At 59.9% G+C, this 56692-nt stretch carries 55 protein-coding genes and 1 tRNA gene (2 of these 56 running past the window's edge); 26 read left to right on the forward strand and 30 right to left on the reverse strand.

Annotated elements, in window-relative coordinates; translation table 11 throughout:
- The 15 genes from HX868_RS17030 to HX868_RS17100 form a co-directional block, all read right to left on the reverse strand.
- On the reverse strand, positions 1–214 hold the beginning of the coding sequence (locus tag HX868_RS17030; protein ID WP_177003672.1) for a PIG-L deacetylase family protein. It extends 545 nt beyond the left edge of the window; 214 of the gene's 759 nt are visible here — the first part of the coding sequence; it begins with the start codon at positions 212–214; its stop codon lies off the left edge, out of view.
- The gene (locus HX868_RS17035) at positions 211–1209 is read right to left on the reverse strand and encodes an acyl-CoA dehydrogenase family protein (RefSeq protein ID WP_177003673.1); all 999 of its coding nucleotides are present in this window, start codon (positions 1207–1209) and stop codon (positions 211–213) included. Before HX868_RS17035 ends, HX868_RS17030 begins: the two co-directional genes overlap by 4 nt.
- A 1-nt stretch (position 1210) precedes the next feature.
- On the reverse strand, positions 1211–3370 hold the full coding sequence (gene glgX, locus HX868_RS17040; protein WP_177003674.1) for a glycogen debranching protein GlgX: 2160 nt from the start codon (positions 3368–3370) through the stop codon (positions 1211–1213).
- 119 nt (positions 3371–3489) lie between these two features.
- The gene (locus HX868_RS17045) at positions 3490–3762 is read right to left on the reverse strand and encodes a DUF2934 domain-containing protein (RefSeq protein ID WP_177003675.1); all 273 of its coding nucleotides are present in this window, start codon (positions 3760–3762) and stop codon (positions 3490–3492) included.
- A gap of 23 nt (positions 3763–3785) precedes the next feature.
- On the reverse strand, positions 3786–6521 hold the full coding sequence (locus HX868_RS17050; protein WP_177003676.1) for a malto-oligosyltrehalose synthase: 2736 nt from the start codon (positions 6519–6521) through the stop codon (positions 3786–3788).
- A complete protein-coding gene (gene malQ / locus HX868_RS17055; RefSeq protein WP_177003677.1) occupies positions 6518–8602 on the reverse strand; it encodes a 4-alpha-glucanotransferase in 2085 nt (694 codons plus the stop codon). The genes HX868_RS17050 and malQ overlap by 4 nt, the downstream gene beginning before the upstream one ends.
- Positions 8599–10344 carry a malto-oligosyltrehalose trehalohydrolase gene (treZ, locus tag HX868_RS17060; protein WP_177003678.1) on the reverse strand — a complete coding sequence of 582 codons (1746 nt, stop codon included), beginning with the start codon at positions 10342–10344 and terminating at the stop codon, positions 8599–8601. The genes malQ and treZ overlap by 4 nt, the downstream gene beginning before the upstream one ends.
- A 20-nt stretch (positions 10345–10364) precedes the next feature.
- Positions 10365–11918 carry a glycogen synthase GlgA gene (gene glgA, locus HX868_RS17065; protein WP_177003679.1) on the reverse strand — a complete coding sequence of 518 codons (1554 nt, stop codon included), beginning with the start codon at positions 11916–11918 and terminating at the stop codon, positions 10365–10367.
- Positions 11919–12401: 483 nt separating this feature from the next.
- The gene (locus HX868_RS17070) at positions 12402–13355 is read right to left on the reverse strand and encodes a D-2-hydroxyacid dehydrogenase family protein (protein ID WP_177003680.1); all 954 of its coding nucleotides are present in this window, start codon (positions 13353–13355) and stop codon (positions 12402–12404) included.
- A 26-nt stretch (positions 13356–13381) separates the two neighbouring features.
- Positions 13382–14383, reverse strand: coding sequence for an alpha/beta fold hydrolase (locus HX868_RS17075; protein ID WP_177003681.1), 1002 nt, complete (start codon positions 14381–14383; stop codon positions 13382–13384).
- A 44-nt stretch (positions 14384–14427) separates the two neighbouring features.
- Positions 14428–14871, reverse strand: a complete 444-nt coding sequence (locus HX868_RS17080; RefSeq protein WP_177003682.1) for a YqaA family protein — start codon at positions 14869–14871, stop codon at positions 14428–14430.
- Positions 14868–15314 (reverse strand): DUF411 domain-containing protein, encoded by a 447-nt coding sequence (locus HX868_RS17085; RefSeq protein ID WP_061437093.1) that lies wholly within the window; start codon positions 15312–15314, stop codon positions 14868–14870. Before HX868_RS17085 ends, HX868_RS17080 begins: the two co-directional genes overlap by 4 nt.
- Positions 15315–15411: 97 nt before the next feature.
- Positions 15412–15870: an SRPBCC family protein gene (locus HX868_RS17090; protein ID WP_177003683.1), complete on the reverse strand. Its 459-nt coding sequence runs from the start codon at positions 15868–15870 to the stop codon at positions 15412–15414.
- Between the two features lie 81 nt (positions 15871–15951).
- The gene (locus HX868_RS17095; RefSeq protein WP_177003684.1) at positions 15952–17946 is read right to left on the reverse strand and encodes a methyl-accepting chemotaxis protein; all 1995 of its coding nucleotides are present in this window, start codon (positions 17944–17946) and stop codon (positions 15952–15954) included.
- Between the two features lie 133 nt (positions 17947–18079).
- Positions 18080–19075: an aldo/keto reductase gene (locus HX868_RS17100; protein ID WP_177003685.1), complete on the reverse strand. Its 996-nt coding sequence runs from the start codon at positions 19073–19075 to the stop codon at positions 18080–18082.
- Between the two features lie 118 nt (positions 19076–19193).
- On the opposite strand from HX868_RS17100, the gene HX868_RS17105 reads away from it, so the two are divergent.
- The gene (locus HX868_RS17105; protein WP_177003686.1) at positions 19194–20105 is read left to right on the forward strand and encodes a LysR family transcriptional regulator; all 912 of its coding nucleotides are present in this window, start codon (positions 19194–19196) and stop codon (positions 20103–20105) included.
- Here HX868_RS17105 and HX868_RS17110 read toward each other — a convergent pair.
- The gene (locus HX868_RS17110; protein WP_177003687.1) at positions 20102–21007 is read right to left on the reverse strand and encodes an AraC family transcriptional regulator; all 906 of its coding nucleotides are present in this window, start codon (positions 21005–21007) and stop codon (positions 20102–20104) included. The two genes, HX868_RS17105 and HX868_RS17110, sit on opposite strands and share 4 nt — an antisense overlap.
- Positions 21008–21109: 102 nt before the next feature.
- Here HX868_RS17110 and HX868_RS17115 point away from each other — a divergent pair, with 102 nt between their 5' ends.
- The 5 genes from HX868_RS17115 to HX868_RS17135 are packed head-to-tail and all read left to right on the forward strand — an operon-like array spanning position 21110 to position 25509.
- Positions 21110–21670: a carboxymuconolactone decarboxylase family protein gene (locus HX868_RS17115; protein WP_177003688.1), complete on the forward strand. Its 561-nt coding sequence runs from the start codon at positions 21110–21112 to the stop codon at positions 21668–21670.
- Between the two features lie 33 nt (positions 21671–21703).
- The gene (locus tag HX868_RS17120; protein ID WP_177003689.1) at positions 21704–22765 is read left to right on the forward strand and encodes an acyl-CoA dehydrogenase family protein; all 1062 of its coding nucleotides are present in this window, start codon (positions 21704–21706) and stop codon (positions 22763–22765) included.
- A complete protein-coding gene (locus HX868_RS17125; protein WP_177003690.1) occupies positions 22762–23565 on the forward strand; it encodes an ABC transporter ATP-binding protein in 804 nt (267 codons plus the stop codon). The genes HX868_RS17120 and HX868_RS17125 overlap by 4 nt, the downstream gene beginning before the upstream one ends.
- On the forward strand, positions 23552–24751 hold the full coding sequence (locus tag HX868_RS17130; protein WP_177003691.1) for an ABC transporter substrate-binding protein: 1200 nt from the start codon (positions 23552–23554) through the stop codon (positions 24749–24751). Before HX868_RS17125 ends, HX868_RS17130 begins: the two co-directional genes overlap by 14 nt.
- Positions 24752–24762: 11 nt before the next feature.
- The gene (locus HX868_RS17135) at positions 24763–25509 is read left to right on the forward strand and encodes an ABC transporter permease (RefSeq protein ID WP_425504231.1); all 747 of its coding nucleotides are present in this window, start codon (positions 24763–24765) and stop codon (positions 25507–25509) included.
- Positions 25510–25563: 54 nt separating this feature from the next.
- On the opposite strand, the gene HX868_RS17140 is transcribed toward HX868_RS17135, so the two are convergent.
- Positions 25564–28908, reverse strand: a complete 3345-nt coding sequence (locus tag HX868_RS17140) for a membrane-targeted effector domain-containing toxin (protein ID WP_177003693.1) — start codon at positions 28906–28908, stop codon at positions 25564–25566.
- Positions 28909–29401: 493 nt separating this feature from the next.
- On the opposite strand from HX868_RS17140, the gene HX868_RS17145 reads away from it, so the two are divergent.
- Positions 29402–29590: a hypothetical protein gene (locus HX868_RS17145; RefSeq protein WP_010210250.1), complete on the forward strand. Its 189-nt coding sequence runs from the start codon at positions 29402–29404 to the stop codon at positions 29588–29590.
- A 6-nt stretch (positions 29591–29596) separates the two neighbouring features.
- Here HX868_RS17145 and HX868_RS17150 read toward each other — a convergent pair whose 3' ends face one another.
- Positions 29597–29977 (reverse strand): fe2+ zn2+ uptake regulation protein, encoded by a 381-nt coding sequence (locus HX868_RS17150; RefSeq protein ID WP_177003694.1) that lies wholly within the window; start codon positions 29975–29977, stop codon positions 29597–29599.
- A 237-nt stretch (positions 29978–30214) separates the two neighbouring features.
- Here HX868_RS17150 and pvdQ point away from each other — a divergent pair, with 237 nt between their 5' ends.
- From pvdQ to HX868_RS17165, 3 genes are all read left to right on the forward strand, one after another.
- On the forward strand, positions 30215–32500 hold the full coding sequence (gene pvdQ / locus HX868_RS17155) for a bifunctional acylase PvdQ (RefSeq protein WP_177003695.1): 2286 nt from the start codon (positions 30215–30217) through the stop codon (positions 32498–32500).
- A 212-nt stretch (positions 32501–32712) separates the two neighbouring features.
- Positions 32713–32786 (forward strand) — tRNA-Cys (locus HX868_RS17160).
- A 339-nt stretch (positions 32787–33125) separates the two neighbouring features.
- A complete protein-coding gene (locus HX868_RS17165; RefSeq protein ID WP_177003696.1) occupies positions 33126–34139 on the forward strand; it encodes a DUF3800 domain-containing protein in 1014 nt (337 codons plus the stop codon).
- A 41-nt stretch (positions 34140–34180) separates the two neighbouring features.
- Here the strand turns inward: HX868_RS17165 and HX868_RS17170 are convergent, their stop codons facing one another.
- The 12 genes from HX868_RS17170 to HX868_RS17225 all read right to left on the reverse strand — a co-directional run bounded on the left by HX868_RS17170 (position 34181) and on the right by HX868_RS17225 (position 43483).
- Positions 34181–35245 carry a tyrosine-type recombinase/integrase gene (locus HX868_RS17170; RefSeq protein WP_177003697.1) on the reverse strand — a complete coding sequence of 355 codons (1065 nt, stop codon included), beginning with the start codon at positions 35243–35245 and terminating at the stop codon, positions 34181–34183.
- A 2-nt stretch (positions 35246–35247) separates the two neighbouring features.
- Entirely contained in the window at positions 35248–35484 is a 237-nt protein-coding gene (locus HX868_RS17175; RefSeq protein WP_025856662.1) for a DUF4224 domain-containing protein, read from the reverse strand.
- On the reverse strand, positions 35484–37577 hold the full coding sequence (locus tag HX868_RS17180) for a DNA cytosine methyltransferase (RefSeq protein ID WP_177003698.1): 2094 nt from the start codon (positions 37575–37577) through the stop codon (positions 35484–35486). Before HX868_RS17180 ends, HX868_RS17175 begins: the two co-directional genes overlap by 1 nt.
- Positions 37574–38110 (reverse strand): hypothetical protein, encoded by a 537-nt coding sequence (locus HX868_RS30810; RefSeq protein WP_246355539.1) that lies wholly within the window; start codon positions 38108–38110, stop codon positions 37574–37576. The genes HX868_RS17180 and HX868_RS30810 overlap by 4 nt, the downstream gene beginning before the upstream one ends.
- Positions 38107–38649, reverse strand: coding sequence for a phosphohydrolase (locus HX868_RS17190; protein WP_177003699.1), 543 nt, complete (start codon positions 38647–38649; stop codon positions 38107–38109). The genes HX868_RS30810 and HX868_RS17190 overlap by 4 nt, the downstream gene beginning before the upstream one ends.
- The gene (locus HX868_RS17195; protein WP_177003700.1) at positions 38646–38867 is read right to left on the reverse strand and encodes a hypothetical protein; all 222 of its coding nucleotides are present in this window, start codon (positions 38865–38867) and stop codon (positions 38646–38648) included. The genes HX868_RS17190 and HX868_RS17195 overlap by 4 nt, the downstream gene beginning before the upstream one ends.
- Positions 38864–39451 (reverse strand): hypothetical protein, encoded by a 588-nt coding sequence (locus HX868_RS17200; protein WP_343048263.1) that lies wholly within the window; start codon positions 39449–39451, stop codon positions 38864–38866. Before HX868_RS17200 ends, HX868_RS17195 begins: the two co-directional genes overlap by 4 nt.
- Before the next feature lie 48 nt (positions 39452–39499).
- Positions 39500–39826 (reverse strand): pyocin activator PrtN family protein, encoded by a 327-nt coding sequence (locus HX868_RS17205; protein ID WP_177003701.1) that lies wholly within the window; start codon positions 39824–39826, stop codon positions 39500–39502.
- A 155-nt stretch (positions 39827–39981) separates the two neighbouring features.
- Entirely contained in the window at positions 39982–40266 is a 285-nt protein-coding gene (locus tag HX868_RS17210) for a phage antirepressor KilAC domain-containing protein (protein ID WP_177003702.1), read from the reverse strand.
- Between the two features lie 9 nt (positions 40267–40275).
- Positions 40276–40857, reverse strand: coding sequence for a hypothetical protein (locus tag HX868_RS17215; protein ID WP_177003703.1), 582 nt, complete (start codon positions 40855–40857; stop codon positions 40276–40278).
- 271 nt (positions 40858–41128) lie between these two features.
- A complete protein-coding gene (locus HX868_RS17220) occupies positions 41129–42802 on the reverse strand; it encodes an ATP-dependent nuclease (protein WP_343048264.1) in 1674 nt (557 codons plus the stop codon).
- Between the two features lie 33 nt (positions 42803–42835).
- Positions 42836–43483, reverse strand: coding sequence for a LexA family protein (locus HX868_RS17225; protein ID WP_177003704.1), 648 nt, complete (start codon positions 43481–43483; stop codon positions 42836–42838).
- Positions 43484–43581: 98 nt separating this feature from the next.
- Here HX868_RS17225 and HX868_RS17230 point away from each other — a divergent pair, with 98 nt between their 5' ends.
- From HX868_RS17230 to HX868_RS17305, 16 genes are all read left to right on the forward strand, one after another.
- Complete coding sequence (locus HX868_RS17230; protein ID WP_177003705.1) at positions 43582–43815, forward strand: hypothetical protein; 234 nt, start codon at positions 43582–43584, stop codon at positions 43813–43815.
- Between the two features lie 328 nt (positions 43816–44143).
- Entirely contained in the window at positions 44144–44662 is a 519-nt protein-coding gene (locus HX868_RS17235) for a phage regulatory CII family protein (RefSeq protein ID WP_069672307.1), read from the forward strand.
- Positions 44655–44882, forward strand: a complete 228-nt coding sequence (locus HX868_RS30815) for a TraR/DksA C4-type zinc finger protein (RefSeq protein WP_177003706.1) — start codon at positions 44655–44657, stop codon at positions 44880–44882. Before HX868_RS17235 ends, HX868_RS30815 begins: the two co-directional genes overlap by 8 nt.
- Positions 44872–47088, forward strand: a complete 2217-nt coding sequence (locus HX868_RS17245) for a VapE domain-containing protein (RefSeq protein ID WP_177003707.1) — start codon at positions 44872–44874, stop codon at positions 47086–47088. The genes HX868_RS30815 and HX868_RS17245 overlap by 11 nt, the downstream gene beginning before the upstream one ends.
- Positions 47081–47440 carry a PA0613 family protein gene (locus HX868_RS17250; protein WP_177003708.1) on the forward strand — a complete coding sequence of 120 codons (360 nt, stop codon included), beginning with the start codon at positions 47081–47083 and terminating at the stop codon, positions 47438–47440. Before HX868_RS17245 ends, HX868_RS17250 begins: the two co-directional genes overlap by 8 nt.
- Positions 47441–47967: 527 nt before the next feature.
- Positions 47968–48312, forward strand: a complete 345-nt coding sequence (locus HX868_RS17255; RefSeq protein ID WP_003172128.1) for a phage holin family protein — start codon at positions 47968–47970, stop codon at positions 48310–48312.
- Positions 48313–48531: 219 nt separating this feature from the next.
- Entirely contained in the window at positions 48532–49128 is a 597-nt protein-coding gene (locus tag HX868_RS17260; protein WP_177003709.1) for a terminase small subunit, read from the forward strand.
- Positions 49129–49131: 3 nt separating this feature from the next.
- Positions 49132–51132: a phage terminase large subunit family protein gene (locus HX868_RS17265; RefSeq protein ID WP_177003710.1), complete on the forward strand. Its 2001-nt coding sequence runs from the start codon at positions 49132–49134 to the stop codon at positions 51130–51132.
- A 1-nt stretch (position 51133) separates the two neighbouring features.
- Positions 51134–51340 carry a phage head-tail joining protein gene (locus tag HX868_RS17270; protein WP_177003711.1) on the forward strand — a complete coding sequence of 69 codons (207 nt, stop codon included), beginning with the start codon at positions 51134–51136 and terminating at the stop codon, positions 51338–51340.
- Complete coding sequence (locus tag HX868_RS17275) at positions 51340–52821, forward strand: phage portal protein (RefSeq protein ID WP_177003712.1); 1482 nt, start codon at positions 51340–51342, stop codon at positions 52819–52821. Before HX868_RS17270 ends, HX868_RS17275 begins: the two co-directional genes overlap by 1 nt.
- A complete protein-coding gene (locus HX868_RS17280; RefSeq protein WP_177003713.1) occupies positions 52818–53960 on the forward strand; it encodes a head maturation protease, ClpP-related in 1143 nt (380 codons plus the stop codon). Before HX868_RS17275 ends, HX868_RS17280 begins: the two co-directional genes overlap by 4 nt.
- Positions 53957–54295 carry a head decoration protein gene (locus tag HX868_RS17285; protein WP_177003714.1) on the forward strand — a complete coding sequence of 113 codons (339 nt, stop codon included), beginning with the start codon at positions 53957–53959 and terminating at the stop codon, positions 54293–54295. Before HX868_RS17280 ends, HX868_RS17285 begins: the two co-directional genes overlap by 4 nt.
- Before the next feature lie 62 nt (positions 54296–54357).
- On the forward strand, positions 54358–55353 hold the full coding sequence (locus HX868_RS17290) for a major capsid protein (protein WP_177003715.1): 996 nt from the start codon (positions 54358–54360) through the stop codon (positions 55351–55353).
- Between the two features lie 2 nt (positions 55354–55355).
- Positions 55356–55676 (forward strand): head-tail joining protein, encoded by a 321-nt coding sequence (locus HX868_RS17295; protein WP_177003716.1) that lies wholly within the window; start codon positions 55356–55358, stop codon positions 55674–55676.
- On the forward strand, positions 55673–56329 hold the full coding sequence (locus HX868_RS17300) for a hypothetical protein (RefSeq protein ID WP_177003717.1): 657 nt from the start codon (positions 55673–55675) through the stop codon (positions 56327–56329). Before HX868_RS17295 ends, HX868_RS17300 begins: the two co-directional genes overlap by 4 nt.
- On the forward strand, positions 56322–56692 hold the 5' portion of the coding sequence (locus tag HX868_RS17305) for a hypothetical protein (protein WP_177003718.1). It continues 148 nt past the right edge of the window; 371 of the gene's 519 nt are visible here — the first part of the coding sequence; its start codon is at positions 56322–56324; the stop codon falls past the right edge of the window. Before HX868_RS17300 ends, HX868_RS17305 begins: the two co-directional genes overlap by 8 nt.

Raw genomic sequence — 56692 nt, forward strand, 5'->3', positions numbered from 1 at the left:
AAATCAGCTGGATCGGACGGCCAAGTGCCGCGAGCCCCTGCATCAAGCCACCACAACCCAACACTTCATCATCCGGATGGGGGGCTATGATCACCGCCCGGTGGCCTTCGGGAACCAATTGCGCAACGCTGATCGGCGGCAGTTCGGCCATCTTCGGCGACGCCTGCCAGCGATGCAGCGGTGTGCCTTGGCCAACGATTGGATTGGGTCTCATAACTGCCACCTCCCTGTGGGTTCGCCGGCGACCAGCTCGCCAAGGCCCGCCAAGTCGCGCTCGGCGTGACTCTGGCGCACATACACCGGTAAGTCCGCCATCAACTGAGCGAAATGCGGATCCTTGCAGTACGGCCCCGCACCTACAGCGCGTCCGACGTGGTGAATCACTTGTTCGACGGTGTCTTCGATGCCGGCCCGAGTCTGTTGTGCCAACTCCCTGGCGTTGGCCTTGGGGTCGCGGTCAACCTGTTCCGCGCTGGCGCGTAATACACAGGCAGCGCTGTTCAGTGCACTATCGACTGCACCGAGGTGGGCGAGGGCATGGGGTTCAGGGCGCTTGCTGCACTGCTCACGCAAGACCTCGGCCAGGCGTTGAGCCGCGCCGTACCAGCAAGCGGCAATGCCAATACCGCCCTGCCAAAAACCGGGGCGGGCGAGGTAATCACCTGGTCTGCCCACCGCGAGCCCCCAAGCCTGGTCAAACACGACTTCCACGCTACCGGTGGCGGCCATGCCCACGGCGTTCCAGCCTTCGTCCGTCACGATGACGCCGGGTTGATCCATAGGCACCGCCACCAACTGCTGGCGGTCTTCTTCGTCCCAGGCCGTCAACAAACCATGGCTGACCACTGCCGCGCCGGAGCACCAGGCTTTACGCCCTTGCACCTTCAGGCGATGGCCATCTTTGAAAACGCGCACCTTGGCGGTGGGGGGCTCGGCTGCCCACATGCCCCAAATGCTGCCCACGGGGGGTAACGGGCTATTGAGTTCGGCAATGATTGCCAACGCGTCGGTGTGGCCCTCGAACAGCTTGCACAAGCGCAGGTCATGGCCTGCCACCTGTGCCAAGCGGCTGAACCGTTCCAATGTCTGACCGCTGCCCGGTAAGGGCAACTGGTCCAGACCTTCCTCCTGAAGCGCCTTCAGGGCCGCGCCCAGGGCTTGCGTGTCCGCATAGCCCCGGTAGCCTTGAAGGAATCCATGCAATGCCATTTCACACCTCGTCTTCACGCTGCAATTCAAACAGTAGCAACGAACGGCCAGTTACTGCGTACTCATGATCAAAATCGAAGCGTTCCTGGCCACGTACCGCCGGGGAATTGGTGTCGAGCATGCAGGTCCAGAACTCGCCTTCGGGCACCGGCGGCAGGCGGAAATTGACCATGTCGTGGTGGGCATTGACCACCAGCAGCAAGGTGGCATCGGCACCGGCACGGCGTATCCCGGTTTCCTGGGCGCGGCCATCCATCAACATGCCCAGGCAGCGGCCGTTGCTGTCTTGCCACTGTTCGGTGGTCATCTCATTGCCATCCGGCGCGAGCCATGTGACGTCCTTCACACCGATGTCTTCGTTGTAGTCGCCGACCAGGAAGCGCCCACGACGAAGAATCGGGTAAGCCAGGCGCAGTTTGATCAGGCGTTTTACAAACTTGAGCAGGGCCTTGCCATCGTCATCCAGGTCCCAATTGACCCAGCCGATTTCGCTGTCCTGGCAATAAGCGTTGTTGTTGCCGTGCTGGGTGCGAGCGAACTCATCACCGGCCACGATCATCGGCGTGCCTTGAGCCAGCAGCAGGGTTGCAAAGAAGTTGCGCATCTGACGCAGGCGCAGTGCGTTGATTTCCGGATCGTCGGTCGGCCCTTCGACGCCGTGGTTCCAGGACAGGTTGTTGTTGCTGCCGTCCTGGTTGTTTTCGTCGTTGGCCTCGTTGTGCTTATCGTTGTACGACACCAGGTCGTGCAGGGTGAAGCCGTCGTGGGCGGTGATGAAGTTCACCGAACTGTAGGGACGGCGGCCACGATGGTTGAACATCTCACCCGAGGCGGTCATGCGCCCGGCAAAGTCCGCCAGTTGGCCGTCGTCGCCTTTCCAGAAAGCACGCACGGTGTCGCGGAAGCGGTCATTCCATTCGACCCAGCCCGGTGGGAAGTTGCCCACCTGATACCCGCCGGGACCGCAGTCCCAGGGTTCGGCGATCAGTTTGAGCTGGCGCAATACCGGGTCCTGACGACAAGCGACCAGGAAGCTGTGACGCTCATCGAAACCATCGCGATAACGGCCAAGAATGGTCGCCAGGTCGAAACGGAAACCGTCGACGTGCATCTCGTTGGCCCAGTAACGCAAGGAGTCGGTGACCATCTGCAACACGCACGGATGGCTCAGGTCCAGGGTGTTGCCGGTGCCGGAATCGTTGATGTAGAAGCGCTTGTCATCCGGCATCAGGCGGTAGTACGAAGCGTTGTCGATACCGCGCATCGACAGGGTCGGGCCGCGCTCGTTGCCCTCGGCGGTGTGGTTGTAGACCACATCGAGGATCACTTCGAGCTTCTGCTCATGCAGGTGCGCGACCATCTCCTTGAACTCGGCGATCTTGCCGCTGGCCAGGTAGCGCGGGTCGGGGGCGAAAAACGCGATGCTGTTGTAGCCCCAATAGTTGGTCATGCCTTTTTGCAGCAAATGCTGGTCGTTGACGAAGGCGTGCACGGGCAGCAGCTCGACCGACGACACACCCAACTGGCGAATGTGCTTGAGCACGTCGTCTTCCATCAGCCCGGCGCAGGTACCGCGCACGGACTCGCCCACGGAAGGGTGGCGCATGCTGATCCCGCGCAGGTGGGTTTCGTAGATGATCGTACGGTCCCACGGCACCCGCACCGGCTGGTCGTTGCCCCAGGTGTGTGCCGGGTCGATGACTTTGCATTTAGGCACGAAGGGAGCGCTGTCGCGTTCATCGAAGCTGAGGTCGTCGTCCGGGTGACCGATGGTGTAGCCGAACAGCGCCTCGGACCATTTCAGTTCGCCCACCAGTTGCTTGGCATAGGGGTCGATCAGCAATTTATTGTGGTTGAAACGGTGGCCGTTGGCGGGGTCATACGCACCGTACACGCGGTAGCCGTAAATCAGCCCTGGGTGGGCGTCGGGCAGGTAGCCGTGGAAGGTTTCGTCGGTGTATTCCGGCAGTTCGATGCGTTCCAGCTCAACCTCGCCGGAATCATCGAACAGGCACAGTTCAACCTTGGTCGCGTTGGCCGAGAACAAGGCAAAGTTGACCCCCAGGCCGTCCCAGGTGGCGCCAAGTGGGAAGGGCAAACCTTCACGAATCCGCGACGGCTCGCTGCCCGGCGTCGAAGGGGTTTTATCGGGTTTGCTCATTGAGTTGCTCCTGCAAAGGTCTTTTTTCGGGCCGAACGCGGCCGTGCTGACGAAATTTCAGCTGAGCGTCTGGAAGGTAAAATCACCTCTTGCCGACAGCGCCGGCGAGAGGTGAGGGGTTAAGGCTTGGGCTTTTTTGGCGCCGTTGGTTTTTTAGCGGCCGGTGGCGCCGGCTTGCCGGCCGCAGGTGCCGCGGGTTTGGCTTTTGCCGGCGGCTTGGGAGCGCTGGCCTTGGGTTTGGCCGCTGCCTTGGGCTTGCTCGGCGTCAGCGCTTCGGCTTCCGCCAGTTTGCGCGCCATCTCCCAGTGGCGTGCATCTTCACCATGGGGTTTGCCCTCGGACTCCCAGATCTGATGCGCCAGTTCGCGTATGCGTTTGTCTTCAGTACTCATCGCAATGCTCCTCACAGAAAATTTCAGCTTTCTTGATCATCAGGATTGATAAAGACATTGACCGGGAAATCCCCCAGGGCAGCGCTAACCAACAGCTCCTTGTCTGGTGTGACTGCGCCTGTATGAAAAAGTCCCTTCCAGTTTTGCGTTGTGGCGGCGAACGGTAATTTCACCCGTGTATCGCCCCAAACCTGCGCATTGATCTGGGGATGCACACCGTTTTCAAGCAGGTGATGGGGCCAGCGTGGCACCAACACCAACAGGTACTTGCCCTGGTGCTCGCGAGAGAATGCGACCACCCGTTCGGCGTGCTCGCCGACCACTTCCAGCGGCGTGTAGGTGCCGCTGCGGAATAATTCAGGCTGGGCCTTGCGCAAGGCCAGCACCTGAGCAATCAACGCCTGTTTGATACGCCCGTCGCGCCAGTTGAACAACAGTTCGCCGATGTCCGGTGGGGTCGCCAGCGCCTGTTGCCGTGCGCTGAAATCCACCGGGCGACGGTTGTCCGGGTCTACCAGGCTGAAGTCCCAGAACTCATCGCCCTGGTACAGGTCCGGCACACCCGGCACGGTCATACGAAGCAAGGATTGCGCCAGGCTATTCAACGCGCCCGCCGGGGCAATCGCCTGAGCGGCATTGCCGATGGCGGTGCGCAGCGCGTGGCCTTCATCGCTGAGCAAAAGCCGTGAAAGGAACGTTTCGACGCCTTGTTCATAGGCCTCGTTGGGCGCGCTCCAGCTGCTCTGCAACTTGGCTTCGCGCAGGGCCTTTTGTTGCCACTGCCACAGGCGCTGCTGGTAGCCATCAAACTCAGTGCCCTGATCCAACGGCCAACTGCCGAGCAAGACTTGATAGAGGATCAATTCGTCGCCGGCCGAGGGGGCGGTGTCGGTTCGCAATGGCGCGGCCAGGGTTCGCCAGTGTTCCACCTGTTCAACAAACCAAGGCGCGCATTCACTCAACACCGCCAGGCGCGCGCGGGTGTCTTCGCCGCGCTTGTGGTCGTGGGTCGCGGTGGCCAACAGGTTGTCGGGGAAGGTCTGCAAGCGCTGCTGGTTGACGGCATGGAAGTCGGCCAATGGCGCGCTGAACTGTTCGGTGCTGAAGCCCACGTCATTGCGCGACAACAATACCGCCGAGCGATAGAACGCGGTGTCTTCCACGGCCTTGGCGGCAGCGGGAGAGGTCAATTGCTGGAAACGCACGCAGGCATGCTTGAGGATCTTGCGCTCACGGCCCACCGGGCGATTACGCCACGGCTGGCCGCCCAGCCATTTTTCCAGGTGATCGAGTACCGGCCAGTCGCCTTCGCCCAAGGTGGTGCGTGCGCCGTCCATGGCGTGTTGGAACACTTGGTCGTCAGCGTCGCTGCGGCCACGTGCGCTGATGTAGGTGCGGTACACCGGGAAATGCACGATCAGTTCCTGCAACGCGCGGCGGATGGCACCTAGCGTCAGGTCGCGGGTCATCACGTCGTCGCGGGCCACTTGCAGTAGGGCCTGGGCCACACTTTCGAAGTCGCCGCCGAGGGAACCGTTGAGGATTTGCTGACGTGCCAGCCGCGCTTCGTCGATGAACGCAGAGGGCCGTTCGCTGTGACGGGTCCACAGTTCGGCCAAAGGTTCAAAACCGTCCGGGTGATGTTGCAGCAGCGACAGCTGGTTCATGAATTCGTAGCCGGTGGTGCCATCCACTTGCCAGTCTTCCCGCAAGATTTCGCCTTCACCGAGGATTTTTTCCACGAAGATCGGCAAATGCCGCTGCGGTGACAGCGAATCCACCCGGCGCCGCAGCTTGCGGCAGTACCCGCGCGGGTCGGCCAGGCCGTCGATATGGTCGATACGCAGGCCATCCACCAAACCTTCGCTGATCAGTTCGAAGATCTTGCCGTGGGTGGCTTCAAATACGGCGGTGCGTTCCACGCGCAAGCCGCCCAGTTCATTGACATCGAAGAAGCGCCGCCAGTTGATATCGTCCGCTGCGGTGCGCCAGCTGGCGAGGCGATAGGCCTGTTGTTCGAGCAGTTGATGCAGGCGGTCGAAGTCGAAGCTCGCCAGTTGTGCGTCGATGGCCTGGCGCACTTCGTCCTCAGTGGCCCGTTCGGCCAGGGCTTGTTTGAGCCAGGCGGCTTCGTGGTAAGCATCGTCCTGATAGGCAAGGGCGCTGAAGCGGTCGGACAACGGCTTGAGTAACTCATCGCTGCCCAGGATCGCCGCGTAGTCCCGTGGGCAGATCGGAAAGCGATGCTCGTAATGCTCGACGTAGAACGCGCCATGGTTGGCATCGAACTGCAAGGTCACGGTGCCGGTCTGCAAGGCTTCGCCGTAGTCGCTGCCGAGGAACGGCATCAGCAATTGGCCTTTGAGCAGCGGATCGGGCGAGTGCCACTGGATATCGAAGAACTCGCTGTAGGGGCTCATGCGCCCCCATTCCAGCAGGTCCAGCCACCAGGGGTTATCCGCACCGCCCACGGCCATATGGTTGGAGACGATATCGAGGATCAGGCCCATCCCGTGTCCACGCAACGCGGCGACCAGGCGGCGCAAGGCGGCTTCGCCACCCAGTTCAGGGTTGACGCGGGTGGGGTCGACCACGTCATAGCCGTGCATGGAACCGGCGCGGGCGCTGAGCAGCGGTGAAGCGTACAGGTGGCTGATGCCGAGGCGGGCGAAGTAGGGCACCAGCGGCACCGCGTCGTCCAGGGTAAAACCTTTATGAAATTGCAGGCGCTGGGTAGCGCGCAGGGGCAGTGCATTCATCGGTCACGCTCATGGGCTTGGTTGCGCGCGACGGCCAACAGTTCGAGGCGGCGGGCGGCACCGGCATTGTCGAGCAGGCTGGAGGCCTCACCCACAAAGCGGCGGCGCCAATTGGGGTGGGTGTCGGTGGTGCCGGGCAGATTGGCCTGCTCCTCCACGCCGAGCGCATCCTCCAACGGCAACAGCACCAACGGCGCGCGGGTGTGGCCGAGGTAGCGCACGCTGGCGTCGATCATGTGGTCGGTCTCGTTACGGATCTCGTCGACGAAGTTCTGCGGGTCCTGGCTCAAGGCCTGACGCAGTGCCTGGCGTTCGCGCAGGCGGTGTTCGCTCCATTGCTCCACAGTGGGCGCATCGATCAGGCCGAGCTGGATGTTCCAGTCGATATCGCGGCTGTGCCACCAGCCGTTGAGCGTCGGCAAGTCGTGGGTGCTGGTGGTGGCCAGGGCGTTGTCCGGCCAGTCGAGGATCGGCTTGAACTGGCCCTCGTGGTTTTGCTCGAACAGCAACACGCGCATGCCGAGGATCGAGCGGGCGATGAGCTTTTCGCGCAGGCCGTCCGGCACCGTGCCCAGGTCTTCACCGAGCACGATGGCTTGGTGGCGATGGGATTCCAGGGCCAGCAGGCGCAACAGATCGTCCACTGGGTAATACAAGTAGGCGCCTTCACGCGGCGAGGCGTCCATGGGAATCACCCACAGGCGTTGCAGGCCCATCACATGGTCGATACGCAGGCCACCGGCATGGGCGAAGTTGGCGCGCAGCATCTCGATAAAGGCGCGGAAGCCGTTGCGCTTGAGGCCTTCAGGCGAGAACGCGGAGATGCCCCAGCCTTGCCCGGCGCGATTGAGAATGTCGGGTGGCGCGCCCACGGTCAGGTCCGCGAGCAGTTCATCCTGACGGCTCCAGGCTTGGCTGCCACCGCCGTCGGCGCCCACGGCCAGGTCGGCGATCAAGCCGACGCCCATGCCACTGCCGCGCGCGGCTTGTTGCGCGCGTTCCAGGCAGCGAGCGATCAGCCATTGGCTGAAGGCGAAGTAGCCGATCTCATCCTGGTTTTCTACAGCAAAGGCTGCGAGTGCCGGACTCTGCGGGTTGCGCCAGTCTTCGGGCCAGTGGCGCCAGTCGAGCTCTTCACCCTTTGCGGCGCGCGCGGCTTGCACGGCTTCGAAGCGGCAGTGGTTCTCCAGCGCTTCGCCACCGGCTTGGCGGAAACTCAGGAAGTCGGCGTGTTGTGGATGCTGGCCGTGGCGGAAGTCCTCGTACAAGGCGCGCAACAGTCGCTGCTTGGCTTTGGCGGCTGTGGGCCAGTCGATCAGGCTGTGTTGTTCCAGATCGTGCAGTTCATCCGTCAGGCCGAGGGCTTCAAGGGCGTTGCGCACTTCGCGCTCACCCAGGATGCAACCCGGCGAAGCATACAAACTGTTGAGGAACAAACGACTCGACGGCGAATACGGGCTGTAGCGCTCGGTGTCGGCGCTGAACATGGCGTGCATCGGGCTGATTGCCAGGGCGTCGGCACCGCGTTCCGCGGCCGAACGAGCCAAGTGTTCCAGGGCCAGGGTGTCGCCAAAACCGCCATCGCCCAAGCGGCGCAGGCTATACAGTTGCGCGCTGAGGCCCCAGGCGCGGGCAGGGCGACTGTCGACAGCTTCGGCGACGCTGTAGCAATGGGTGGGGGCGACGGCCAGGGTGAAGGTCTGCTCGGCGATATGCACTTGGTGGTAACCGAGGGCGATGACGCCGGGCAACACGGCGTCGCCATCGAGGCGCAGCTCCAGAGTTTCACCGTCTTCGAGGCTGACCCGGCACAGGGTGTCCGGTTCAAAGTAACGGGCCAGGTCCAGGCCTTCGCCGCTGTCGATGGTCATCAACGGTGGCAGGTGTTTGTCTTGTTGCGCCTGTTCCAGTTCAAGCAGGCTGGCGTCGATCTCGGCATCGCTGTCGGCCGGGTGGCCCAGGCCTTTGAGAACGGCGCGCAGGGCGTCGGGTTTCACACGTTGCGGGCGGCCGTTTGCGTCGATCCAATCGACGGCCAGGCCCGCTCGGCTGGCGAGGATTTCCAGGTTCGCTTCGCTCAAGGGTGCTCTCCAACAGGGGATAGGGTTACGCGTGTGCTGTACGCCGGCAGCTGGGCGCCGAGGTTGGCAGGCGTTTCGAAAAGGACAGCGCCCGCCGCCGGGTGATCCAGCGGCGCGGCACTCAGGTTGAGGTCGATCTGCAACAGGCTGCCGTTACCCAGGCGCCAGCGGGCGCTCACGGCACCTTCAGCCAGCACCTGCGCGCCCAACGCGAGGCTGCCGGGCAAGTGCGGCACGATATGCTGGTGGCGCAGGTTCAGCAGTTGCCGGTAAAGCTGGGCATGCGGATGGTCTGCAAAGGCCGGGGACGATTGCTGGAAGGTTGCCAGGGCATTGGGATCAGGAATGCGTTCACGTCGTTCAGGGTCGTGGAACGCAGCAAAGTCGGCGAACTCGTTACGCCGACCTTCGCGCACGGCTTCAGCCAGTTCGCCATGGTGGTCGGTAAAAAACAGGAAGGGCTCGCTGGCGTTGACTTCGTCGCCCATGAACAGCAGCGGGATCATCGGCGAAAGTAGCAGCAGGGTCGTCGCCGCGTTCAACGCTTGCGGCGAGCACAGTTGATGCAGGCGCTCGCCCAGGGCGCGGTTGCCGATCTGGTCATGGTTCTGCAAAAACGCCACAAACGCGCTTGGCGGCAGGTGCCCACTGGGTTCGCCGCGTTCATGACCATGTCGGGTGGTGTGCCCCTGGTAGATGAAGCCTTCGCCCAGGCAGCGCGCCAGTTTGGCGGTAGGCTCCTCGGCAAAATCGCTGTAGTAGGCGTCGGCTTCGCCGGTCAGCAGTACGTGCAGGACGTTATGAAAGTCATCATTCCATTGCGCGTCAAAATCGGTTTGCAGGAGGCTGGCCTGATTGAGCTCGTTTTCCAGCATCAGCCAGACGTGTCGGCCGGTGTCGACTTGCTCGCGAACGCGGTGAGCCAGTAGTTTCAGAAAATCCGGGTTGTCGATGGCGTGTACCGCGTCCAGGCGCAGGCCGTCGAAACGGTATTCGAGCAGCCACATCAAGGCGTTATCCAGGAAGAAGTCCCGCACTTCACGCCGGTCGAAGTCGATACCGGCGCCCCAAGGCGTGTGCACATCTTCCTGGAAGAAGCCTTTGGCGTACTGGCCGAGGTAGTTGCCGTCGGGGCCGAAGTGGTTGTAGACCACGTCGAGGATCACCGCCAGGCCGTGTTCGTGGGCGCTGTCGATCAGGTGCTTGAGTTGGTCGGGAGTGCCGTAGGAGGCTTGGGGCGCATAGGGCAAGACGCCGTCATAACCCCAATTGCGTTCACCGGGGAATTGCGCCAGTGGCATCAACTCAATGGCGGTTACGCCTAGCTCGGCCAGGCGTGGTAGGTGTTTCTCGACGCCGGCGTAACCGCCCATTGCGCCGACGTGCAGCTCATAGATGACGGCTTCGTGCCAGGGACGGCCTTGCCACTGGCTGTGGCGCCATGGATAGACGAGGGGATCGACCACCAGGCTCCAGCCATGTACATCCGAGGCTTGAGCCCTGGAGGCGGGGTCGGGTACATCCATTTCCCCATCGATATTGAAGCGGTAGCGCGTGCCCGCCGGGCACGCTATTTCGGTTTCAAACCAGCCCTCTGCCTGGGGCAGCATGGCGACGGATTTACCGCTTTCCAGTTCAACGCTGACATAAAACGCGTCTGGCGCCCACAAGGCAAAACGCGTGTGTCGCGCGTCCAGCATGATTGCGCCGTGGGGCCAGGTTTCCAGAGTCCGTAACGGCATCTATAGAGACCTCCCGTTGATTATTTAGCGGATTTCCCCAGTGCTTTAGCGACAAGCTGCTCGTACAGTTCGGCGTAGGGTTCCACCGCCTGGCTCCAGTTGAACGGTTGTGTCATCGCCCGGCAGCGCATGGCATTGAGCAGGCCCGGATAGGCGAACACCTTGAACGCGCGGCTCAAGGCTTCTTTGTAGCTGTCGACCGTGGATTCATTGAACAGAAAGCCGGTCACGCCATTTTCGATGGTGTCGGCCAAGCCGCCGGTATTGCGTGCGACGGGCAGTGAACCGAAGCGCTGGGCGTACATCTGGCTCAGGCCGCACGGCTCGTAGCGCGACGGCATCAGCAAGAAGTCACTGCCGGCGAACATGCGCCGCGCATCGGTCTCGTTGAAGCCGATGCGCACACCGATCTGGCCTGGGAAGCGCAGGGCCAGTTCACGCATGGCGTTTTCTTCTTCCGGCTCGCCGCGACCGATGATCGCGATCTGCCCACCTTGCTCGACAATAAAGCTGGCCACGGCTTCAGTCAGGTCCAGGCCTTTTTGGAACACCAGGCGCGAGACCACGGCGAACAGCGGGCCGGTGGATTCACTCAGGCCAAACAGCTCGCGCACTTGGCTGGCGTTGACCGCTTTGCCTTCCCAGTCGCCGATATTGAAGTTGTGAGTCAGGTGCGGGTCGGTGGAGGTTTCCCAGCTGTCTTCGATGCCGTTGGGAATGCCGCTGAGCAAGCCCTGCTGGGTCTTGCTCGCAAGAAAGCCATCCAGGCCGCAGCCGAATTCAGGGGTGGTGATTTCCCGGGCGTAGGTGGCGCTCACGGTGGTGATGTGGCTGGAATACGCCATGCCGGCCTTGAGGTACGACATCTTGCCGTAGAACTCCATGCCTTCCTGCTGCAGGGCGTGGGGCGGAATTCCTAGCTCCGGCGTGGAAGCCAGGCTGATCACACCTTGATAGGCCAGGTTATGGATGGTGAACAGCGTCGGCGTGCGTGACCCACGCCAGTGCATGTATGCCGGCGCCAGGCCAGCGGGCCAGTCGTGGGCATGCACCAGGTCCGGGCACCAGTGGATTTGCGCAAGGTTGGCAGCCATGTCGGCAGCGGCCAGGCCCAGGCGGGCGAAACGAATGTGGTTGTCCGGCCAGTCGCGGCCGTTATTGGCGCCGTAGGGCGTGCCTTCGCGCTCATAGAGTTCGGGGCAGATCAGGACATAGATGACCAGGCCGTCCTTGAGGTCCATGCGCCCGATCTTGCACGGCGGCAGCGCGGCGTGGCCACCCAGCTCACCGATGATATGGATCGGGTTGTCGCTTTCCATTACCTGCGGGTAACCGGGGATCAGCACCCGCACATCGTGCAGGTGGGCCATGGCGCGGGGCAGGGCCGCGGACACGTCGCCCAGGCCGCCGGTTTTCACCAGATCGGCGAACTCAGAGGTCACGAACAGGACTTTCTTGCGATTAGGATTCTGACTCACGATCGGCCGCACAGTGGTGGGCAGGTCGACCAACGAAGGTCCCCCTGCTGGCTGACTGACACGCTCTCCCTGAATATCTACAGCGGCACTGATCATAGTTCTCTCCCACATGTTGGTAGGCTAGTGGCCCGCTGCCACTAGCTCCGATGACCGCATCCTGCGGCCAGGCGCACAAGCACTGTACAAACTGGCAAGGCGTATGCCAGTTGCACGGTTAGCCAAAAAAGATTGGATGGACGGGCATTTCGCGTGAGCCACGCGTGCTCGCCTTACCTTAAAACTGGACCTACGGCAGAGTTGGAAAGTTTCGATTTTTTGCGGGGTTTTTGTTTTCGAACGGACCCATCGGTCATGAGTCTAGGACAGATCCTAGAGCCTGTAGGGTTTCTAGGAAAATTTTGTAGGACAAAATACTTGTAACGATATGCTGCTTTGAAGAAAGCCTTGGAAGGGTGCTTTTCTGTGGCGAGGGAGCTTGCTCCCGCCGGGCTGCGCTGCAGCCCCAGATTAGGGCCGCTGCGCGCCCCAGCCGGAGCAAGCTCCCTCACCACAAGAGTGCGAATGCCCCGAAAGGGTGCGTCAGCCCAGCACGCGAATGGGCGCACCGTTCGCCCAGGCTTGAATGTCTTCGATCATCTGCGCGTAGAACTGCCGGTAATTCTGTTCGCTCACATACCCTACATGCGGCGTCGCCAGCACGTTCGGCAGGCGGCGGAACGGGTGATCCACCGGCAGCGGTTCCTCGGCATACACATCGAGCGCCGCTCCCGCCAGGCGGCCGTTTTCCAATGCCTGCACCAGCGCCGACTCATCCACAATCGGCCCGCGTGCGGTGTTGACCAAGCGCGCGCTGGGTTTCATCCACCCGAGCGCCTCGGCGTCCACCAGCCCACGGCTGCGGTCGCTGAGCACCAAGTGAACGGTGAGAATATCCGCCTGTTCAAACAACGCTTGCTTGCTGACCCAGGTTACGCCCGATTCCGCCGCGCGCTGCGGCGTGAGGTTTTCACTCCAGGCAATCACGCGCATGCCGAAGACCTGGGCAAACTGCGCCACTTTCTGTCCGATGCTGCCCAGGCCGAGAATGCCCAGGGTCTTGCCATGCAGGTCGCCGCCCAGGCCAACCTGCCAGTGGCCGGCGCGCAAGGAATTGGCCTCGGCCAGCAGATTGCGGGTGGAAGCCATTATCAGCGCCCAAGTCAATTCCGGCGCGGCGTGTTTATAGCTGTCGGTGCCACAGACGGTGATGCCCAGCGCCTTGGCAGCAGAAATGTCGATGGCCGCGTTGCGCATGCCACCTGTCACCAGCAATTTGAGCTTGGGCAAACCTTGCAGAAGCGCCTTGTCGAAGGTGGAGCGTTCGCGCATCACGCAAATCACCTCGAAGCCCTTCAAGCGCTCGATCATCGTGGCGGTCTCGGATGGGTAATCGTGCAGGAAATGCACCTGGCCCACGGCCTCAAGCACCGACCAATCCACCACGCCACTGGCCACATTCTGCCAATCATCAATGACTGCAATCTGTACCGACATTCACGAGTGCCTCGAAAAAGGTTGAATTAAAGGGCGTTCAAACCCTGCAACAGCGCTTTATGAAACTGGGCCGGTTCCTCCATCTGCGGTGCATGCCCCAAGCCCGGGAACTCCACCAGGGTGGCATGGGGAATCAACTGGGCCACTTGCTTGCCCAGCACGGCATAGTTGCCGAGCTTGGCCTTGACTGCTGGCGGCGCAACGTCCTTGCCGATGGCGGTGTTATCGGATGTGCCGATCAGCAGCAGCGTGGGCATTTGCAGGTTCTTGAACTCGTAGTACACCGGCTGGGTGAAGATCATGTCGTAAATCAACGCCGAGTTCCATGCGACCAGTGTATGCCCTGGGCCGTTGCTCAGGCCGGCGTACATGTCCACCCAACGCTCGTACTCGGGCTTCCAGCGTCCGACGTAGTAGGTGTTGAGTTGATAGTTTCGAATCCCGTCGGCGCTGACGTTCAGCTCACGCGCGTACCATTGGTCGACGGTCAGCGAGGGCACGCCCAGCGCCTTCCAGTCCTCCAGGCCAATCGGGTTGACCATCGCCAACTGTTCGGTCTGCTCGGGGTACATCAGCGCATACCGGGTGGCGAGCATGCCACCGGTGGAATGGCCAATAACGGTGGCCTTTTGAATGCCGAGTGTTTCCAGCAGTTGATGGGTGTTGGTCGCCAACTGCTGGAAACTGTATTGATAATGATCGGGCTTGCTGGAGCTACAGAAACCAATCTGGTCCGGCGCAATGACCCGGTAACCGGCGTCGCTCAGGGCCTTGATCGAGCCTTCCCAAGTGGCGCCGCAGAAGTTCTTACCGTGCATCAGCACCACGCTGCGGCCGTTGGCCTGCCCTTTGGCGGGCACGTCCATATAGCCCATTTGCAGGGACTTGCCCTGGGATTGAAAGTCAAAATGCTTGAGTGGGTAGGGGTATTCAAAGCCTTGCAGCTCGGGGCCATAGGTGGCGGCGAAGGCGGGTGCGGTGCTGGCGGCGAGCAGGCCGGTGATGCAAAAAGCGCGGATCAGAGGCATTGGCAAGGCTCCGAGAAGGGTGCTCGGATGCTGTTGCGGGGCGATTAACTGGGGATTAACACCCAGTGCAAGGTCACGGCAGCGAGCACGGCATAACGCAGGCTTTTGGCCAGGGTCACCAGCAGCAGAAATCGCCACAACGGCTCGCGCATCACCCCGGCGACCAAGGTCAGCGGGTCACCAATGATCGGTACCCAACTGAGCAACAACGTCCAATGGCCCCAGCGCTCGTAATGGTAACGAGCCATGTCCAACTGCTTGTCGCTGACGGGAAACCAGCGTCGCCCCTTGAAGTGCTCGACCCAACGCCCCAGCCACCAGTTCACCACCGAGCCCAGCACATTGCCCAGCGTGGCAACGCCCAGCAGCAGCCAAAGGCTGTAATGCCCACTGAGCAACAGGCCCACCAGCACGGCTTCCGATTGCAGTGGCAGCAGCGTCGCGGCGCCAAAGGCCGCGAAGAATAAACCTAGGTAGCCGGCGATCATTGCGCCGGGTATTCGGCCACCACCACGTCTTTGCCTGCACGGGTCAGGCCGATGACTTGATAGGCCTCGCTGCGGCCTTCGACTTCCATGCCCGGTGAACCCATGGGCATGCCCGGCGCGGCGAGGCCCAGCAGGTCATCGCGTTTACGCAAGGCCAGCACTTGTTCGGCGGGCACGTGGCCTTCGACGAACTTGCCGTCGATCACGGCGGTGTGACACGAACCCAGGCGCGGCGCCACGCCCAGGCGTTGTTTGACGGCGCTCATGTCGGCCTCGACATGGTCATTGACCTTGAAACCATTGCTTTCCAGATGGCTGATCCATTTTTTGCAGCAACCACAGTTGGCGTCGCGGTGCACGTCGATGGGGATCAGGTCGGCGGCCTGGGCCAAGGTGGTGGTGAACAGGGCTGACAGCAGGGCCAGGCGCAATGTGGTTTTCATAGGAACTCGCGTGCAGGAGAAGGCCGTTGGGATGGCGGCGATCATGACGCCGTCATCGCAAGCAAGCCAGCTCCTACCGGTTGGGAATGTTTCCAAATTATACGAAGGGTGGGTTTTCCAAGCGGTGTTTGAGCTGGTCCAGGGCAATGGTCGACAACTCGATCATGCGTTCATGCAAGGTGGCCAGTTGCAGCTCGGTCTCGTAGGTCAGCACCCGCTTGAACAGCGTGCCGCCCTGATGAGGCAGCAGGTAGTAGTGAATGGAGCCATCAACGGCCAGGGAGGTGAACACCGTCTTGAATTCGCCGGGGCGCCGGGCGATCTGCACGCGGTAACTCATGGGCACGCGCACCCCCAGTAAGTCGATGAACTCGGTAAAACGTGCGCCGGCAGGCAGTGGACCGGTGGTGCCGGTATCGGCACTGAGGGACGTGGGATGCCATTCGTGCCAGCGATCCGGTTGGGTCACATAGTCGTAGACGGCCTCAATGGGGGCTCGGATAAAGCGTTCCTGACTGATCCGCTCCAACCGGACCGACTGCTCGGCAGCTCGCATGGCACACCTCCTGTGTTGCGACTAGGAGCTGTCAGAATAGTCCCACTCCCGCACATTGCACGGGAGTGTTTCAGCCGTTTATCAGCGCACTTTGAATCGCCCCATCAGCGCGATCACCCGTCCATTCGCGTCCAGCAGGCTTTGGGTATTGGTTTCGGTGGCATGGCCGCTCTGCACCAGCTCTTCGACCATTTGTCGGATCTGCACCATGCTGCGGTTGATCTCCTCGGTCACCGCGCTCTGCTGCTCGGCCGCCGTGGCGATCTGCGTGCTGAGGTTGTTGATATGGCTGACCGAACCGGCCATTTCATCCAGGCCAGTGTTTACCCGTGCCGTGGCATCCGCCGCCGACTGGCAACTGGCCTGGGTGTTTTCCATGGCGGCCACCGAGGAGCTGACGCCCGCGGTCAGGCGCGTGAGCATGTCGTTGATCTGCGAGGTGCTGGCCTGGGTGCGTGCCGCCAGCGCACGCACTTCATCGGCCACCACCGCAAAGCCCCGGCCTTGCTCGCCAGCGCGCGCGGCTTCAATCGCCGCGTTGAGGGCGAGCAGGTTGGTTTGGCCGGCAATCGCGCCAATGACGCCGAGGGTTTCAGTGATGCGTGCGGCGTCCTGGCGCATGTTTTCCACGCTGTGGGTGGCGCTGGACACTTCGCCGATCAAGGCGCTGACGCTGGTGGATGCCTCACCCACCACCACGCGGGAGCGGTCGGCATGCTCATTGGCGCGCTGGGTGAACGCGGCAGTTTCAGCGGCGTTTTGCGCGACGGTGTCGGCGGTGGAACTCATTTCGGTGATGGCGGTGACCGTCTGATCGGTCTCGGAGGCATGTCGCACCAGGATCTGGTTGGTGTGCGCCGAGGTGCGTTGCAGTTGCTCAAGGCTCGACGACATGGCGCCGGTGGCCTGGGTCACTTCACCGATCATGTTCTGCAGGTAGACGATAAAACGGTTCACTGAATGGCCAATGGCGCCCAGTTCGTCCTCGGCACGGATGGTGATGCGTCGCGTCAGGTCGGCATCGCCGGCAGACAGCGCGTCGATATTGGTTTTCAGCGACTTCATGCGCTGCACCAGTTGGCGGATCGCATACACCGCGAGCAGCACCAGCAGCAACACCATGGGGATTTGCAGCAGGGCCAGGGTGCCGAGTACGTCGTCGCGTTGAGCGGTGATCAGCGAGGTGGGCAGGGCGGTGGCGAGGAACCACGGCGTGCCACCGATCGGGCGCATATAGAAGGTACTGGCGACGCCCTGATTGTCGAACTCGCTACGCTGCAGCGCTTGGTCCCGGTTTGCCAGGGCCTTGCTGACCTGGGCGGCAAACGCCGAGGTGCCGGTGAGTTCACTGATGTTTTTCAACACCACCGGGCCGCTGATGCGCGAACTGTTGCTGATGATCTTGCCGTCGCCCTCGACGATCAGCATTTGCCCGCCGATGTCTTTTTCTTTGCTGGCTACCAAGTCATTAAAGAAGCCCAGGGTCACGTCGATGGTGGCGACGCCGTAGGGCACGCCGTCGCGCTGGATTGCCATGGCGCAGTTGGTGCGCGGCTCCTGGCTGGCGTCGTCCTTATAAGCGGCCGCCCAGGCGCACTGGCCACGCGGGGAGGCCAGGCCGCCTTTGTACCAGCTCTGGTCGTAATAGTTGGGCGCAGGGTCACTGTTCCAGAAGGTATTCACAGCCAGTTTGCCCGACGCATCGCGGTGCCAGAACGTGCTGTGCTTGTTGCGCCCCGGTGTGCGCTGGTTGGGCAGCGGCCAGATCCCGCCACCGAAGACTTTCAGCTCGCCGTACTGATCGACCAGGCCAGGCAGGACCTTGTCGATGGCATCGCTGTCGAGCAACGGGATGGTCTGGGTGATGCTGCGTTGCTGGGACTGAACCTTGTTCAGCTCGCCCTGGATCTGTTCCGCCACCTCGGCGATGCGGTTGAGTACCACCTGTTCTTCGGTGTGACGCAGCGTGGGTGCGACCAACTGGCCGATACCCACGACGGTCAACACAAATAACACCAGGACGAACAGCACGAGGAACAGGGTATAGCGGGCTTGGATGGAGCGCAGTGGGGGCATGGGGTCGTCCTTACGAAGCGTTTATGACCGACGCGGCTTTGTTAGAGCTTCAACGGGCTATCGGCTTGGTGAGGAGGAGCTTTAGGTACGATCGTGCAAGAAAAAACAGCGCCCGTTGAGGGCGCTCTTGGGTTCAGATATCCAGCATGGCCATCACGGCTTCCGGGTAACGCAGGCCGGCGGTTGCCTCGGCGGGGAAGATCGCTTCCAGCGCCGCCAGTTCTGTCGGGCTGAGGCGGATCGCAAGGGCGGCCACGTTCTCTTCCAGGTACTTGCGCTGTTTGGTCCCGGGAATCGGAATGATGAAATCACCCTGCGCCAGTACCCAGGCCAGCGCGAGTTGACCGGCATTCACGCCTTTGTCGGCGGCCAGTGCTTGCACTTGCTTGACCAGTTCCAGGTTTTTTCCGAAGTTCTCCCCCTGGAAGCGCGGGCTGAAGCGACGGTAGTCATCGGCACTGAAATCATTCGGGCTTTGCAGGGCGCCGGTGAGGAAACCACGCCCCAGCGGGCTATAAGGCACAAAGGCAATGCCCAGACGTTGGCAGGCGGCAAGGCAGCCGTTGTGTTCCTGATCACGGCTCCATAGCGAGTATTCGCTTTGCAGGGCGCTGATCGGATGCACCTTGTGGGCACGCTCTAGGGTGGCGGCGGACGCTTCGCTCAGGCCCAGATAACGCACCTTGCCTTGTTGCACCAACTCGGCCATGGCGCCGACGGTTTCTTCGATGGCAACCTCCGGGTCGATGCGGTGCTGGTAGTACAGGTCCAGAGTGGCGACGCCAAGGCGTTGCAGCGTGCCATCAATCGCCTTGCGGATGTACTCGGGGCGACCGTTGACGCCACGCAGCGCCGGGTTGGCCGGGTCGCGCACGATGCCGAATTTGCTGGCCAGGAACACCTGGTCACGTTTACCCGTGATGGCTTTGCCGATCAGTTCTTCATTGGTGTGCGGGCCGTAGATGTCGGCGGTATCCAGAAAGTTGACACCGAGTTCCAGCGCGCGGTGCAGGGTCGCGGTGGCTTCCCGGGTGTCGCTGCCGGGCGTGTAGAAATCACTCATGCCCATGCAGCCGAGGCCGATGGCGGAGACGAGGGGACCGTTGGTACCGAGTGGACGGGTGTGCATGGGGAGAGCTCCTGGTTGGGAAGGCTTGCATTGTCACGCTCGACAAAATCGGGATAAACCGGCTAAAAGCACTAACACTATTCGGTATTTCTAAATAATCAGCTCAAGGAGCCGGCGCTTGGACCGTTTCAACGCGATGCGCGTGTTCACCCGGATCGTCGAACTGCGGGGCTTTGCCAAGGCCGCCGACAGCCTGCAACTGCCCCGTGCCTCGGTGACGGTGCTGATCAAGCAATTGGAGGCGCACCTCGGCGTGCAACTGTTGCAACGTACTACACGGCAGGTCAGCCCGACACTGGATGGCGCCGCGTATTACCAGCGCTGTGTGCAATTGCTGTCGGACCTTGAGGAAACTGAAGCGGTGTTTTCCGCCAGTCGGCAGAGCCCACGTGGCACGTTGAGCATTGATATGCCGGCGGGTATTGGCCGGTATCTGGTGATACCCGCACTGCCCACGTTCACTGCCCTGTATCCGCAGATTGAATTGGAAATCGGCTTGAATGACCGGCCGGTGGACCTGATCCGTGAAGGCGTCGATTGTGTGCTGCGCGGTGGCCTGGCACTGGATGATTCGCTGGTGGCGCGGCCGCTTGCGATGATGGATCAAATCACCCTGGCCAGCCCCGCTTACCTCGACCGTATGGGGGTGCCCGACACGCTCGACGACTTAGCCCACCATCAGATGGTCGAATACGTCTCGGCCGCCAGCGGCAAACGCTTTGGCCTGGAGTTTCTACTCGCCTCCCAATTGCGTACGCTCAATTTGCCAAAGGTGGTCGCAGTCAACAGCGCCGACGGCTACTTCTGCGCTTGCGAAGCGGGCTACGGGTTGATCCAGGCGCCGTACTATCACGCCAGACAACGACTGGCTCAAGGCACCCTGGTGGAAGTTCTGCCTCATTTTGCCGTGCCGACAATGGCCTTGACGGCGCTGTACCCGCCGCACCGTCAACTGTCCCAACGCGTACGGGTGTTTGTGGATTGGCTGGTCGAACTCTGCGCCACCCCCGGCACAGGTTTGCGACGCTAAGCCTGTGCCTTGCGATAGGCCCCAGGCTGTTGCCCCGTCACCTTGTGAAACGCCCGGGTAAACGCCGCCACTGACTGATAACCCACTGCCAGCGCGACATCCGCCACCGTCTGGTCCTGCTTGAACAACTGGCAGGCATGACGCATGCGCATCATCAGCAGCACTTGCCCCGGTGACTGCCCGCACAGTTCATTGAAGCGCTTGAAAAACGCCGAGCGCGACAGCCCGGTGCAAGCGGCCATGCTTTCCAGGGTCCAGGCATCGGCCGGGTGCGCGATCAACTGTTCCAGCAAACCGGCAAACGCCGGCTGCCGACCCAGCGCCGCGAGGCCGCCCAGTTCGCTGTTATCCAGCACCTGTTGACGCAGTACGTACAGAAACAGCAGGTGGCAAAGCCGTTCAAGCAGGGCAGAAGAGGGCGCAGGCAGGCGCTGGCATTCTTGCAGGATCAGTTCGAACAGGTTGCGTGCGGCGGTCAGTGAGGGATCGCCCGCCCGCAGGATGATCCACGCGGGCAGGGTGTCGACGATCATCGCCGACAAACCCGACTGGAAGTGAAAGAACCCACACACCAGGCCGACGCCATCGTGGGCAGCGCTGTCCAGGGGCACCATTGGCACGCGCGGGCATTCCTGTGCACTCACCGCCGTGGGCTCGCCGGAGAGGCGATATTCCAGGTCGCGCAACAGGAACACCGCATCGCCGTTGTCGAGGCGATGAGGTGTGGCGTCGCTGTCGATATGCAGCCAGCACTGGCCCTGCACGATCAGGTGGAAACTCGCGCTCGCCAGGCCGTGGGTGCTCGCATGCCAATCGCCGCAATAGCGACCCACATGGAACAGGCTGGTGTCGAGTTCGAGGCTGTCTAATAACCAATCGACAAGTGCACTGGACGAATTCATCTAATGGAAAGACTCAAGAGCAAGTAATCGCTACTTTAGACTATTGAGGCGATTTTTTATAACCAACAGACTGGGTACACGAACCCATCAGGAGACTGCTCCATGTCCCGTGTACCCTTGCTCACCCCTGAAACCGCGCCGGCAGCGGCCAAGCCCTTCCTGGAAAACGCGCTGAAAGGCTCGGGCTTCATCCCCAATCTGCTCGCGGTGCTGGCCAATGCGCCGGCCGCGCTGGAAACTTACATCACCGTCTCCGCTTTGAACGCCAAATCCGCACTCGGCCTGGCCGACCGCGAAGTGGTGCAACTGATCGCCGCTACCACCCACGGCTGTGATTTCTGCGTGGCCGGCCACACCGCCGTGGCGCTTAACAAAGCCAAGTTGCCGGAAGACGTCATCGAAGCCCTGCGTCAACGCGGCGAGCTGCCTGATGCCCGTTACGAAACCCTGGCTGCCTTCACCCGCGAGGTGATCGCGACCCGGGGTGATGTGAGCGATGCGGGCTATGACGCATTCCGCGCCGTCGGTTACACCGAAGGCCAGGCCCTGGAAGTGATTCTGGGCGTCAGCCTGGCAACCCTGTGCAACTTCGCTAACGTGTTTGCTCGTACTCCACTGAACCCGGAGCTGGCGCAATACCGTTGGGAAAAGCCCGCAAGTTGAAGTTGGCCCACCTGCTGTAAAGGAGAAACAGGAATGCTTGACCCCATCTTGAGCCGTTGGCTCGACATCCAGGCGCAGGCCTTGGACGTGGGCAGTTGCGATCCACAGGAAGTGCTGCCACGGCTGGCAGAGGCCAACGTATTACGCATCGGCGTACCGACTCACCTGGGCGGCTTGGGTGGTAATGTGGCTGGCGCCGTGGAGGCCATCGCCAATGTCGCCAGCCATTCCCTGGCGGCGGCGTTCGTGTGCTGGGGCCAGCGCTCGTTTATCGAGTATTTGCTGCAAAGTCCGAATGCGCGGCTGCGTGAACAGCTGCTGCCCGATTTGCTTGGCGGCAAGCTGGCGGGGGCGACGGGACTGTCCAACGCGATGAAGTTCTTGTCGGGCATCGAGACCCTGCAGATCAGCGCCGAACCGTCCAATGATGGCTGGACCCTCAACGGCCGATTGCACTGGGTGACCAACCTGCGCAAGAACGGTTTTGTCGCGGCGGCGGCCATTGAGCAGGCTGGCGGTGGTGCGCCGTTTATCCTAGCCATTCCGGACTCGGTGGCGGGTTTGCAGCGCTCTCGCGATCTGGAACTGCTCGGCTTGCAGTCAAGCAACACCGCCGCCCTGGATTTGGATGGCGTGGAGCTGAGCCGCGACTGGCTGCTGCATGAAAACGCACGCACATTCCTGCCGGCGGTGCGCCCGGCGTTCCTGGGCTTGCAGTGCGGGATGTCCATCGGGTTGGCGCGTCGTTCCCTGGCGGAAGTCGCCAACCATCTGGGCGCGACCCGCACGGTGCTGCGCGAAGAGCTGGAAACCCTGCGCGTGACCCTGGATCACTTGGTCAGCGACTTGAAAAGCGGTCTGCTTGCCGGGCGTTTCGCCGCCGAACCGGTGCCGTTGTTCAAGCTGCGCATCGCCCTGGCGGAGACCGCCGCCAGCGCCGTGCAACTTGAGTTGCAGGCCAGCGGCGGCAAGGCCTATCTCACCGCCCACGGCAGTGGTTTTGCGCGACGTTGGCGTGAGTCGGCGTTTGTGCCGATCGTGACCCCAAGCCTGGTGCAATTGCGTACTGAGCTGCAGCGTCAGGCCAACCTATGACAAGTGCCGTACTGAGTGCCCAGGGGATCTGCCTGGGCTATGCCAGCGGGCCGGTGCTGCAGCACTTCGACCTGCACTTGCAACCCGGTGAAGTGGTGTCGATCCTCGGTCCCAGCGGGGTGGGCAAGTCCAGCCTATTGCGCGTCCTCGCCGGTTTGCAGGCACCCCAAGGCGGCAGTGTGCGCGTGTTGGGCGAGCCGTTGAACGGTCCCCATCCACGCGTGGCGGTAGCCTTTCAGGACCCGAGCCTGTTGCCCTGGCTGAGCCTGGAAAAGAACGTCGCCTTCGGCCTGGATTTCGCCCGGCAACCCCATTTGAGCCCTGACGAGCGCCGCCAGCGCGTCAACCATGCCATTGCCGCTGTCGGCCTGGAGCATGCGCGCCAGCACTTCCCGGCGCAGCTGTCCGGCGGCATGGCCCAGCGCACCGCATTGGCCCGTTGCCTGGCGCGCCAGCCTCAGGTGCTGTTGCTGGATGAACCCTTCGGCGCCCTGGACGAAGTGACCCGCGCCGACATGCAGCACCTGCTGCTCAAGGTCAACCGCGAACAGGGTTCGGCGGCGGTGCTGATCACCCATGACATTGACGAAGCGCTGCTGCTGTCCGACCGCATCCTGCTACTGGGCAACCGCCCGGCGCGGACGTTGGGCGAATGGCTGATCGACCTTCCGCAACCCCGCGAAGAACAGGTGGAAGCCATCGGCGCGCTGCGCATCGAGATCCTTAAAACCTTACGGCAGGCGAGCCGCCCTCAACCCAACCCCCTTGATCTGCTGGAGCCTGCCCATGTGCCTGGATGACCTGACCCATTCGCGCCGCGACTTTCTCAAACTCTCCGCCGTACTCAGCGCCGCCGGTGCCTTGCCGCTGCTCAGCAGTTTGCAAGCCCGCGCCGCCAGCGAGCCGGATGCGCCGGTGCGCATCGGCTACCTGCCGATCACCGACGCCACGCCGTTGTTGGTGGCGCACAATAATGGCCTGTTCGAGGCCGAAGGCATCAAGGCTGAACGCCCGGTGTTGCTGCGCAGTTGGGCACAGGTGATCGAGGCGTTTATCTCGGGCCAGGTCAATGTGATTCACCTGCTGTCGCCCATGACTGTATGGGCACGTTACGGCAGCAAGGTGCCGGCCAAGGTGGTGGCGTGGAACCATGTGGGCGGCTCCGGCCTGACCGTGGCGCCGGGCATCACGGACGTGAAACAGCTGGGCGGCAAATCGGTGGCGATTCCGTTCTGGTACTCGATCCATAACGTGGTGGTGCAGCAGTTGTTCCGCGACAACGGCCTCACGCCGGTGGCGCGGGCGGCGGGCAGTGCGATTGCGGCCAATGAGGTCAACCTGATCGTGTTGCCGCCTTCGGACATGCCACCAGCCCTGGCCAGCCAGCGCATCGACGGTTATATCGTCGCCGAGCCGTTCAATGCCCTGGCGGAAAACCTCAAGGTCGGCCGCGTGCAGCGCTTTACCGGCGATGTGTGGCGCAACCACGCGTGTTGCGTGGTGTTCATGCACGAACACGACCTGGTCAACCGCCCGGAGTGGTCGCAGAAGGTGGTGAACGCCATCGTCAAGGCGCAGGTCTGGACTCGCGACAACCGCGAAGAGGCGGTGAAGTTGCTGTCCAAGGACGGCCCGAACCGCTACACCCCGCATGCCGAGCCGGTATTGAGCAAGGTGCTGGCACCGGCCGCCGCCGACCGAGCCGCCTACCTGGCCGACGGTGCGATCCAGCACGGGAATTGGGATGAGCACCGCATCGACTTCCAGCCGTATCCATTCCCCAGCTACACCGAGGAGCTGGTGCGGCGCTTGAAAGACACCTTGATTGAGGGCGACAAAAAATTCCTGGCTGATCTGGATCCGACGTTTGTCGCCAAGGACCTGGTGGACGACCGTTTCGTGCGCAACGCCATCGAGGCCGTGGGCGGCATGAAGACCTTTGGCTTGCCGGACGGCTATGCGCGGCATGAGGAGATCGGCGTTTGAACAACCGTGAAATCCCGGGCTGGTTGCTCGGGTTGAGTGGCTTGGCGGGGTTGCTGTTGCTCTGGTGGCTGGGGGTGAAGGTGTTTGGCGCGACGGATGGGTTGTCTGCGCGTTTTTCCCTGGCCGCCACCTTCGGTAGCCTGTGGGAATTGCTGGGGCGCGGTGAGCTGTATCTGCATATTGCGGTGAGCCTGAAGCGCATTTTTGTCGGGTTGTTCCTGGCCTTGTTGGTCGGCGTTCCGTTGGGGCTGCTGGTGGGCCGTTCGCGCACGCTGGAAGCAGCGACCACGCCGGCCTTTCAGTTCCTGCGCATGATCTCGCCGCTGTCGTGGATGCCCATCGTGGTGATGCTGATGGGGGTAGGGGACCAGCCGATCTATTTCCTGCTGGCGTTTGCCGCCGTGTGGCCGATCATGCTCAACACCGCTGCCGGCGTGCGCCAGTTGGATCCGCGCTGGCTGCAACTGAGTAGCAGCCTGAGTGCGACGCGCTGGGAGACCTTGCGCCGGGTGATCATTCCTGGAGTGGTCGGGCACGTGCTGACCGGCGTGCGTTTGGCCATCGGCATCTTGTGGATCGTGCTGGTGCCGTGCGAAATGCTTGGGGTCAGCGCAGGGCTGGGGTATTACATCCTCGACACCCGTGATCGGCTGGCTTACTCGGAGCTGATGGCGATGGTGTTGCTGATCGGGCTACTGGGCTTTGCGCTGGATGCCTTGGCGCGCTGGCTGCACCAGCGCTGGGCGCACAGCGCGTAAAGTTTCCAGCGGCCGGAGCCGAGAAAACACCGCCTCGGCTCCGGTCTGCCTCGTTTAAACCTTTACGTCGATTTGCAGATCTCCCGCAGTGTCAGTCGAGGCCGTTTTGGGTGAGCTTCCCTTACGCGCTACACTTTCGGGAATACCTGATTTTTGATACACCGCAATACCGATGCCTCCCGTTAATTCCGCGATACCCGGGACGCCCTCGGCGGTATTCATATGGGCTCGGCCTACCCAAACGACCGATTTACCTCCCAGTTCATTTTTCATGACTTGCCTGGCACCGTAATAATTCATCTCCTCCAGACGCTGTTTGGACAATGCTTTGAAGGCATTAGAGGATTTTGGCAACGTATCCAATTTGGCAAAATAACCTGGGTTGTCTGAGTGCCGAGTCAAATAACTATGTTCGAGTGGCATGAGTTCTATATCAAACTCCTCGGCGGCTTTTTTTAATTCTTCATAAAGTGTGCTTCCACCGGACCTCTTTTTAATATTGTGTGCGAGCGTCGCATCTGCGATCAGGCCATACGCATCGAGCGTGGCAGTTTCCAGGTAAATGGCATTGACGCCTGAGTCCTTGAAGGTTTTCATGGCGTCACGCATCAGCATCAGGCTTGCGACTTCTCTATGGTTTTCGCCAAATACCAGCACATCTGTTTTAGTCAGTGCGTTGGCAATCATTTCGTTAGGACGTGTTGATGCGGTGATATCAGGCATCACGGGGCGTGGGGGCATGCCTCCCGCAGCCATATCTTTATAGAAACCCTTCATTTCCAGAGTGAATTTCTCTCGGGTGAAGGGCAGTCTATCGGCCGCGAAGTGATCGGGTATCAGGGCACCATTGGTGCTGGCGCTGGTCGCGTACTCATCTGAGGGCAACGGTTCTCGACGGCGAGTATCCGGTTGTTCGGGGCGAGCAGGGCTGCTTATCGGATCGTAGCGTACGCGGTGACGCGTTCGTGGGGACGGCGGCATCAGCACATCCCGGGGGGTAAAATCTTCAAGGGGGGGGCCGTAAGGCTGTTGCTGGCCTGAATCAAAGGCGAACCATTTGCCCTCATGTTGCACCGCACTGCCTTCCAGGCGTCTTCCTCCCTGATTGATGATGCCGGTTGCGGCCGCGTCAAATCGGTAACTCGCGTCAACCAGGTCACTGCCATGGGCCATGCCGCGCAGGCGCTGAACGCCTTCACCGACAGCGCTGGCACCGGCCAACGTCAGTTTGCCCGCACCTATCGCCAGATCGCCTACACCGCTCAAAGGATTAAGCGCACTCAACGTATTGGCCCCGATTATTCGGGTTGCGCGCAGTACTGAGGCCAAGGCAGAGCCGCCCTTGCTTGCACCGCTCACCACTTTTGCCACCGTGCCCACGCCTGCGGTAACCAGTCCGAATACATCGAACGCCAAGTCCGTGATGCCGTCTTTATAGTTGCCTTTCTGGAAGTTGACGATGGCGGACCTGAAAGGGATAAGGTCAAGCAAAAAATCGCCAATTGAATTGAGGGTGTCAGTGCGTTTTTCCGATGCTGTTCTGCCGGCGGCCTGGCGTTTGACGGAGTCGCTGTCGATCTCCAGCCCTTTGACGACCGTTGCGGCGACGTCCTGAACCCTTGAGTTGCGAAAGTGGTTGGGAGGTCTGCGGCTATGCTCTCGGGCTACGGTCACATCACGGTTGGCAGTGTCGGGGTAGTACTCCTCGAACCTCACGACTTCTGGGCCTCTGACATCATTTTTGGGTTCTCTGCTGGCTTGATCCTCTGGAATCCTCTGGAGGGTGCCTTTCTCGGTATCGAAGGCATAAGACTGAATTTTGCCCTCTCGCTTGGCTTCCACTCTTATCGTTTTACTCGTATGGAATAAACGATCGGAAACGAATGGATTGCTTGATTTCATGTAACTCTTTTCCGTGAAAAACCTGAGCTCGCCAAAGTTGAATTGGTCTCGATCCTCTAAAGGGGCATGCGTGATCGCATTCATTATCAGGTTCTTCTTGATGTCCTTGTAGTGTTTGGTCACGTTGTCAAAGGCTGTGTCGAATGCAGCAGGAATATTGAATTCATTGCTATGGGTAAAGGCAGTGAATGCTTCAAGATCAAGTGTGTTTGTTCCGAACACTTGCCAACTGTCGTGGAGTTTCAGCCCCTGCATGGTGACGTCCAGCATTGAATAAGGATCGCTGAAACGCATGCCTCTGGTTTCGGGGCCGTAGTTGATGCGTAATATTTTTTGTTCAAAGTCGATACCGTCCCCCCATTTTTTTTTCAGCAAGTCCAGCGCCATTGCTTTTCGATCGGGCATCGGGATGTCGAGCAGTTCGGAGGCTGCTTTCACGTCACTGTGTTGCTGGTTGAACACGGAGCGCGCGTGCTCTATCACGCCAGCGGTGTATTCCTCATCCTCGTATTTATCGACTACTTGATTGGCAACGGCCCAGTCGATCAATACCGCTTTTTGGGTCGATTCACTGGCCGGCAATTTGGTTTCGGCATCCCGCATGACTTCACCAAAACTCATCGAGGCGGTCTTGCCTGGGCTGTCGGCTTCTACCCTGGCCACTGCCAGGCACAGATTCGCCCACGCCTGGGTGCCGACATTGACCCCTTCGGGAATGTCCTTGACCAAAAACTGCGGTGCGACCCGCGCCAGCAGCAAGCGTGCTCCCAACTCGGGTACCGAGGTGCGACTACGCAGGTGCTCCGCAAGCGCGCTCACCACATCTGCGGGCGCGCTGTTCCAGTAGGTGTCGGCAGCGAGATTGAAGCCCGCGACATGGTTGCGCACCGGACGGTCAATGGACTCGGGGTCAAGGCCCAGATGGATGGCCGCCAGAATACCCTCGTTGGCGCTGCGGTCCGTGGGAATACTTGCGAGAGTGCTCTGGATCGCTTCGCCCAGCGCCTGCGACCTGTTCGAGTCGAGCAGTTTTTCCAAGGCCTTTGCCGGGTCTTGCATGTCGGTTGTCGAAAGTCGCACCGCACCGGTCAGGTAGTCCAACGCGCCCCAGCGCGGGTTTATCAGCGGCAAACCACGCAGATCGGCGCTGTTGCTAGCAACGATGTTGAACACCTTGCGCTGGTTTGCCTCACTAAGGGGGTTCGCCCACGACAACGCGCCAGCGAAGTTACCCAAGGGGTGCGCCAGTGTGTGGTCGATCAATGCGTCAGCCAAGTCCCGCAATTCTACCGCCGTAGTTGGCATGTAAGTGCCCTTGGACTGGATGAACGCTTCAAGGCTGACGCTGGGTTGCATCAGGTTCTGATCGCGGCGAAACGAGGAGTGAGGACCGATTTCCACGCGATTTTCCTTCAGGGCGGCAACCACGTCTGAGGGCCCAGCGTCCTCAGGGAGTTTGTCAAAAGCTGCCCGAAGTGCCTGGGACAGCTTCTGCAAGTCGCTTCGGTCCGACAGGGAAGTTTTCAGCGCTTGCCGACCGTTCGTAAGCGCGACTTCAGGCTCCGATGGTGAGTCGGATGTTGGCTGAGGCTCTAGAGGTTGCTCGGTGTTGCTCAGGATCGGGGACGGAGGGACGTACGCGAGGGGCTGTTGGCTATTGAAAGAAATCAATTAATTTTACCTCTCTGAAATGCACACTGGAGCGCAGGATAAGCGCGCTGTTGGGTGTACTAATCAGAGGCAGCAGTTCCTCTCGGGAAACCCTCTAAATATGAGTAAAGTGTTCAATGTTGGAAGAAATATCGTCAGGATTGCGAATACGGTAAGTATTCCTCGGGTGGCAGGATCAATCTGGCGTGGGGCAAGCCAAAGAATTTAATCCCCTGTAACATGTTGTGCTTCCGACGTCCGTCCATTCCGTTCACTGAATCAGTGCGGGGCAGGTTCGGCGATACACCGCAGTTGCATTTATCAGTTTCAGGAACCCGTCATGACACAAAAGCAGCGTTTGAAATATTCGATTCTGATTGCCCTGGCCGTACTGGCGACGATGTTTGGCCTGTCCTATTTGCAGAACACCGGGGTTATCAGTGAGAAGACATTCCAGACCATTGCCATTGCCGTCGCCGTGGTTGTGGTCGTGATCAACGGCATCATGCGCCGCAAGGTCAAGCTCTAAGGGCGATCAAGCGCGACCTTCGAGCACCTTGGCAGCCTCTTCATGGAGGCTGTAGCTTTTATCCGCATTGAGGGTGATCACGCCCTCGCTGCACAGGCGCTTGAGCACCTCGCGCACGCTGAGAAACGACAACGGGATGCCCAGCTCCAGCAGATGGCTGTGCACACCGCGTACCCCGAGGGTGCGCTGGTTGTCGGCGGCGGTGAGCAGGGCGTCGATGACCTTCAGCCGGATCAGGCTGGTGCGCAAGCCAAAACACTTGAGCAGGTGGCGGATACGCTGGTTGCCTTGATGTTCGGGTGCTTTGCCGAACGCTTGTGCGCCGTTGCCGAAACTGGCCTCGGCAGCCGGTGAATGTCCATCCGTGGGCACTTGCGGGTTGTACATGCAAAAACTCCTTATCAGAGCCTGATCAGGAAAAAATGAGCGCTCTTAGTTGATAAGACGAACGAGCGAGCGAAATCATGAAGTCCCGGATGTAGAAATTTTGTCGGTATCGGTTTTGTCACATCAGTGCCGCCTTAAATAAACGGGCCCTCGCGCTAAATTATTCCCGGTGGTTTGCGTTCTTACGGTGGGGTTATTGCCCCTGGTGAGGCGGTTAAATCTGACGGTGGAGTCTGCGTGATTATTTCCAATGGGTTGTCCAGGGTATGTGTGGCGGGCGTGTTGCTGGGCTTGAGCCTGACCGCTTCGGCGCGGGAACAGGTGACGCAAGCGTCGGCGGATATCCGGCGTACCAGTTACGGCGTGCCGCACATCCGCGCCAACGATGAGCGTGGCCTGGGCTTCGGCATCGGTTACGCCTACGCCCAGGACAACCTGTGCCTGCTGGCCAACGAAGTGGTCACCGTGAATGGCGAGCGCGCCAAGTTCTTCGGCCCCGAGCAGGCGACCCTGGAAGAACGCAACAACCTGGCCAGTGATGTGTTTTTCACGTGGCTCAATACGCCGGAATCGGTCGCCGCGTTTTGGAAAGCGCAGAGCCCGCAGATCCAACAGCGTATCGAAGGTTACGTGGCCGGCTACAACCGTTACCTGAAAGAGCAGGGCGCTCCGGCGCAGTGCCAGGCGGCGTGGGTGCGGCCCTTGGTGGCTGAAGACTTGGTCAAGCTGACTCGTAGGTTATTGGTGGAAGGCGGTGTCGGCCAATTCGCTGAAGCTTTGGTCGGTGCGACGCCGCCCCAAGCCACAGCCGCTGTTGAGACCAACACCCAGGCCTTTGAATTGGCCGCCGCCAAGCAGCAGCGCTTCGCCTTCGATCGTGGCAGCAACGCCGTAGCGGTGGGCCGCGATCGCTCGTTCAACGGACGCGGCATGCTGCTGGCCAACCCGCATTTCCCGTGGGTCGGCGGCATGCGTTTTTATGAAATGCACCTGACCATCCCCGGTCAACTGGATGTCATGGGCGCTGCGTTGCCGGGCCTGCCGGTGATCAATATCGGCTTTAACCAGCATGTGGCGTGGACCCACACCGTGGACACGTCCAAGCACTTCACCCTGTATCGCCTGACCCTGGACCCGAAGGATTCCACGCGCTATCTGCTCGATGGTAAATCCGTCGCCCTGGATAAAACCACGGTGACGGTGCAGGTCAAACAAGCCGATGGCAGCCTCAAGGGCCAGTCGCACACCGTGTATAGCTCGCAATTCGGCCCGGTGGTGCAATGGCCGGGCAAGCTCGACTGGGACAGCCATTACGCCTTCAGCCTGCGTGACGCCAACCTGGGCAACGACCGCGTGCTGCAACAGTGGTACGCGATGAACCGCGCGGGCAGCCTCGATCAACTGAAAAGCTCGGTGCACACCCTGCAAGGTATTCCGTGGGTCAACACCCTGGCCGCCGATGACCAAGGCCAGAGTCTTTACATGAACCAGTCGGTAGTGCCCAACGTCAGCGCGGCCAAACTCGCGCAATGCAGCGACCCCCGTGCCGGCCTGCAGATGATCATGCTCGACGGTGCCCACAGCGCCTGCGCCTGGGACGTCGACCCGCGCGCAGCCCAGGCCGGCATTTTCCCGGCCGAGCAACTGCCGCAACTGCAACGCACCGACTACGTGCAGCACTCCAACGACTCGGCCTGGCTGGCCAACCCCAAGGCGCCGCTCACCGGCTTTTCACCGGTGATCAGCCAGGATCACATCGGCCTAGGTCCACGCGCGCGCTTTGCCTTGCAACGCCTGCAATCGCTGGACAAACCGATCAGCGTCACCGACCTGCAAAACATGGTGATGGACAACGAGGTGTACCTGGCACGCCAAGTCATGCCCGACCTGCTCGCGTTCTGCGCCAAACACCTCGGCGCCGACGCCACTGCACTGCAACCCCTGTGCACCGACCTGAAAAACTGGGACCAGCGCGCCAACCTCGACAGCGGCATCGGCTTGGTGCATTTCATCAACCTAGTGCAACACCTGCAGCAAATCCCTGATGCCTGGCGCGTCGCCTTCGATCCGGCCCAGCCCCTCACCACACCACGCGGCCTGGCCATCGACCGCACCGATGTCGCCAAAGCCCTGCGCGAAGCCATGCTGGCGTCCACCGCCGACGTCGCCAAACTCGGCCGCACCGCCAACAGCACCTGGGGCGACCTCCAAGTCTCCGGCCAAACCCCCATCCACGGCGGCCCGCAAGAACTGGGGATCTACAACGCCATGCAAACCGTGCCCCGCGCCGACGGCAAGCGCGAAGTGGTCAGCGGCACCAGCTACCTGCAAATCGTCACCTTCGACGACCAGGGGCCCCATGCCCAAGGCGTGCTCGCGTTCTCCGAGTCCAGCAACCCAGCGTCCAAACACGCCAAGGACCAGACCCAAGCCTTCTCCCAGAAAAAGCTCAGCCCGTTGCCCTTTACCGAGGCGCAAATCAAGGCCGACCCGCAGTACCAACTGCTGCACATCAAGGAGTAGGGCAGGTGCGCAACCCCTTGATGCCAATACGAAATATTTTTGAAATCAAGGGGTTGCACGCTTTGGCAAATACGTACATAATGGCGCCCATCGAACGCAACGAAGAATTAAAAACTTCAATGTATTCAATGAGTTAGAGTAGAGGCAGGGTTTTACAGCCCACTCAAGTTTTTATGCGGTGAGTGTCAGCAGTCAGGACATTGATCGTTTGAGGCCGAGTAGCAAAATGGTTATGCAGCGGATTGCAAATCCGCCTACGCCGGTTCGATTCCGACCTCGGCCTCCACTCTTAAAGCCCCGTAGATCAATGGTCTACGGGGTTTTTTATTGCCTGCGATTTATGATCCCTTCCGCAACTTTTGACATGCCTTCCGCAACCTTGGTCCCTTTCGACAAATACAGTGCGTCAAGATCGACTTTAACAAGCGCTCAGTACGCTACCGGGGTGGCGCATAGTTGAACGGTTCACGAGGCGCGTCCTCACTGTTTGAGCACATCAAATAGCTTGACGAGAATGTTGCGCGCTGAGACTTTCTCGGGCGGCTGCCATGATGGCATGTGCCGACAGTCGGTGGGGCTGCTCGAGAAGGCAACAATATTACGTATGGGACACATAGGGAGAGGTATGCATATATTTATCGATGAGTCAGGGAGTTTTGTTTATACCCCGGAAAAGTCTGCGTGGAATTCAATTTGTGCACTTGTAATCCCGGAGCGTTTTTTAGAAGAGGCCGAATGCGCTCTAATAGATTTCAAAAAAGAAAATGGCTGTCCGCCAAGCGATGAGTTGAAGCTTGGTGAGGTGGTCGATGAGATGAGCTACTTTAGACTTCTTATTCGTTTGGCTCAAACGAGTTGCACTCTTTACGGTGCTGTCACCGACGCTCATACAAATACACCCGAAGCATTAGCGGATCACAAAGCATCTACTGTTAATGGGTTGCTTGCGAATGTCGAGAAGATGCACTATGAAGAAGGCCGTCAAGCAGTGCGGAATGCTGCAGACCAAGTTCGAAATTTGTCTGATCAACTCCATATACAACTCATTTGTCAGATATCACTAATGCAGCTTGTAGTCTGGCAGTCTGTGCTTTATTACGCTCAGCACGAACCAGAGACCCTATCCTCGTTTGTCTGGCGGGTTGATGGTAAGGCTCTCGAAAAAAAGACTGAGTACGAATCAGCATTTGAAAAGCTATTGCCTGCCTATCTCCAAACTATGTCTATTTCTGATCCGATTATTACGGTTACAGATTTTGATTACAGTCACATGGCTGATTTTGTTTACAAGGATGGGGAGGGTCCTGATTATTTGAAAGAAAGCTATGGAATTGATGTGGAGTCCACGGGCGCCTTAAATATTGGGAAGATCTTCAGAGATGACATTAATTTTATAGACTCTAAAACTAGCTTTGGTGTGCAGCTGGCAGATCTACTTAGTGCTGGATTAAGAAGATGCCTGCGGAAAGGGTTTAAGGATAATCTCAGAGCCGCTGCTTTTTTGGGTCGTTTAATGATTCAGAGACCGAAACAAGAGTTTCCACTGCTTCTCCTAACTCTTGGTAATGAAGTGGCGATTGATGCATATACCGCCACTCTAGTGAGGATGATGCGTAAGCAACAACGGCGCGCTGTTTGATGTGGTGCTGTTTTCGGCGCATCAGTTTTATTTGCAGAGGTTCATTTCGTGGGTTTTACGATCTCGCCAACTCTTCGGTAAACCTTTCGAGTCATTTCTTCAGTTGAATGACCTAACAATCGACTAGCGTGTGCCGGCTCGATCTCGCTCGCTGCTTTCGGTCGAATGTCCTTGAACTGGAACTGCCGGATCAGTACAGCCAAGGCAGTGTCGCCGTCGGCGCCGGCTTTGATGGCAGCCTTCTCTCGGGCTTCGTCCCAGCGATTGCGCAGCATCTGCTGGCTCATTCGTAGGCCGGAGGTGTTGGTGATCAGTCTCGATGTCTTAATGCCACTCAAAGCCCGGCGCTCCTGCAGGTCACTGATAAAGGCGCTCAGCCCTGACTCAACGCCATCATCCTCCAGGCGCAGGCGCAGTTTCTTCGCGCTCTTTCCCTGTTTGACCATCAAGAATCCAGCGTTCAAATCAGTTGTTGCCACTTTCAGCACGTCGGCAGGGCGCTGGCCAGTCAGGTAGGCAAGGTCCATAGCGTCCTTGAGTTCCTGCACTGCCGCTTCGTACACTGCATTCCACACGATGTCGCCGGCGTAATAGTCCCTCGGAGTCTCTTTGTTGCGGCGTACACCGAAGCATGGATTCGCGTTGTTGGTGAGGCCCCACTCGCGTGCGATCGTAAACATATGCGATAGCAGTGCGATTTCGCGGTTGGCCCTGACCTTCGCTGTCCTGGCGTCCCTATACTGGGCAACCACCTGCGGAGTGATCGAGTCGATGGGCGCTTTCTCAAATGCTTTCCGGAGCTGCTTGAGTTCCTTCATGTTGTCGGACTGCGTGCGGACCCCTTTGGTTGGGATGATCTCTTTCACGTACCGGTCGAACAAAAAGCCAAGCAAGTGGCTGGGCTTGGGTGGTGCCCGTCGCTCCAGCCTGGCCCATTCAACTTTCGCCTGGTCTAAGTCGCCGCCAAGGGGAATCTCTTTGCGTTTGCCATTGGCGTCCCTGCCGTTGTAGTAGTACCCCACCCAGACCGTACCGTTCTTTCGCGGTTGGCATCGTCGAATCATGCGCGGAGGCAAATCCCGGTTCGCTGATGATTTCTGGCGCATCGTCAGCTCACGTTCGCCAAGTCGAGCGTCCAGGTCTCGGCCGCTGGGTTCACGGCAGAAGGTGTGACCCCTGCGAGTTTCATTCGGGCATAGACGCGGCCCACGATCGGGCGCCGGGCACCGGTAAGAACATGCTCCCAATGGTTATCGATCAACCACTGGATCTGCTTGGAAGGGATCTGATAGCCCGTGATGGTGGCCAGCTCTTCGTCCGCCAGGGTCTCGCTTTGGAATTCCATCATGCTGCCTCCCGCTGTTGCAGGGTGATTTCCCACGGGTCATTCGCGCGGGCCAGTGCTGCCATCGGCGGCGGACTGACGCTGTTACCGCACATGTGCACCTGCTGGGTGACGGTGAAGGGCTTGCCGTCGGCGCCGTGCGTGATGTGGTAGTCCGCTGGGAAGCCCTGGGCCTTGTACAGCTCCGCCGGTTTGAGCATCCGCAGGCAGATATCGACGATCACGTAGGGCGTGCCTTGAACCATTACCGTGACCAGGGCCAGGCGGTCCTTGGTGGTGATCGTCGGCGCCGGCGCATCGCAAGCGCTAACATTTTCAGTTCCGTAGTAGCTGATCAGGAAGGCGGCAACGCGCAGGGCGCCCGCTTCGTGTTCTGGCGACAGGGTGAGAGACACCAGCGAGCTCTTGCCGCCACCACCGGCAGTAATGGTCGGCGCCGGCTCTTCCAGGCCCTGGCCTACGCTTCCACCAAATGCCCGCTCCATGAACGCGCTGACCAGACCGTGGTGCTGGCCGCCGGCACTGATGGTGTGCAGCGGGTCATTCGCATCCCGCGCATCACAGTTGCCGCGCATGTGTACCAGGTGCGCCGTCGCCAGTTGCTGCTGGCTGCCGGTGTTGGTCACCGTGGTCATTGGGTCGCGGATGTCCTTGGCGTGCACGGTATTGAACCCACCGTTTGCCTGGATCATCACCGCGGCGCTGACGGACTGCCCGCCGCCGCTGGCAGTGATGGTGCCCACTGGGCCGCAGATGTCGTTCACTCCATGGGAGCGGCGCTTGGTTGCGCCGGATCCCTCGCCGTGGCCGGCCTGTACGATGCAGGCCGAAGCCAGTGCGTGCTTCACGCCGCCGGCGACAACCGTTCCCAGGGGTAGATCCACGCCCGGTACTCGTGGCTCTTGCCCTGGGCGTTCGCCGTAGCCCGACTGAATCAGCGTGGGGCTGATCAGCGTCAGCTCGCCGCGATTCGCGCAGGTCACCGTAGGCAGTGGTTCGAGCGGGTCGTTGATCCGGTCGCTGCCTTGGTGCGTTGCCGGCGCTATCACCGGGCTGACCACTGAGAACGCGCCGCCCTTGGGGTAAGACGTGATCGTGCGCAGTGGCTCGTCGGCGGACTGCACCGACTCACCCGACCAGTTCGCAATCGGGACAATGAACGGCGCCGGGCTGTCGATGACGAATTTCTTCATGCCCTTGGCGACTCGGCGCAGGGTGGCGTCGGCCAGGTCTTTCTTGCGGCCGAAGATGCTTTTGCCCAGGTCTGTGAAGTCGATGCAGTCGGCGGCGGTCTTCCACTTCTGTTGGCCCTTGGCCGGGTTCTTCGCGTGGGTCGGCTCCGGCCACACCACCGGGCGGCCATCGCACCGCGCAATCATGAACAGGCGCTCACGGCTGGTCGGCGCGCCGAAGTCGCACGCCTTGATCACCTTCCACTCCACCACATAGCCCATGCCTTCCAGAAGAGCCACGAAACGGCGCCAGGTGCGGCCGCGATGTTTCGGGTCCGGCACTAGAAATTGGTTGGACACCGGCACCTGTTCGCCAGGCGCTGCCACCCGGTTGATGGTTTTCCCTTTCTTAGTTGGATGCGGCACCTGGTCAAGGGTCACCACCCGGCCGGTGGCCTTGTCGCGCTTGGCGATTAGCCGGCCCCATTGCAGGATCTGCTTTACGTTTTCCAGGCTGATCACCCGGGGGCGCTTCATACCTGCCCACTTAAGGCCGATCCACGACAGGTTACGGATCTCGCGCTTGCGCGGCTGGCCGCCGGCGGCCTGGGAGTGGTGCGTGCAGTCCGGCGACATATGGAACCAGCCCACGGCCTTGCCGCCGCATTCGGTGTCAGGATCACCCTCGAACACATCGGTGGTGAAGTGCTTGGCGCCTGGATGGTTCACGGTGTGCATGCTGATCGCCTGGGGGCTGTGGTTTTTCGCCACGTTCACCGTGCGGCCCAGGCCCATTTCCAGGCCGGTACCGGCACCACCACCACCGCAGAAGAAGTCGACAACGATCTCGTCGTCCTGGGTGGAGAAACCAAGGCTATATTGCGTTTTGAAGTTAAATGGCGGTTTATTGAGTGAGGTCATGGGTTCACCGCCTTGGTTTGTGCGACACATTGAGCGGCCTCGATGCCCAGGGCCCTGGTCACGATCTGGTCGAACTCTTCGATGGTCAGCGGCAGACTGCTCTGACCTTGAGTAATTAGGCTGTGATACCACTTAATCCCGTGGTAGCTCACCTGCAGTAGGGTGTCGCCAATCGTCAGTGCGCATCGTTTGCCACTAGCCGCCGTGTTCTCCATGGCCTCTCGTAAGGATGAGGCCAGAACACAGGGCGCGCTGATCACGGCCTGTTCTTGTGCTGTGGGCGAGAAGAGTGGGAGGTGCGTATACCCCTTAACAGGCTGCGCGAGCGGGCGTGCCTGAGCGTTTAGCGTTGCATCGGCGAGCGCTGCCCCGCGCAGCTTTTCGTGGGGTATAAGTGCCTCGGCAGTGGCGCTGGAAGGGGCAATAATGCCTGCTGCTGCGCAGCAGAGACTGTTTGTTTCTAGCGTGTTGACCCCACCTACAGCGCTGAGCAAAGCGGGCTGTGCATTGGCGTTATCCTGGTGGTTCTTCATGCCGCTTTTCTCCGATGTTCGATAGCGAGTTGGTCCATCAGCCGCTGGTGGTAGGTGAGCCGGGCTTCGGCGGCAGGCCATGGGCGGATGGTTTCGACCATGGGTTCGATACCGACCAAGCAATCCCAGATAGCCGGATCGGTTGGCATGAGGTCGCGTCGCTCGGTCGCCAGTGCAATCAGGTCGGCTTGGTGCACGCTGGCAGGAAGATCCAATGCCAGGTCGAAGCGCTCACAAACGCGCCCCCAGATCACGTCCTCAAAGCCCCGGTAGTCTGGCATCCACTGCTTGAGTGGGCGGGTGATGTCACCCAGGTATGCCTCTGTGGCGTCGTGAAGTAAGGCCGTGAGTTTGTGTTCTTCCGGTACCAGCGCGGCGACGATGCAACTGTGTTGGGCCACGCTGTAGAACTCGCGGGTGTGACCGTTGAATCGGCACAGGTGGGCCAGCGCGTGCGAGATGTCCCGTGGGTCGATCATGTCGGCGTCAGGCTCGAACAAGTCGAAGCGTTTGCCGCTGGAGGTGAGGATCCAGTTCATGCGGCCTCCCTCCTCAGGTCGGCCAGCAGTAAGGCGTTGTCGGTTGCCTTGTGCAATTGGCGCAAAGCTTCATATCCGACCAGTGCTTTCAACTGGCGGTCGAACTCTTTGCTGTAGCGGGTCAGGGTGCGAAGATCCTTGGTGGCCTTTGCATGTTGCTGTTGCAGTGTGCCGGCGGCCTGTGGCGTTAGGCGCAGCATCGGAATGGCCTGGCTCATACGTCACCGCCACAAGCTTTGTTTTGTTGGGCGACGGCATCTTGGTGAGTTGATTGAAAATAAAGAGCCGCTTTTTCGGCGTCTTTCGGACACATTTTTATCTTCGGGCTTTCTCCGATCACTAGTCGGCGGGTCTGGGCCTCAGTGGTCGAATTATTCACTTCAGTCGCGGCCATTTCTGTTGCTGCTGGGTTCAGCAAAGCTGCCATGGCGAGCGCTTGGTCGCGGAGGGTAAGTGAGTCGCGCTCTAGCTTTTTACCGGTGCGAAACGCACTGAAGGTTTCCGCCGCAATCCGCAGTTTGTCGGCAATGTCCAGCAGCGTCTGGCGGGCCGGCTCCCCCAGCTTCGATGCATCCAATGCCTGTTTGTAGTGGTCAAACAGTTGCTTGTGGTGAGTCTGGGCTTGCTCAAGCATTAGTTCCAGGTTCCGGATGGCGCCTGAGCTATCTGATTGCTGAATAGCCTTGCCTTCATCCATGCCTTCGATGCGTCCATCAATCAGGCCTCCCCGATAGCCGACCCAATAGAGGATCGCTGCTGCGAAAATGATGCTGATCAATGCGCAGATTTGAATTGTTGTCATGTGGTGTGCTCCTGGCTGTTTCGTTGGCTGGTGGTGGCAGCCGTTTGGTTACTGGTCTTGCTCGGTTAAATCGTTTGGAGGCCTCGGCATGTCCTCGTCTGCCTTGTAGGCCCGGATGTCGATCAGTGCCGCAACGTGCTTGATGTGGGCATACCGCAACGCCTTCACACTGTGGTCCAGTGTGGTCACTGGCAGTTGAATCCGGCCGCTGTTGATCGCCTCGGTGAAGTTTTTTTCGTTGAGGTTCTTGAAGTAGTGCGCGCGCAGCTTTTCCAGGGGGATAAGCACGTCCCCGAAAAGTTGGTGCAGCATCTCGACGGTCGCGCTATCCGGTGCGGGTTGCAGTCGTAGCGGTGTTTGGCTGGTGTTGCTCATGTGCAGCGGCCTCCTTGCGTTTGAGTCGTGAAGGGTGGTTCCAGGCAATCAGGCAATGGCGTTTGGTCAGCTCCCGCAGGTGCTCCGGCACTTCGAGGAGCGCAGCGTTGCGCTCCTCGCGTGTGTGCATGGCGACGATCTGGCGGGCGTACTCCCTAGGCCACATCACGGTTGTCTGCCGGGATGTCTGGCAGTTCGAGGCCCAACTGTTCGGCGAGCCAGCGGATGCCGGCTTGGCGGATCTTGGTGGACTGGCTGTACTGCATACCGGAGGTTTCGTGGTACCAGTTGCCATCCTTGACTCGCAGGTACTCGCGGTCCCGCACTGGGAAGGCCGGTAGGTTGCGGTCGTTGAGCAGGCCCTTTTGACGCATGAGCCCGATCAGCTTCGGGCGAGTGAGGCCAAAGTACTTGGCGGCTTTTGCCAGGCTACGTTCCATCTCGGCCTCCTAGGCTGCATGCGCGGTGGGTGTCGCCACGGCAGCCAGATGGGTGATGGACTCGGCCACCATGGAGTAGATCTCCACGTCGCTGCCGTACACCGTGAAGCACTTGGTACGCGGCTTTCTGACGCCGATGCTAATGATGGTGGTGATGCCAGCGCGGGTTTTGCTGCGGTGTATTGCCAAGTTGATCGGTTGCTCGAAGCCCATATCGAGACTGAGAGCGCCGCCGGTTTGCACCAGGTCGAATACCTGCTGCTTGTGTTCAGCCTCGAACACGCCGTACCGGCGGTCTGCGTGCGGCAGGGACGATGGATCGGCTGGGGTGGTTGGCCCGTTGACGATCTCCTCAATGAAGTCCGCAAGCTTTAGATGCATCTTCTTGGTGTTGGTCAGGGTCAGCGTGTGGCGTTCACTTCCCAGCTCAACGGTGAAGTGCGTGTCGACTTTTCGGCGCTCAACGTTCAGGCGAAAGGCCAGGGCCTCACGCTGCGTTTCGGCGCGCAAGAGGTGGTTAAAGGTCTTGGTCAGGCTGACTTGGGCCTTGAGCAGGGTCAGGGTGCGGTTGTCGAGTTTGTACTTTTTCATGCCGCGTGCCCTCCACCGTTTGGATCGAATGGGGCAGGCGCGGGGAGTCGTTTCAGCTTGGGTTTAAACGCGATGAAGGTGCATCCGCAATTTTGCGCTAGGCGGCGAATTTCGAAGATGCGGAAGGGGTTTGCAGCGGCCGGGTGGACGTGCAGGGTGGCTGTGGTGTGCATGGTGTTGCCTCGCTCTGTGGTGGAAGAGTGAGGCGATGTTAACCTTGTAGGTTTATTTCTGCATCAAAAAAATAACCTTTCGGGTATTTTTATCTGGCTTAAGCTGCGATCCCTTTTCTTTTTGGATCTGTGAGCCATAGCTTTATATCGCGCATAAACTCCCATACGTCCGTGTCACTAGGTTTCACATAGTCAGGATGTTTGGGGTCTTCGCCCATGCGCTCGAACATATCGATCAACCAGCTAGGTCCATGCCCAGAAACACAAAGCGGTTTTAGCCATGATTCTAGCTCTCCGATAGGTACTGTAAACACTCCATACTGATTCAATTGTGTTAATAAATTTTGAGCTGCCTCACACTCATCTTTCGGTAGTATATATATTCCGCCATCTGTCTTCATGTTCTTTTTCGTAGCGTTTAGTGCGGTATTTATTGCTGTTCGTGCACTTGCCATATGGTTGTGAGCTAGCTCTGGTATATTTGCACTTGCTAGGAAGTTTGACCAGTTCTTGCCTCCTTCTTTCAGTACGTCCACGTCTACTATCGCGACAGCTGGTATTCCCAGCTTTCTAAGTGGCTTTATTATAGTTGGGATTGTCTGTTTGTTCTGTGCATGAATAAATAGGCAGTTTGGTATGCCCCATTCCGGCTTGAATTGAAGAAGGCGCTCATTAATCTCTTGGTAAAATGCTCGATCCGCGTCTGATTCGGTAACCACGACGAACTCGTAGAATAACCCACTAAGTACACCCGTTGATCGAAGTAATGGGTGGCGCATTAGTTCAAGTAATTCGGTGCTAGGTAGTAATCTTGAGGTGGCAGTGGCGTCTCTATATGTCAGTCGGATAATATTAATTGGTGTGCCGGACTGAATACACCCCATTACAAAGGCAGGGCTATGAGTGGAGACAAAAACATTTTTTCCTGATTTTGATGCAGCTCTCGACATCTCCATTCCAAGCTTTGAAGCCAGAGAAGGGTGGAGGAAGGCTTCAGGTTCGTCGACAAGTAAGACCTTTGGATCACCGGCTATCAGCTCAGTGATGATCCCTGTAAACGCCTTAACACCATCGCTAGCCTCAGAAATTAGCCCTGCATTACCGTAAAACTCGAAGGCGTCAGCGCTTAGGCTTCGCTCCGCTTCCTCGGACGGTGGGGGGATGTCAGATAACCGGATCTTAAAAGTACCCATGTCCGTTGGGTCAATCACAAAATATGTTTCAAATGCTTCGAATATGATTCGACGTACTTCTTTTCTCTTTGCGTCGTCTTTAAAAAGAATAGTAAAGCTGTTGTGTGAGTGTTCTAACAAATTTCCCGCACACTGAGGGTTGCATAAGTTAATGCGATTGCTACCGTCTAGAATAGTTGTTCGGTGAAATAAGTAATGATTGCAGTAAATTGACTGATAAGTCTGAGGGTCTTTAATTGCTTCGAAGAATGAAGCCCATGGCATTGTTGCGCTTCCGTTCTTTTGCCTAATGTTTATATGGTCATGACCTTGAGGGGCAGGGTTGCTTGGATTGGTAATCAGTACTTCATTTATTATTTTTAAAGCGTCTTCAGGGGTTGAGCGCTTGATGAGAGCATTTTTAAGAATTATATAGTGCGGAAGAATTCCCGAGTTGCAAAATTGTGAGATTTCGGAAAGGAGTTTGCTTTTTCCGGAGTTGTTCGGGCCTACAAAAACAGTGACGGGTGTAGCAACTATTGGTTCAGATGCGTTAACTGGAGTTCGGCCAGAGTGAAGCTGAAAAGATTCTATGATCACAACGAGTCCCTTCTTAGTAAACACAAGAAATATTTATAAATCTGAGATTTTCCACCTAGCTCTGCCGCAAATGCTCCATTCTTCGGTCATACGAATGATTCGCTCTGGCCAGTCAGGATTTAGCGCGTATAAAAACTGTTCTGATCCTTCTTGTCTCAATTGTTTGAGCGTTGCAGATTGATCGCTCGTCCTTTTTGCCGCTACAAAATGCCCTGGCAAAGCTTCCAGGGACGGGTCAATCACAATCTTGTCACCCTCAAAAAATTTGGGCTCCATGCTCATACCTTCGACACGCAGGATGAATGCTCGTGGTCCTACAGGTCCAGGCGCATCTATCCACTCCTCAGCATCTCTTGGGTCAAATACAGTATCTGGTTCACACCATGCTCCTGCGGCAATTGACCCTATTACGGGCAGCTTCCTACCGGTGTGACTCAAAACTGTAGCGTTAGTGAACTCGCCGATCCCGTAGGGCATATCCAAATAGCCACTATGTAAGCCTAAAGCTTTTTCAACCTCTCTTGCGATCTGGTCGCCTATGCCTTTCGTAGGGTTTTTTCCGCCAAAAGCACTGACTTGAGCTGGTGCCTTCCCCAACAACTCGGCGATATCTGTGAGACGAAGCTTTCTCTCCGTCAGTAATCTGCGGAAATTCTGGAGGCGGGTATCTGAAATTTTCATTTTTCGATTCTGGATCGATTAACCTTGAAGGTGAATGCCCTTGTGGGTATTGCAAAAAATAACCTTAAGGGTTAATTTGCGTCTGAGAGGAATACGACATGAAACTGCGCGAATACATCAACGATATGGACACCAAAGCGCTCACGGCTTATGCCGACCGTTGCAGCATTGCCTTGAGCTATCTCCGCCTTCACGTTAAATACGCGAGCAAAGACCCCAGCGTTTCGCTGATTAAGGCATTGGCTCGCGAAAGTGAAGGTTCTGTCTCGCTCGCTGAAGTTTTGGAGCATTTCGGTATTACGGAGGAGCCAGCGGTAGACAGAGCTGCTTAGGAAGAAAAAAGGCGACCCAAAGGCCGCCCAGTTCCTCCCGGCACACACCACCACAGTGCTGTCGAGTCGCGACGAAGGTAGGTGGGCACACCACATGCAAACCACCTCTCTTTACCGCGCTGCCAAGACACGGATGTCTTGGGTTGCTGCCTTTTCCACCACAGATTAGGCAGCTGTTGCGCCAGAGGTGAGCAACGGATTGTTCGCCTCGGCACGGTGCCGGTTTTGATCCACAGATCTAGCCGGCGTTTGGGCCCTTTCAAGCCACGCGGCAAATGTAACACCACTGCATGTCGCGGGGCACTGGCAACTTAGTAGGATTAATGCCATGAGCCGAGTAGCTTTAAGCTGTGTTGATCGAGCGCAAAGGGAAGTACTGACGCTCGAATTAGCCTTGTATCACGCCGCACGGGACTATCCCGGCGGTGCCGCAGCAATCGCCGCCACCACCGGTCGGAATGCCACCACGTTGCAGCACAAGTTGTCTCCTACCCATCCCTCTCACACCGTCAATGTCCAGGAGTTCGGCGAGATCCTCGAGCTGACAAAGGACCGTCGCATTCTCGATGCGGTGCACGGCCTTGTCGGCGACACGATTTGGCAGGAGCTGGCCGAGGCGTATACCAACGACATGCCTGAAACCCTCACCACGGGGATTGCGCAGTTCTTCCGGCAGGTTGCCGATCTGTCCGAGACCTGGGCCAAGCATATTGGCGATGGAAAGGTCGATGACGGTGAGCTGGCCGAGATTCGCCAGTTGGTATTTCGCGGTATCCAGGGATTGTTGGGGATGTACAACCGCGCCCGCTACGTCAACCAGACGACTCGCGGGGTGGAACGTGGCTGATATCGCTGACTTTGCAAATGACCTGGTGCAGGAACGGATCGATCAAGCCTTGGCTGCACGCCTGACGCTGATGTCCAGCACGGCACAGCACTCCCTGATGTTCTGTGATGAATGCGACGTACCTATTCCTGAGGCGCGCCGCTTGGCACAACCCGGTTGCACGCTCTGCATTGGGTGTAAAACTGCTGACGATCTGAGGGCTTCCCGTTATGCTCGATGACGTGCTCAATCAGTTCGCAGACTACGGTCTCGAACCCGCTCAACCCCTCGTATTCGGCAAGCTCACCCGCTGCAAAACCACCCAGGATAAGGGCAAGGAAAAGAACGGCTGGTACGTCATCCACGAACACCGCACCGAAAAGAGCGAGATCCTGATCTTCGGTAGTTTCGGTGACTGGCGCTCTGGCGTTACCCAGAAGATCAAGGTCAAAACCGGACGCATGAGCCCCGAAGAGCGCGATGTCATGCGTGCTCGGCAGGAAGACGCCAAACGCAAGGCCGCCGAGATCGCGGCCAACGCGTCCCGCCGAGCAGCCAACCGCGCCGCCGGCCTGTTCAAACGCATGCCCGAAAAGGGCAAGAGCGCCTATCTGGATCGAAAGCAGATCGTTGGATTCAAGATTCGCTATGCGCCGCGTACCGGCGCTTTTTTAGTGCCCATGTGCAACGTGCGCGACCAGATCGTCGGCTTGCAGGTGATCTTTCCTGCGAAGCAAGAGGACACCGGGCGCGACAAAGCGTATTGGCCTTACGGCATGTCGAAAGAAGGCGCCTTCCACCTGATCGGCCCACATCCTGAACCGGGCGAGCCGGTGTTGGTGTGTGAGGGCTACGCCACGGGCGCAAGCCTGCACATGGCGACTTCGCTCACCGTCGCCATCGCCTTCGACGCGGGCAACCTGCTGCCGGTCTCCAAGGCCATGCGCGAGCGTTTCCCCGGTTGCCCACTGATCATCTGTCGCGATGATGACTGGAAGACAAAACGCCCGAATGGCGACCCTTGGAACCCTGGCGAAGAAAAGGCCAACAACGCCGGCCTGGTTGTCGGCGGCCAGGTGGTTGCCCCTGTATTCTCCGGCGAGCGCGAGATCAAGTGGACCGACTTCAACGACCTGCACGTCGCCGAAGGTTTGGAAGCTGTCCGCCGCCAGGTGCTCGCGGTGGTCAAGCCTCCTGCAGCGGGTGGGTGGAAAGACCAGCTCGCCCGCACCGAAAACGGCTCCCTGATCGCGCACATGCAAAACGTCGAGCTGATCCTGGGTAACGATGAGCGCTGGGCCGGTGTCATCGGTTACAGCGTGTTCAGCTCCAAGATCGTGAAGCTGCGGTCTGCGCCCTTCGGCGGCGGTGCTGGCGATTGGGCCGATATCGACGACATGCGCGTGATGAAGTGGCTCGCCCAACAGTACAACTTGCGCGTGAAGGCGTCCCATGTGATCGAGGCGGTCAGCGTGGTTGCCCACGACCACGCCTTCCACCCGGTACGCGAGTACCTGGAGAAGCTGGAGTGGGACCGCGTACCGCGCATCGAAACCTGGCTCACTGATGTGTTGGGCGTACACGCCAGCGAGTACTCGGCCAAGGTCGGCAAGCGCTGGCTGATCTCTGCGGTCGCACGGGTGATGCGCCCTGGCTGCAAGGCCGACTCGGTGATGATCCTCGAAGGCGGGCAGGGCGCAGGTAAGTCCACGGCCATGGGTGTCCTCGGCGGCGAGTGGTTCATGGACACGCCGTTTGCCCTCGGCGACAAGGACAGCTTCCAAGCGATTCGCGGCAAATGGATCGTCGAGCTGGGCGAGCTGGACAGCTTCAACAAGGCCGAAAGCACCAAGGCCAAGCAATTCTTCTCTGCATCGACCGACACCTACCGCGAGAGCTACGGCCGCAGAACGAATGACGTGCCACGCCAGTGTGTTTTCGTGGGCACCACCAACCAAGAGGAATACCTCAAAGACGCCACGGGCAACCGCCGCTACTGGCCGGTGTTCTGCAACAAGGTCGACCTGGAGCAGCTGCGCGAGATCCGCGATCAGCTATGGGCCGAGGCGCTGTTCTGCTTCGAGGCCGGCGATATCTGGTGGGTGAACAAAGACGAATCCAAGATGTTCGCTGAGGCCCAAGACGAGCGCTTCGTGGTGGACGAATGGGAGGGGCCAATCCTGGCCTGGATGGAAGAGTCGCAGATCGGCGAGACCGCCACTGGCAACGAGATCCTCACCCAGGCGCTCAAGCTGGACTTCGGTCATTGGGGCAAGCCTGAGCAGATGCGTGTCGGGGCAATCATGCATCGGCTGGGTTGGCGCAAGCGGCGTATGCCGGCATTGCCGAAAAGCGGCGTGCGGCCATGGGCCTATGAAAAGCCTGCGGGCTGGGGGCGTGCGTCTGCGTTGGCGCAATCGGTGATCGAGGAGCCATGCTTTGATTAAAGAGATCGATGCGCGCCTACGGATGTGGGCAGAAGAGTTGCACAGCGACTTTACCAAGGGCGGGCTCGCTGGCGGCAACATGGTTGCCATGATGATGGAGAGCAATGGTCAGTTGATTCGCGGTCGGCGAGCGTTTCGTGCGCCGCTGGAGGGCTCGCTGGATATTGAGCTGATCGTAACCAAGCACCTAGACCCGCTACTGGTGAAGGTTGTGCGTGAGCACTACTGCAACCACGACACCGACATGCGCTTGAAGTATGCCCATTGCGACTGTGGGCGAGACACCTACTACCAGCGTTTGCACGAAGCCCACCTGCATATCTACTACATGCTGATGGGGCAGGCTGCATGACCCTCGGCGTCACTCCGCGTGTCTCTGTCCTACTGTCCCGCCTTGTCCAACTCGCATTTAGCGCAGTTGGACAGGCGCAGGCCGCGCCGTTGCTGGGCTGTCCTACCGTCCAACCTTCAACCGCCCCACGCATAGATGAGCATAGCGGGTACGTAGTCGCGCCCGTGGCGCGCACGCGTGCTTTTAGCTTTCTCTCTATACACAAGAGAAAAGGAATAAAGGTAGGACAGTAGGGCTGAGCCCCGAATCTAGGCGCCTGTAGCTGTCCAACTTCGATCCAGAATAGTGGGACAGGTAGGACGGGGCACCAGAAGCGATAGCCGATTGAATGCGTTGTCCCTGCGTTACACCTGCGTCCTACCCATATTGCACCCGTATTGCGCCATGGCATTAAAACTCCCTTGCTGCCACCGGAATCGACCTGTAAAAAGTACCCATCTTCGATAGGTGCGACCGCAAGCAGCGGGACTCACCACCACACTGAACCCGGCCATTGCGCCGGGTTTTTGCGTTTATGGGGTAGGGCGATGACGAACGAGCAGCAGGCACTAATTGAGATGCCGATCTGGATGGTGATCTTACTGTCCTTGATCGGCGGCATTTCCGGCGAAGCATGGCGGGCCGACAAGGCGGGGGTGAGCGGCTGGTCATTGGTTCGCCGCTTGCTGCTTCGATCCGGGGCCTGCGTGGTCTGCGGGCTTTCGACCATGATGTTGCTGCACGCTTCGGGCATGTCGGTCCTGGCGGCGGGGAGCATCGGCTGCCTCACTGCGATGGCCGGCGCCGATGTTGCCATCGGCCTGTACGAACGCTGGGCTGCCAAGCGCCTGGGCGTATGCGATGTGCCGCCCTCGGGCAGTGGTCAGGCGTGAGTCGCTGGAGGACACGTAATACGTGGCCTGTAGCGTTTCACACCAAAATGAAGCACCAAAATGAAGCACCGAAAATTCGCCGGGGACCCTGGGGGCATTCGAGGGACACGGGGCATGAAACCCGCGGGAAAGCGTTAGCCGGTGGGCTGCCAGCTTACTGAAATTCAATCCATTGAAATTGAAAGGTTTCCATTGAAAAGCCGTTGAAAAGGAGGGCTTATGACGGATCCATTGTTCCTGTCTAAAAGCGCTTTCGCGGTTCGCATCGGCAGGACGCCGAGCTACATCACCTGGCTCAAAGACAACAACCGCCTGGTGTTGTCGCCGGATGGCAAGAAGGTCGACGTGCTGGCAACCGAAGCGCTGATCCTCGAAACCGCCGACCCCAGCAAGGCCGCCGTCGCGGCTCGACACCAGCAGGACCGGATCCAGCGTGACGTTTACAGTCAACTGTCCTCCCTAGTTGAGCCGACTAACACGGCTGCGCCGCAGCAGCCCATCACCGCCAAGGGCCACGACTTCCAGAAGGCTCGCGCCATGCGCGAACACAACTTGGCGCAACTGGCCGAGATCGAGCTGCACAAGGCGCAGGGCTCGCTGGTTTCCAGGGACGCGGTTGAGCTGGGGGCCTATAACGCGGGGCGCCATCTGCGCGACCAGTTGTTCGGCCTGCTGCCGCAGCTCTCGCACAAGTTGGCAACGATGGCTGATCCTTGGGACATCGAAAAACACCTGACGGCGACACTGCGTAAATCACTTGAGGACGCTGAGCGCATGTCCTCCTCCGACCTTGAACGAGCGATGACAACGAGCTGACCTATGACCACGGAATTTCCTGACGGTGACCGTGCGTACCGTGAGGCGTATTTCCGTGGGCTACGTCCTGACCCAGACCTGTGGATCGACGAGTGGGCCGACGAATACATGCGCATCCCACGGGACACCGGCGCCCCTGAGCCCGGCCAGTACCGCACGGACCGGACGCCTTACGCTCGCGAACCCATGCGCTGCCTGTCTCCGGCCCACCCGTGCCGACGAGTCGTCACCATGGTGGCTTCGCAGTTGATGAAAACGCAGATCGCCTTGAACTGGATGGGCGGTCTGATCCACATGGCGCCGTCCAACATCCTGGCGCTGTTGCCCAGCCTGAGCCTGTCCAAGCGCGTCTCCGGGCGGATCAGCAAGACCATCAAGGCAACGCCGGAGCTGGCAAAACGCGTGGCAGCCAGCCGCTCACGGGACGCCCGCAACACCATGGACACCAAGGAGTTCGAGGGGGGCGCCCTGTACGTCACCACGGCGGGCTCTGCGGCCAACCTGTCGGAGCTTTCGGCGCGCTACATCTACGGCGACGAGGTCGACCGTTGGGAGAACGATGTCGGCCAGGAAGGTGACCCCATCGTGCTGGCGGAAACGCGGGCTACCAACTTTGGCCGCAACGCGAAGATCTACTTCTCCAGCTCGCCGACGATCAAGGGCGCTTCGCGGATCGCAGACCTGTTCGAGTCCAGCGACCAGCGTTACTACTACGTGCCATGCCCCTCTTGCGGGCATATGCAGGTGTTGGAGTGGGAGCGACTGTTCTACAACAAGGACTACAGCACGGTTCACTACCAGTGCGCCGCGCCTGAGTGCGATGTGCTGATCGAGGAACACCACAAGACCGACATGCTTGCCCGTGGCGAATGGCGCGCCCATGGCAACGGCGATGGCAAGACGGTGGGCTTCCACCTCAACGCGCTGTATTCACCGATTGGCTGGAAGGACTGGCCCTCGCTGGCCGAGGAATTCGAAGACGCCAAGAAGGCCCAGGCCAAGGGCGACATGGGCCTGATGCAGGTGTTCTACAACACCCGTCTCGCCAAGGTCTGGGACAGCGCGCAAGAGCAGACCAAGGCCGAAGTGCTGATCGCTCGGGCGCGGCTGGAGATCTACACCCTCGGCAGCATGCCGGTTGGCGTAATGATGCTGACGGGCTCTGTCGACGTCCAAGCCAACCGCTTGGAGCTGATGGTGATGGGCTTTGGCGTCGGCATGGAACGTTGGGTGATCGACCACCAGGTGATCTGGGGCGATCCTGCCGACGAACGCACCTGGGCGGTGTTGGACGAGAAGCTCAAGGCCCGGTACCGGCACCCGTGCGGTGTCGCGTTGGCGATCCTGGCAACAGGCGTCGACTCCGGCGGTCACCACACCGATGAGGTGTACCAGTTCTGCCGCGTACGGCGGTGGCGCAACGTGTTCGCACTCAAGGGGGCGAGCAAGCCCGGCAAGCCGGTAATTGCTCAGCGGCCGTCCATGGTCGACGTGACCTGGAAGGGCCAAACCGAACGTGGCGGTGCCGAGCTGTGGTTTGTCGGTACCGACACCGCGAAGGACTGGATCTACAACCGCTACGCCTTCGAGGACGGCCCCGGCTCGCTGCACTTTGCCAACGACCTGCCGGACGAGTTCTTCGCCCAGTGCGTGGCCGAGCGCAAGATCGCCCGATACGTCAAAGGCTACAAGCGGATCGAGTGGGTCAAGGGCAAGGCCGAACGCAACGAGGCGCTCGACCTGATGGTGTACTGCCTGGCAATGGCGCATTACCTCGGTATCAACCGATACCAGGAACACGACTGGGAGCGGGTGCGACAGTCGCTGGCCCAGGCGGGTTTGTTCGATGAAAAGGTGGTCGCCGCCGAACGTGTCACGGTCGCCGAGCAGGCTCCCGCGACACCGCAAGTGGTGCCGCAGGCCGTTGCACCGGTCGCCCAACCGCGACCCGCCGCACCCCCACAACGCCGCAGCTCCACCAGCGGTTACCTGAAGAGACGTTGATATGTCGTTTACCCCGAAGCACCTCGAAGCCATCGAGCGCGCCATTGCACGCGGTGAAAAGACCGTGCGCTACAGCGACCGCACGGTGGAGTACCGCTCCATTGACGAACTGCTCAAGGCCCGCGACGAGATTCGCACGTCGCTGAGCCAAGCCGCCGGACCGCGCTCTCGCGTGGTTCGGCTTTTCCACGGAGGCAAAGGACTCTAATGGCCCGACATTATCCGACGCTAACCCGTAACGGATTCTTGCTGCCGTCGAACATCAAGGCCAGTTACGAAGGCGCCGGGGAGGGCCGGCGTTCGGCCAGTTGGGAAGCCAGCGACAACGGCATCAACAGCATCAACACTCCAGCCCTGCGTAACCTGCGCGCTCGCTCGCGGGCGGCGGTGCGCAATGACCCGTACGCGTTCAACGTCATCGACAAGCGTGTCAGCAACCTGATTGGTACCGGCATCACGCCCAGGCCGACCACGGATGACGCTGCCCTGCGCAAGCTGAAACAGCAGCTGTGGGATGACTGGGTGGATGAGGCGGACGCCGACGAGCTGACCGACTTCTACGGCATGCAGGCCCTGGTGGCGCGCACTGTCGAAACAGCCGGGGAGTGCTTTGTGCGGCTACGGCCGCGCAGCCCGAGCGAAGGTTTGGCTGTGCCGTTGCAGCTGCAGGCGCTGGCCCCGGAGTTTGTCCCCCACGACAAGTTCGAGACCGCCAAAAACGGCAACGTGATCCGCGCCGGGATCGAGTTCAACCCGGCCGGCAAGCGTGTGGCGTATTGGATGTATCGGTCGCATCCACGCGATTCATCGTCTTTGAATGCCGGATACAACCAGTTAGTGCGTGTACCGGCGGCACAGGTGCTGCACATCTTCGAACCCATGGAGCCGGGACAGTTACGCGGAGTGCCGCGTTTGGCGCCAGTGTTAAAGCGCCTGCGCAGCCTGGACAACTACGATGACGCCGTGTTGTTCCGCCAGGAAGTGGCGAACCTGTTTGCCGGTTTCATCAAGCGACCTGCACCAGAGGCGGGGCCGCAGACTCGCAACCCCGTGACCGGAGAGTTGCTGGTCACCGACCGCGACGGCTTCACGCCGATGGTTGCCCTGGAGCCGGGCACGATGCAGGAGCTGGCGCCAGGTGAAGAGGTGGAGTTCTCCAAACCACCGGACGCCGGCAACAACTACCCGGACTTTATGCGGCAGCAGCTGATGGCTGCTGCGGCGGGTTCGGGCACGCCCTACGAGATCCTCACCGGCGACATGCGCGAGGTCAACGACCGGGCGCTGCGGGTGGTGCTCAACGAGTTCCGGCGACGCCTGGAGCAACTGCAATTCGGTGTGTATGTGCACCAGCTGTGTCGCCCTGTGCGTGCTGCCTGGATGGATATGGCGGTGTTGTCCGGCGCCCTGGTGCTGGAGGACTACGCGCAACGTCGACGCGAATACCTGCGCACGCGTTGGGTGCCGCAAGGCTGGGCCTACATCCAGCCGGTGCAGGACGTGCAGGCACGGCGGATGGAAGTGCAGGCGGGCTTTGGTTCGCGCAGTGAAATGTGTCTGCGTAACGGTTACGACGCGGAAACCATCGACGCAGAAAACGCCGCCGACCTCGCAAGGTCCACGGACCTCGGCCTCAACTACACGACTCTTGATGCCATCGAGCCGATTGATGACAAGGAACAATTATGAGCAAAAAGACGAAGCCCCGCGTTTATGACAAGGCGGGCAAGCAGGTCAAGGTGGCCGACAAGAGCTGGTACACCTTCCAGGCCAGCGGCGAAGCCGAACAGCGCAACATCGAGATCTTCGTCTACGGGGAGATCGGCGCCTGGGGCGTCACCGCCAATCAGTTTGTGCAAGATCTGCGCGCCATGGATGACGGCGCGTCACCGGTGATCGTCGCGTTCAACAGTATCGGCGGCGATCTGTTTGACGGCCTGGCGATCCACAACGCGCTGTCGCGCTTGGGCGAGCGCTGTACCGGGCGCATTGATGCGCTGGCGGCCAGCGCCGCCAGTGTCGCGGTGTGCGGCGCTCACCGGGTGGTGATCGCTGCCAACGCTTTGTTGATGATCCACAACCCCTACACCTTTACCGGTGGCGATGCTGAGGACTTTCGTCGTGTCGCTGATGTGTTGGATCAGACCCTGGAAGCGATCATCGCGGCTTACAAAGCCAAGGCGCCGGACATCGACGAAGCCGAGCTGCGGCGCATGGTCAACGCCGAGACCTGGCTCACCGCCAATGAAGCAGTTGCGTTGGGTCTGGCAGATGAAGTGGGTGACGGCCTCAAGGTCAGCGCTTGCCTCGGCCAAGGCAGCGTGCTCCAGCGTTTCCAGCATGCACCGCCTGAGTTGCTCGCCCAGCTGGATGAAGAGCCGGATGCCGAACCGAAAGAGCCAGTTATTCAGCCTGATCCGGCTCCTGTGCTGGACGCCGCCGGATTGGCACTGCTGGTCACCAAGAGTTGTGCGGCGGCCGGCATCAGCAACCTGGTAGAGCAGCTTCTCGCTACCACCAAGCTAGAGAGCGAAGCGGTAGTCACGGCGGCGCTGAGCAGGGCTAAAGCCCTTCACGGCCTCTGCGTTGCTGCACGGCTACCTGAGCTGACTGGCGAGTTCATCGCAGCTGGTCTGGATGAAGCTGCGGTCAGGGCGCGCCTGTTCGACAAGCTGGTGAGCAGTGGCGGCGGCTTTGAAATCAACAACAGTCTGCCGCTGGACAATGACCCTGAACCCACGGTCAAGGCCAAGCAGGTCGACACCCAAACAATCTGGAGCAGTCGTCAGGCGGCTCAGAACGGAACCTCGAAAGGAGCAAGAGCATGAAAACTGAATCGATGCACGCGGGAGAGTTCCTGCTGTCCGAAGGCGCTGGCAACATTTCCCGCGAAGCGATCAACGTCGCCGCTGGTGCTGCACTTGAGCCGGGCCAGATCCTGGGCCTGATTACCGCCACCAGCGAATTTGCGCCCTATAAACCAACCGCCGAGGACGGCACCGAAAACGCCATCGCGATCCTCTACGGCCCGCTGGGCGAGTCCGATGTTCCTCGTCGCGGTCGTGCTGTCGTGCGCTTGGCCGAGGTCAGCGAAGCCCACCTGACCGGCCTAGACCCGGCCGCCGAAAAGGCCCTGGCGTCCCATTTCGTGATCGTCCGCTAAGGCGATCCCCCTGTTCAATCATCCCGCCGAGTGCGGGATTTTTCATTTCTGGAGAGTACCCCATGGCTGAGATCGCTATTTTTGAAGACGACGCGTTCAGCGTCTCCTCGTTGACCGCTGCAATCAATGATCAGGAATACCTGCCGGGCCGCATCAGCAGTCTGGGTCTGTTCCACGAAGAGGGCATCAGCACGTTGACTGTGCAGATCGAGAAGGACGGCGACACCCTTGCCCTGGTGGCATCGGGTGAGCGCGGCACCTCGGGCCAGGTGGTCGGCGGAACCAAGCGTCAATTGATCCCGTTCAATACCGTGCACCTGCCGCAACGATTCACCATCACCGCAGATGAGATTCAGGGCATCCGTGCCTTTGGCACCCGTAGCGAGTTGCAGTCGGTGCAGGATGTGGTTAACAAGAAACTGGCAAAGGCCCGGCGACAGTTGGACGCCACCCACGAATTTCAGCGTATGGGCGCCTTGAACGGCCAGGTGCTGGATGCCGATGGCAAGACGGTCCTGTTGGACATCTATAAAACCTTCGGTGTGAATCGTCAGAAGCTTTCGATGGGCCTGAACAGCCCTGACACTGAGCTGCGGGTCAAATGCGGCGAAGCCTTGGATATGCAAGAGGATGCTCTGGGCAGCATCACCAGCACCGGATCCCGTGCTTTGTGCGGCAAGAACTACTGGAACAAGCTGATCGTCCACCGCTCAGTCAAAGAGACTTACCTCAATAGCCAGCAAGCCGCCGCCTTGCGCGGTGATGCTCGTGAGAGCTTTGAGTTCGGCGGGATTATCTGGGAGCGCTATCGGGGCAAGATCGCAGGCGTTTCGTTTGTCCACGACGACAAGGCGCTGCTGATCCCCGAGGGCGTGCCTGAACTGTATATCTCGCGCTTTGCCCCGGCTGACTACATGGAAACGGTCAACACCCAGGGCATTCCGTACTACAGCAAGATCGAGCCGCTGCCGTTTAACAAGGGCGTGGCCGGGGAGGCCCAGTCCAACCCGCTGCACCTGTGCACGCGACCTCGGGCGCAGATTCTGCTGGAGATGTGACTGTGGCCTTCCGCGACCTGATCGACGACATCGACGACGTGGTGTTCGAGACCTTGGGCGACAGCGCCCTGATCGAAGGCCGCGCCGAACCGGTGCTGGGTATGTTCGCGGCGCCGTGGAAGCAACCGCAATTCGGCAAGGTCCACACTGGCCTGCGAGAACCTCGCTTTGAGATTCGCGTGAAGGATTCGGCCGGGCTGAAGCATGGGTTGCGCGTCACTGTAGACCTGCCGTCGCTGGATGGCGGTGGCGACTACGACCTGCTGCAGTTGGCGCCTGGAGGCGATGGCTTGGTGGCCTTGATCTTGAGGAAACGTGCATGAGCGTCGGCAGCTACGTACATAAGACGCGGGACAGCGGGATGCTCAACATCCAGCCGTCAGCGGTGCATTCCCAGGCGCTACGCGAGTTCGGGCTGTTAGTGCCCAAGGCTGCTGCAGCGGCCCAGCGTCGAGCGATCAATAAGACGCTGGGCAGGTTACGCACCCACATCGCCCGCGCCGTGGGCAAGCAGGAGCGGATCGCCATCGGTGCCGTCCGGCAACGCCTTCGGGCGTACCCGGTCAGCGGCGGTGCGACGCGCGGCAAATTGTGGTTCGGGGTCAACGCTATCGAGGCCAGTCGCATCGGGAAGGCTCGGCAAACCCGTGCCGGTGTGTCGGTGGCAGGGCGACGTTACCAGGGCGCGTTCTTCAAGCAGGTGTATGGGGGCAGTCCTGATATCTGGATCCGCACGTCGAGCAAGCATTTCAACGCCGCGGACTACCCCGGCAGTACACAGGGGCGGCGCAGCTCTGGCTTCATCGCAGAAAGCGACAACCGCTTTCCGCTGGCGAAAGCCAAGGTGTCGCTTGACCAGGTGCGACCGCACTTCGATAGCTGGGTCAAACGCGCCGATGAAATACTGCTGGAGATCCTCAAGCAAGAACTCAACTTTGAACTGCAGAAGTACCTCAAGGGGACCGCCCGTGTCTGATCAGCCTTTCAGCCTCGACCAGTTGTATGGGGCCATCGAGCAGCACCTGCAGGAACATCTACCGGGGATTCAGGGCGTGTCGTTCTGGCCGGATCTGTCGGCGGAGACCACCCTTCCTACGCCCGTGGTGCTGCTGGAAATGGCCGAGATGGAGCCGGCGCAGGACACCGGTACCGGTGAAACATCGCTGACCTGCAAGTTCGAGGCGCGAATCATCGTCGACTCGATCAGCACGGACCCGCAACGTCAGGCTGTGCAGCTGGCGTCTCAATTGGCGGTGCTTCTGCGCGGGCAAAGCTGGGGCTTGGAGGTCGACTGCGCGCAGTTCGTACGCTCCACCCAGGACTGGACCAAGCCCGAACT

This window comes from Pseudomonas reactans, assembly GCF_013385825.1.
Classification (GTDB): Bacteria; Pseudomonadota; Gammaproteobacteria; order Pseudomonadales; family Pseudomonadaceae; genus Aquipseudomonas; species Aquipseudomonas reactans.

Bases quoted from the DNA above. Each gene is read 5' to 3' on its own strand.
- HX868_RS17035 (WP_177003673.1), bottom strand. From the start codon at position 1,209: ATGGCATTGCATGGATTCCTTCAAGGCTACCGGGGCTATGCGGACACG.
- glgX (WP_177003674.1), bottom strand. From the start codon at position 3,370: ATGAGCAAACCCGATAAAACCCCTTCGACGCCGGGCAGCGAGCCGTCG.
- HX868_RS17045 (WP_177003675.1), bottom strand. From the start codon at position 3,762: ATGAGTACTGAAGACAAACGCATACGCGAACTGGCGCATCAGATCTGG.
- HX868_RS17050 (WP_177003676.1), bottom strand. From the start codon at position 6,521: ATGAATGCACTGCCCCTGCGCGCTACCCAGCGCCTGCAATTTCATAAA.
- treZ (WP_177003678.1), bottom strand. From the start codon at position 10,344: ATGCCGTTACGGACTCTGGAAACCTGGCCCCACGGCGCAATCATGCTG.
- glgA (WP_177003679.1), bottom strand. From the start codon at position 11,918: ATGATCAGTGCCGCTGTAGATATTCAGGGAGAGCGTGTCAGTCAGCCA.
- HX868_RS17070 (WP_177003680.1), bottom strand. From the start codon at position 13,355: ATGTCGGTACAGATTGCAGTCATTGATGATTGGCAGAATGTGGCCAGT.
- HX868_RS17075 (WP_177003681.1), bottom strand. From the start codon at position 14,383: ATGCCTCTGATCCGCGCTTTTTGCATCACCGGCCTGCTCGCCGCCAGC.
- HX868_RS17080 (WP_177003682.1), bottom strand. From the start codon at position 14,871: ATGATCGCCGGCTACCTAGGTTTATTCTTCGCGGCCTTTGGCGCCGCG.
- HX868_RS17085 (WP_061437093.1), bottom strand. From the start codon at position 15,314: ATGAAAACCACATTGCGCCTGGCCCTGCTGTCAGCCCTGTTCACCACC.
- HX868_RS17090 (WP_177003683.1), bottom strand. From the start codon at position 15,870: ATGCGAGCTGCCGAGCAGTCGGTCCGGTTGGAGCGGATCAGTCAGGAA.
- HX868_RS17095 (WP_177003684.1), bottom strand. From the start codon at position 17,946: ATGCCCCCACTGCGCTCCATCCAAGCCCGCTATACCCTGTTCCTCGTG.
- HX868_RS17100 (WP_177003685.1), bottom strand. From the start codon at position 19,075: ATGCACACCCGTCCACTCGGTACCAACGGTCCCCTCGTCTCCGCCATC.
- HX868_RS17110 (WP_177003687.1), bottom strand. From the start codon at position 21,007: ATGAATTCGTCCAGTGCACTTGTCGATTGGTTATTAGACAGCCTCGAA.
- HX868_RS17115 (WP_177003688.1), top strand. From the start codon at position 21,110: ATGTCCCGTGTACCCTTGCTCACCCCTGAAACCGCGCCGGCAGCGGCC.
- HX868_RS17120 (WP_177003689.1), top strand. From the start codon at position 21,704: ATGCTTGACCCCATCTTGAGCCGTTGGCTCGACATCCAGGCGCAGGCC.
- HX868_RS17125 (WP_177003690.1), top strand. From the start codon at position 22,762: ATGACAAGTGCCGTACTGAGTGCCCAGGGGATCTGCCTGGGCTATGCC.
- HX868_RS17130 (WP_177003691.1), top strand. From the start codon at position 23,552: ATGTGCCTGGATGACCTGACCCATTCGCGCCGCGACTTTCTCAAACTC.
- HX868_RS17145 (WP_010210250.1), top strand. From the start codon at position 29,402: ATGACACAAAAGCAGCGTTTGAAATATTCGATTCTGATTGCCCTGGCC.
- HX868_RS17150 (WP_177003694.1), bottom strand. From the start codon at position 29,977: ATGTACAACCCGCAAGTGCCCACGGATGGACATTCACCGGCTGCCGAG.
- HX868_RS17165 (WP_177003696.1), top strand. From the start codon at position 33,126: ATGCATATATTTATCGATGAGTCAGGGAGTTTTGTTTATACCCCGGAA.
- HX868_RS17170 (WP_177003697.1), bottom strand. From the start codon at position 35,245: ATGCGCCAGAAATCATCAGCGAACCGGGATTTGCCTCCGCGCATGATT.
- HX868_RS17175 (WP_025856662.1), bottom strand. From the start codon at position 35,484: ATGGAATTCCAAAGCGAGACCCTGGCGGACGAAGAGCTGGCCACCATC.
- HX868_RS17180 (WP_177003698.1), bottom strand. From the start codon at position 37,577: ATGACCTCACTCAATAAACCGCCATTTAACTTCAAAACGCAATATAGC.
- HX868_RS30810 (WP_246355539.1), bottom strand. From the start codon at position 38,110: ATGAAGAACCACCAGGATAACGCCAATGCACAGCCCGCTTTGCTCAGC.
- HX868_RS17190 (WP_177003699.1), bottom strand. From the start codon at position 38,649: ATGAACTGGATCCTCACCTCCAGCGGCAAACGCTTCGACTTGTTCGAG.
- HX868_RS17195 (WP_177003700.1), bottom strand. From the start codon at position 38,867: ATGAGCCAGGCCATTCCGATGCTGCGCCTAACGCCACAGGCCGCCGGC.
- HX868_RS17200 (WP_343048263.1), bottom strand. From the start codon at position 39,451: ATGACAACAATTCAAATCTGCGCATTGATCAGCATCATTTTCGCAGCA.
- HX868_RS17205 (WP_177003701.1), bottom strand. From the start codon at position 39,826: ATGAGCAACACCAGCCAAACACCGCTACGACTGCAACCCGCACCGGAT.
- HX868_RS17210 (WP_177003702.1), bottom strand. From the start codon at position 40,266: ATGGAACGTAGCCTGGCAAAAGCCGCCAAGTACTTTGGCCTCACTCGC.
- HX868_RS17215 (WP_177003703.1), bottom strand. From the start codon at position 40,857: ATGAAAAAGTACAAACTCGACAACCGCACCCTGACCCTGCTCAAGGCC.
- HX868_RS17225 (WP_177003704.1), bottom strand. From the start codon at position 43,483: ATGAAAATTTCAGATACCCGCCTCCAGAATTTCCGCAGATTACTGACG.
- HX868_RS17230 (WP_177003705.1), top strand. From the start codon at position 43,582: ATGAAACTGCGCGAATACATCAACGATATGGACACCAAAGCGCTCACG.
- HX868_RS17235 (WP_069672307.1), top strand. From the start codon at position 44,144: ATGAGCCGAGTAGCTTTAAGCTGTGTTGATCGAGCGCAAAGGGAAGTA.
- HX868_RS17245 (WP_177003707.1), top strand. From the start codon at position 44,872: ATGCTCGATGACGTGCTCAATCAGTTCGCAGACTACGGTCTCGAACCC.
- HX868_RS17255 (WP_003172128.1), top strand. From the start codon at position 47,968: ATGACGAACGAGCAGCAGGCACTAATTGAGATGCCGATCTGGATGGTG.
- HX868_RS17260 (WP_177003709.1), top strand. From the start codon at position 48,532: ATGACGGATCCATTGTTCCTGTCTAAAAGCGCTTTCGCGGTTCGCATC.
- HX868_RS17265 (WP_177003710.1), top strand. From the start codon at position 49,132: ATGACCACGGAATTTCCTGACGGTGACCGTGCGTACCGTGAGGCGTAT.
- HX868_RS17270 (WP_177003711.1), top strand. From the start codon at position 51,134: ATGTCGTTTACCCCGAAGCACCTCGAAGCCATCGAGCGCGCCATTGCA.
- HX868_RS17275 (WP_177003712.1), top strand. From the start codon at position 51,340: ATGGCCCGACATTATCCGACGCTAACCCGTAACGGATTCTTGCTGCCG.
- HX868_RS17280 (WP_177003713.1), top strand. From the start codon at position 52,818: ATGAGCAAAAAGACGAAGCCCCGCGTTTATGACAAGGCGGGCAAGCAG.
- HX868_RS17285 (WP_177003714.1), top strand. From the start codon at position 53,957: ATGAAAACTGAATCGATGCACGCGGGAGAGTTCCTGCTGTCCGAAGGC.
- HX868_RS17290 (WP_177003715.1), top strand. From the start codon at position 54,358: ATGGCTGAGATCGCTATTTTTGAAGACGACGCGTTCAGCGTCTCCTCG.
- HX868_RS17300 (WP_177003717.1), top strand. From the start codon at position 55,673: ATGAGCGTCGGCAGCTACGTACATAAGACGCGGGACAGCGGGATGCTC.